Source organism: Novacetimonas maltaceti (genome assembly GCF_002906255.1).
GTDB classification, from domain to species: domain Bacteria; phylum Pseudomonadota; class Alphaproteobacteria; order Acetobacterales; family Acetobacteraceae; genus Novacetimonas; species Novacetimonas maltaceti.
The window spans coordinates 1-56,458 of the sequence record NZ_POTC01000004.1; the positions used below are offsets into that span (position 1 = coordinate 1).

Genomic DNA, 56,458 nt, shown 5'->3' on the forward strand with positions numbered 1-56,458 from the left:
TTTCTTGCCAAGGCACAGCGGTTCCATTTTCGCCCATTGGGCGTCTGTCAGTACGAAGCGATCCATGCAGACCTTGAATCACAATCACACGCTTTTAAAAACCATAATTCCCAACAGACCCCAAAAAGGCGGCGTCTTTCAAAGCTTTTTGGGAAAAAGCTTCACCAGAAACTTTTTCACTTTCCTGATGACGGGGAAATATTGAGGTAACGCGCGGCCTCGCGCACCGTCTACGCCAGCGCGCCGGGCTGGAACGGGGAGGTCAGCCCGGCTTCCAGCACCAGTCCGGTAAAGGGCCGCGATCCCCCCCGTTCGCACAGCGCCACGTAATCGCGCAGCGCGCGGTCGTAATCGGTGCGGCTGCGTTGCCAGAACTGTAGCGCGCAGCACAGCGCAAGCGCGTAATCAATGTAATAGAAGGGCGAGCGGTAGATATGCCCCTGCGCCTGCCACCGTCCCCCGGCCGACGGATGGGCGATCCCGCCATAGTCGCGCCACGGCAGGTAGCGGCGTTCCATCTCCCGCCACAGTTCGTGGCGTCCGGCGGGCGACATGTCGGGCCGGGCATAGATTTCGTGCTGGAAATGGTCCACGCACACGCCATAGGGCAGGAACGACAGCGACCCGATCAGGTGCATCTGGCGAAAGCGCTCGGCCTCGCCGGGGGCGACCATCAGGTCCATGTGCGGCCATGTCAGGAATTCCAGCGCCATGGAGTTGATTTCCGCCGCATCCATCGTCGGCCACAGAAGGTCCACCGCAGGCAGGTTGCGGCTTTTCCAGTTCTGGTAGGCATGTCCCATTTCATGGGTGAACACGTTGATGTCGTGCTGCGTGCCGTTGAAGTTGGCGAAGATGAACGGCATGCCCACCGTGGGGAAGGAGGTGCAGAACCCGCCCCCCGCCTTGCCATCGCGGTTGCGCAGGTCAAGGAACCCGCCTTCGCGCATCTGGCGGTAGAACCCGCCCAGGTCGCCGCCCATGCGGTCGAACATCACCTGCGCCTGCGCCACCAGCATGTCATGCCCGCCGATGGGGCGCGGGTTGCCATGCGGGTCGATCAGGGGTTCGTCCCACGAATACACGCACTCCCACCCCATCGTGGCACGGCGGCGTTCAAGGATCTGCTGCACCAGCGGGACGACATGGGTGCGCACGTCCTCGCGAAAGCGCGCGACCTCCCGCGGGCCGTAATCCACCCTGCGCATCCGGCGGTAGGCCAGCGAGGTATAGGCGTCATATCCAAGAGCCGCGGCCATGTCGGCGCGGACATGCACCAGGCGGTCGAACAGCGTGTCGAGTTGCGGCGCATTGTCGGCAAAGAACGCCCAGCGCACGCGTTCCGCCTGTTCGCGCACGGCGCGGTCGGTGCTTTCGGCATAGGGCGCAAGGCCGGACAGGTTGACGGTCCGGCCATCGATCGACAGCCGGGCGGAGGCGATCAGCGCGGTGTATTCCCCGCTCAGCCGGGCTTCCTCCTCCAGCGCGTCGGCGATTCGCGAATCGAAGGTCGTGATGTCCGTGCGCCACAGTTCCAGCGTATGCGGCGTCAGTGCGGCGCGTACCGCCTGCTGGTCCGGGGCGTCAAGCAGCCGGCGCTTGATCGCGACCTCGAACGCCGTGACATGCGGCGTCAGCGAATCCGCGTAATCGCGCTCCGCCCGGTTGGTGGCCGATGTCGTATCCTGTGAGAACCGCAGGTCCGTCATCGCCGACCAGCTTTCGTAATCGCGGCGGATCGTATCGAACAGGCCCAGCGCCTCATGCAGCCGGTTCTGGTCCAGCAGGGTGGAAACCTGCCCGAAGCGCAGGGAAAGCCTTTCGCGGGTCGGGCGTGGAAAATCAAGTTCGCTGAATCGTGGTGCCATGCCCCGAGTCTGCCATCATAGGCGGGCGAGGTCTATTGCCCGATGTATGCAGCCCGCCATGGGGGCCGTCCCGCACGATGGGCGGCAGGGGGCCGGATATGACGATTCGCCGCCCTATCGCGCGCGCAGCACATGGCGGGCAAACCACACGCACATTCCTGCGAAAACCAGCGCACCCGCGATATCCGGCACGGCGGCGGGCACGTTTGCGGGCATGATCGACAGGGCGCTGTCGCGTCCGGCGAATCCCGCCACCGCCGACAGCGCGACCCCCATCAGGCTTTCCCCCACGATCATGCCCGACGCCAGCATGGTGCCGATCTGTGCCGAGCGGGCGTCGCTTCCCCGTCGCGTGCAGACCCAGTTGACCAGAGCGCCGACCGCCAGCGTGACCGTGACGGCGGCGGGCAGGTAGATGCCGATCCCTACCGCCAGCGGCGGCAGCGCGCGCCCATGGCGGCGCAGTGCCAGGTCGGTCACGATCACCATGACCGCCAGCGCCCCGCCAATGGCCAGCATGTTCCAGTCAAGCTGGTGCAGGAAGATGCCCGACGCGATCATCATCATCAGCGCGGGCTGCGGCGCGGCCAGCGCATGCGTCGGGTCCATGCCCGGATGCGGCAGGTAGCCGACGAAACCATAGGTCTGGTACAGGATATTGAGCACCGGCGGGATCACCAGCGCCCCGGTCGCGCACCCGATCAGCAGGGCGACCTGCTGGCGCCATGGCGTCGCCCCCACCAGTTGCCCGGTCTTGAGGTCCTGGAGGTTGTCGTTGGAAATCGCCGCCGATGCCGTCAGCGCGGACAGGATGTACAGGCAGAAGGCGATGCCGCCATGGTCGCCCACGGATGCCGGGAACAGCCCCAGCGCGCGCATGCCCACGAACAGCGACGCGATCAGGATCACCGCCACGATGCAGATCCCCGAGATGGGGGAGGAGGAGGAGCCTACGATCCCCGCCATGTATCCGCACGTCGCGGCGACAAGGAAGCCGACCAGCATGCAGAACAGCGTCCCCACCAGCGCCAGCCCGATGGTGCCCGCCCCCACGCCGCCAAAGGGGGCAAGGAAGGCGATGAACAGGCCCGTCAGCACCACGCTGATGCCTGCGGCCAGCATCCCGACCTGACGCAGCGGCAGGTCGCCGCCATCCCCGGCGTCCCCGCCGGAAGAGGCGCTGCGCAGGCTGGAATGGATGCCACGGATGATCGGCCCCATCATGCGCGCCAGCGTCCACACGGACGCCACGGCGATCATGCCCGCACCGATGAAGCGCACGTCATGCATCCATACGCCCGTGGCATGGGCCGCGGGGGCAAGATGGGCGGGGTTGGCCTCATGCGCCGTCAGGAACGGGACGAATACCCCCCATGCCAGCACCGCGCCCAGCAGCATGGCAAGCCCCCCCTCGATCCCCACGAGGTAGCCCGCGCCCAGCATCGCCAGCGAAAACCCGCACGACCCGCGAAAGACCGCGATGCCCCATGACAGCGTGACGGAGGCCTCGTCCGCCAGCAGGCGCAACCCGGCGGAGGCAAAGGTGATGGCCGCCGCGATCACGCCACCGCCCGTCAGCGCGCGCAGGGCGGCGGGACTGGTGTCTTTTTCGCCGGCCTTGAGGATTTCCGCCGCCGCCACGCCCTCGGGATAGGGAAGGGCGCTTTCGCTCACCATGGCGCGGCGCAGCGGGATGGTGAACAGCACCCCCGTCATGCCCCCCGCGGCGGAGATGAGCGCGGTTTCGATGAAGGGGAAATGCTGCCAGTAGCCGATCATGACCAGCGCGGGCAGCGAGGCGAAGACGCATGACAGCGTCCCCGCGGCGGAGGCCTGCGTCTGCACGATGTTGTTTTCAAGGATGCTGGCCCCGCCAAGCGCACGCAGCACCGCCATGGAAATGACGGCGGCGGGGATGGAGGACGCGACCGTCAGCCCCACCTTCAGCCCCAGATAGATGTTCGACGCGGTGAAGACGAGGGTGATGAGCGCCCCGAGGACAATGCCGCGCAACGACAGTTCCCGGGGCATGCGCGTCGCTTTCATATGGATCGCTGGCCTGCTGCTGTGAAAAGGGAAGGAAGGCCGCCGCGCCGGTGGGCGCGCGAACGGCGGCCACGCCCGGACACCCGCGGGGGATGCCGCGATGCGTGGCGCATGCCGCCATTCCCGCGCCCGGCATGTGGCATGGGCGGGATCAGAGCTTGTGGAAGGTCGGCATCACGAGGTGGGCGCGGTTGAAGTCAAGCTGCGCCTGCGTCAGCTGGAATCCGACCTCGATATGGTACTGTTCGGAATGGATGCGCCGCGAAATCGGCATGGTGATGGGGATGTTGCGCGTACTGGTGGCTTTCTGCAGGTCGCCATTGTCGAATTCGATATGGGCGATGAACTGCTTCTTGCTCTTGATCTCGCCATTGTACACCACCGCCACGAAATACGGGATGTTGACGAAATTGACCTTCGATGCGGGGCCACGCACCACATGCAGGCCGATCTGCATGTTGGTGACGACCGTGCGGTGGGCCCCGTCCTCGCACGAGCCGACGACCTCGCGCAGGGCGGCGCGGACCACCAGGTGCGACAGGTCATGCTCGCTGCCGGCATACTGGTAGTAATCCGCCGCCTCTCCCGGGATCTCGACGGTCGGGCAGGCCGGGGCGAACGAGATCGAATCCGACTCATTCTGGCATCCCGCCGCCAGCAGGGGCAGGGCGAGCAGGGGCAGCGCGCGCAGGAAATTCACGGAACGGGACGAAAGGGACGCGCGGGAGGGGAAATGGGCAATCATGCGGGGGTTCCGGGCTTTCGTGCTCGACATGGGCTTGGTGGATGGCTGGCTGATAATGGCGGTTGAAAGAGTTGGTATGCAATCGGGCATCGCAACGCGGACATGTAAATGCCCCGTCACGCCGGGGAGGACATATATATGAGAATAGGCTAGAATGAACGGGAAATGGCTTGCGCCATCGCCACGGTTTGCGTAGGGCCGGGTCATTGCATCGCGATGCGGGACCGGCAACTGTAACAGATCGCGGCCCGTATCCTATACCGCCCGCCGGATGTTTGGGGAACACCATGCCCGACCAGATGATTCACACTCCCGATGCCCACGCCCCCGTTGACGTCGCGCCCCGCCTGCTCAAGGTCCTGCTTGCCGGGCCGCGCGGGTTCTGCGCCGGGGTCGACCGCGCGATCCGCGTGGTCGAGGAAGCGATCCGCCGTTATGGCGCGCCCGTCTACGTGCGGCACGAGATCGTCCACAACCGCACCGTGGTGGAGGCGCTCGAGGCGCAGGGCGCGATCTTCGTGGAGGAACTGGACGAGGTGCCGTCCGACGGCCACGTGGTCTTTTCCGCCCATGGCGTGCCCAAGACCGTCCCGGCGGAGGCCATGCGCCGCAACCTGCTGTACCTGGATGCGACCTGCCCCCTCGTCTCCAAGGTCCACCGTGAGGCGGAGCGCCACTTCGCTGATGGCGGCCCCGAAAGCCGCCACATCCTGATGATCGGCCATGCCGGCCATCCGGAGGTCGTCGGCACGATGGGGCAGCTGCCCGCGGGTGCTGTCACGCTGATCAACGATGCGGAGGAAGCGCGCACGGTCCAGCCGGCCGATCCCTCGCGCCTTGCCTTCATCACGCAGACGACGCTGTCGGTCGATGACACGGCGGAAATCGTCGATATCCTGCGCGACCGCTTCCCCCTGATCGAGGGGCCGAAGCGCGAGGACATCTGCTACGCCACGACCAACCGGCAGGAAGCGGTCAAGGCGATCGCGCCGGGCTGCGACCTCGTGATCGTGATCGGCTCGCCCAACTCCTCCAACTCCCAGCGGCTGCGTGAAGTGGCGGAGCGCAGCGGCGCGCCGCGCGCCCTGCTGGTGCCGCGCCTGAACGCGCTGGACTGGTCCGCGCTGGACGGGGTGAAGACGCTGGGCATCACGGCGGGCGCGTCCGCTCCGGAATCGCTGGTGCAGGAAATGGTCGCGGCCCTGGCCAAGCGCTTCACGCTGGAGATCGAGGAGCGCACGGTCAAGGAAGAGAACGTGACCTTCCGCCTGCCCGCGCCGCTCGGCTGATTTTTCCGTAATCGACGATGGCGGTCTATACGGACGTCCCCCCCGAGGAGCTTTCCAGGTTCGTCGGGGGCTATGACATTGGCGAAACGGTCTCGTGCCATGGCATTGCCGAGGGCGTGGAGAACAGCAATTTCCTGCTGCGCACCACGCGCGCGGATTTCATCCTGACGCTGTATGAGCGTCGGGTGAACCCGCATGAACTGCCGTGGTTCCTTGGTCTGATGCAGTATCTGGCGGGGCAGGGGCTGTCCTGCCCGCGGCCCGTGGCCGATCGTGCGGCTGCTACGCTTGGCACGCTTGCGGGGCGTCCCGCCGCCATCACCACCTTCCTGCATGGCGCATGGCCCCGCGATATCGAGACCTTCCATTGCGAGGCGGTGGGGGCGGCGATGGCGCGCCTGCACCTTGACGGGGCCGGATATACTGCCGAACGCCGCAACAGCATGGGGCCTGCCGCATGGCCGCCGCTGCTTGATGCCTGCCGGGCTTCGGGCGATCAGGTCCAGCACGGGCTGGTTGCGGAACTGGATGACGCGCTGGCGTTCGTCGGGCCGTCATGGCCGGGGCAGGGCGCGCATCCGGCCCTGCCGCGCGGGCAGATCCATGGCGACCTGTTCCCCGACAATGTGTTCTTCATCGACGGGCGGGTGTCGGGACTGATCGATTTCTATTTCGCCTGCACCGACTGGTTCGCCTATGACCTTGCCATTGCGCTCAACGCCTGGTGCTTCGACGCGCATGTGGCCTTCTGCCCTGACCGGGCGCGGGCGATGGTGCGCGGCTATGAAAGCGTGCGGCCGCTGGGCGCGGAAGAACGCGCGGCGTTGCCGGTGCTGGCGACGGGGGCGGCGGTCCGTTTCCTGCTGACGCGGCTGTATGACTGGATCAACACGCCGCCCGATGCGCTGGTCACGCCCAAGAACCCGCTCGACTACCTTGGCCGGTTGCGTTTCTTCCGCGCGCTCACCACCCCGCCGGAGTGGCTGTGATGGACGCGGTGACGGGGGATGTGGACGTGCCGGGCGATGACGTGGTGCGCATCTGGACCGATGGCGGGTGCAAGCCCAATCCCGGACCCGGCGGATGGGCCGCCCTGCTGCAGTTTCGCGGGCAGGAGCGCGAGATCACGGGCGGCGAGGCGGAGACGACCAACAACCGCATGGAACTGACCGCCGTGGCGGAGGCGCTGGCCAGCCTGAAGCGGCCGTGCAAGGTCATCCTGCATAGCGACAGCCAGTATGTGTGCAATGGCATGACGCGCTGGTCCACCGGGTGGGTGCGGCGCAAATGGCGCAATGCTTCCGGCGACCCGGTGGCGAACATGGACCTGTGGCAGCGCCTGCTCGACCTTGCGACCCGCCATGACATCACATGGCAGTGGGTGCGCGGCCATGCGGGTGACGAAAACAACGAACGTGTCGATGTCCTTGCCACGCAGGCGCGTGACGCGCTCGGGATCGCCTATCCGTCGCGGCGCAAGTGATGGCGCCCGCGACCGGCCACGCCCCTGCGATCATGGTGCGGGGACTGGGCCTGTCGATGGACGGGCAGCGTATTTTCGAAAATCTGGATGCCACGTTTCCTGCCGCCCGCCTGACGGTCCTGCTGGGTGGCAGCGGGATTGGCAAGACGACCCTGCTGCGGCTCGTGGCGGGACTGCTCGTGCCGGATGCGGGGACGATTGCGGCCGATGATGGCGTGCCGCTGTCCGGTCGCGTGGCCTGGATGGGGCAGGATGCCATGCTGCTGCCGTGGGCGCGGGTGGATGACAATGTCATGCTGGGCAGCCGCCTGCGTGGCGAGGCGCTGGACCGTGCCCGCGCCCATGACCTGCTGGAGCGCGTCGGGCTGTCGGCCTCGCGCGCTGCCCTGCCATCCGCGCTGTCGGGGGGGATGCGCCAGCGCGTCGCCCTTGCCCGCGTGTTGTATGAGGGCAGGCCGGTCGTCCTGATGGACGAACCCTTTTCCGCGCTCGACAGCATCACGCGCCTGCGGATGCATGAACTGGCGGCGCGGATGCTGGCGGGATGCACGACGATCCTGATCACCCATGACCCGCTGGAGGCCTGCCGCATGGCGCAGGCGCTGTTCATGATGGGGGGCGATCCCGTCCGCCTGTCGGCCCTGCCTGCACCGGGCGGGGTGGAGATCCCGCGCGCCGTGGACGATCCGGCGCTGCTGTCGGCGCAGGCGGACCTGTGGCGGCGGATGCTGGCGTCATGACGGTTGCCGCACGAATCCTGCGTCCGGTGGTCACGCTGCTGGGGCTGGTCTGTATCTGGTGGGGGATCGCGCGCTGGGGCCATGTGCCGCCTTACCTGCTGCCCGCGCCCGATGCGGTGGCGCGCTCTCTGTGGCGGCAGCGCGCGCTACTGGGCGACTCCGCGCTGACCACGCTGATCGAGACCGCGTGCGGCCTTGCGCTGGGCGTGGGGGGCGGGGCCGTGCTGGCGCTGCTGATGGCGCTTTCGCCCGTGGTGCGGCGCTGGACCATGCCGCTGGTGCTGCTCAGCCAGGCGGTGCCGGTCTTTGCGCTGGCGCCGTTGCTGGTGCTGTGGTTCGGGTTCGGCATGGCGTCAAAGATCGTGATGGCGGTGCTGGTCATCTTCTTTCCCGTGACGTCCTCCTTTGCCGACGGGTTGCGCCAGACCCCGGCGGACTGGATCGACCTTGCGCGCACCATGGGGGCATCGCGCTGGCGGATGCTGCTGCATGTGCGCCTGCCGGCCGCCCTGCCGGCGCTGGCATCGGGCGTGCGGGTCGCCACCGCCATCGCGCCGATCGGCGCCGTGGTGGGGGAATGGGTGGGGGCGTCGTCGGGGCTGGGATTCCTGATGCAGACGGCCAATACCCGTTTCGAGACGGACCTGATGTTCGCCGCCCTGCTGGTGCTGGCGGCGATGACTGTCGTGCTGTGGTGGGGAATGGACCTTCTGCTGGGCCGGGTGTTGTACTGGGTGCCGGTCCGGCATGGGGAATGACCCTGGCAATGGTAAATGAAGAATGGGGCGCCTGCATGGCAGATGTTGACGGATGCCGCGCAAGGGGCCACCACAGCCCACAGATACTGTTTGTGAACAAGACGGAAGCCGTGACATGACCCGTCCCCTCCTTCTGGACCTGACTGGCGCGCCGCAGGATATGGCCGCACTTGTAATGGCGCTGCAGGTTCCCGACATGCTTGCCCCCCTGCTTGTGACGACGGGCGGGCGCGAGGCGCGGCAGGCGCACCGGGCGGCGGCACTTGCGCGCATGGTGCTGGAAAAGGCCGGGCGCGCCGACATTCCTGTCCATGCGGGCAGCGGGCAGCCGCTGTTTGCGGTGGGCGGCGCCTGGACCCCGGCCCGCATTGCCACCGGGGAGGAGGCGGAACTGCCCGCCATGGCCATGATCCGCCATGCCATGGCCCAACCCGCCGGAAGTGTCAGCATCTGCTGCACCGGCGCGCTGACCAACCTTGCGCTGGCCCTGATCCAGGAACCGCGCCTTGCCGCGCACCTGCATGGGGTCGTGATCCTGGCGGATGCGGGCAGGGGGGAGGAGTCGGGCGTGGATGCCAATATCCATGCCGACCCGGAGGCAGCGGCCACGGTCCTCGCCTCTGGCGTGCCGGTGACGGTGCTGCCGCGTGCCTGTGTCGCGCGGGTGACGGCGGATGGCATCTGGATGGAACAGGTCGAAGCCCTTGCCGGGCGGGGCTGTGCGGGCGGCATGGTCCATGACCTGCTGCGTGGTGCGGGCGCGCAGGCGGTGCCGATGGCGCCTGCGGTGGCCATCATCGCCCTGCTGTGCCCCCGGCTGTTCGCCGGGCACATGGCGCGTCTGGGCGTGGAATGTCGTGGGGAACTGACCCGTGGGACGCTGGTGCGGGTCGAAAGTGGCGAAAATAATATCGCACCCAATACCTTTATCCTGAACCGCGTCAATGTCGATGCGTGCCGGGAGGTCGCCCGCGACCTGCTGCTGCATGCCGCGGGCGTGGCGTGAGCATGGGGCGGGGACAGGGAAATCATGTGCCCCGGTGCAAAAAGCCGCATCGCATGGCCCATGACGGTTGCAGGATGGATGGCCGGTCCAGTAATGGTCCCCGCAGGGATCGCACCTGACGGGCGGCAGGCCTGCCGGGGCGACACAGGTGACACATGGGCATGACGAAGCGCCGGATGCGGCGGGGGTCTTCTGTATGGATCGGTCTATAACATCCTCTGCTTCCCTGACGGGGGGCACGCGCGCACGGGGGGATGGGCTTTTCGCCGCCATTGTCCGTGGCAGCGCCCTGCTGATCCTGCTGGGGCTTGGCGGGATGATCGCGGTCATGGCGTGGGGGGCGCGCGGGGCCTTCGCCACGTTCGGGCCGGGATTCATCATCGATCCCGCATGGAACCCGGTGACGCAGCATTTTGGCGCCGCCGCGCCGGTGTTCGGCACCCTTGTCACCGCGCTCATCTCCATCGTCATCGCCGTGCCGCTGGCGTTCGGGATCGCCTTCTGGCTGACGGAAATCGCGTCCGCGCGGCTTGCCAGCGTCATCGGCACCGCGATCCAGTTGCTGGCTGCCGTGCCGTCGATCATCTTCGGCATGTGGGGCTTTTCGGTCATCGTGCCGCTGATGGCGCGGTATGTGGAACCGGCCGCCGCCCACTCGCTTGGTCGCCTGCCGGGCATTGGCGTGCTGTTCCGTGGCGCGCCGTATGGCACCGGGTTCCTGACGGGCGGGATCATCCTTGCGGTCATGATCACGCCGTTCATCTCCGCGGTGATGCGTGACGTCTTCACCTCCATGCCCGCTGTGCTGAAGGAAAGCGCCTACGGGCTGGGCATGACGCGCTGGGAGGTCATGCGCCGCATCGTGCTGCCCTGGTCACGCACGGCGGTGGTTGGCGGGATCATGCTGGGGCTGGGCCGCGCGCTGGGCGAGACGATGGCCATCACCTTTGTCATCGGCAATGCGAACCATATCGGCTGGTCGCTGTTTGCGCCGGGGAACACGATCGCCTCGCTCATTGCGCTGGAATTCCCCGAAAGCGCGATGGGGAGCCTGAAATTCTCCTCCCTGATGGCGGCGGGTTTCCTGCTCATGGTCATCTCGTTCGCGACGCTGATGTGTTCGCGCTGGCTGCTGCGTTCCGCACGGGCGGCGAAGTGATGGGCGCGCACGAAACCACCGCGCGCGCCGACGGCGGGGCCGGTTCGCCATGTGCGGGGCCGGGCTGGCGGCGTGACGGCGCGCTTGATGCGCGCAGGCGCCTTGTCGACCGTGTGGCGACGGGGTTCTGCTATGTCACCACGGCGCTGGTCCTGCTGATGCTGACCTCCATCCTGTTCGTGCTGCTGCGCAACGGGTTGGGCGGGATATCGTGGCAGACCTTCACCCATGTCACCCTTGCGCCGGGGCATGGGGGCGGGTTGGCCAATGCCATCGTCGGCAGCCTGATACAGACGGGGCTTGCGGTGCTGATCGGTGCGCCCGCCGGGCTGCTGGCGGGGATCTACCTTGCGGAATTCGCGGCAACCGACGGGCGCCTGCTGGGGGCGGTGCGGTTCGTGTCCGACCTCCTGCTGTCCGCGCCGTCCATCCTGGTCGGGCTGTTCATCTACATGATCATCGTGGTGCCGTCGGGCCATTTCTCCGGCATGGCCGGGGCGCTGGCGCTGGCCATGCTGGTGGTGCCGGTGGTGGTCCGCACGACGGAGGACATGCTGCGCCTCGTGCCGGTCGCCATGCGTGAGGCCGCGTTCGCGCTTGGCGCGCCGCGCTGGCGCGTGGTGCTGTTCATCTGCCTGCGTGCCGCGCGCGAGGGGGTGGCGACCGGCATCCTGCTGGCGCTGGCCCGCGTGTCGGGCGAAACCGCGCCGCTGCTGTTCACCTCGCTTGGGAACATGAACTGGTCCGTGCGGCCCGATGCGCCGATGGCCAGCCTGCCGATCGCCATTTACCAGTATGCCGGTTCCGCCTATCCCGACTGGACGCAGATGGCGTGGACGGGTGCGATGCTGATCACGGCAGGGATACTGATGATAAACATCGCCGTAAGGGTGGGGCTGGGGCGTAACAGGAAATGAACGTGGAAGAGACACAGCAGGCAGCGGACGGGACCGGGGTGGCCATTTCGGTCCGCAACCTCGATTTCTATTATGGCGCGCACCATGCGCTGAAGAATATCTCGATCGATTTCCCCGACCGTCAGGTCACCGGCATGATCGGCCCGTCGGGATGCGGGAAGTCCACGCTGCTGCGGGTGCTCAACCGCATGTATGACCTGTATCCGGGGCAGCGCGCGACCGGCGAGGTCATCTTTGATGGCTGCAACATCATCGGGCCGGGCGTGGATCTCAATGTCCTGCGCGCGCGCGTGGGCATGGTGTTCCAGAAGCCCACGCCGTTCCCGATGTCCATCTATGACAACATCGCCTTTGGCGTGCGGCTGCATGAACGCCTGTCGCGCGCGGACATGGACATCCGCGTGGAGGACGTGCTGCGCCGCGTCGCCCTGTGGCCGGAGGTGAAGGACCGCCTTGGTTCCTCGGCCGCGGCCCTGTCGGGCGGGCAGCAGCAGCGCCTGTGCATCGCGCGCACCATCGCGACCCGTCCGGAGGTCGTGCTGCTGGATGAACCGACCAGCGCGCTCGATCCCGTCTCCACCGCGCGGATCGAGGAACTGCTCGACGAACTCAAGGCGGATTTCACCATCGCCATCGTGACGCACAACCTGCAGCAGGCCGCGCGCTGCGCCGACCAGGTCGCGTTCTTCTATATGGGGGAGGTGGTGGAGGTCGAAAGCGCGGACCGCATGTTCACCGCCCCACGGCAGCGCCGCACGCAGGACTACATCACCGGCCGCTTTGGCTGAGGCCGGCCGCAGGGGCGGTCATGTCGTCGCGCCTGCGTAATGTCTTCGCGCTGCGGTTGCATCGCGCGGGCGCTTCCTTACATTTCGTATCAAGAACATGGGCTTTACCGGCCATGTGATGACCTACCCTGTGGGGATAACCCTTGTCGTGCGTCAGGAGTCGGTGCAGGGTAGGGGAACGTGTTATTACAGATTGGGATATAAGCATGATCAAGAAGATGATTCTGGCGGCAACGCTTGTTGGCGGGTTTGCGGGCATCAGCGCCGAAGCCGCCGTCGCCGCCCCGCCGCCCCCGCCGCCGTCGTGCCATGGCGCGATGGGCGGCATGCCGTTCCTGGCGCGCGTCAACCTGACGAAGGCCCAGCGCAAGAAGATCGACGCGATCCTGAAGGCCGACCACCCCGATTTCCATGCCGACATGGAAAAGGAAGCGGGCCTGCACCACCAGATCCAGGACCTGCTGGCAACCCCCGGCAAGGTGGACGAGGCCCAGATCGCGTCGCTGCAGCAGCAGATCGCCAGCATCCACCAGGCGCATGAGGCCGAGCGCCTGCAGACCGCGATCCGCATCCATGACGTCCTGACCGCCGACCAGCTGTCGCAGATCAAGGCCGATCAGGACAAGGCCGACAGCCTGCATGCGCAGCTGCGCGCGCTGATGGCGCCCCCGGCCCCGCCCGCCCACTGATCCTGACCGCATGGCCGGGGCGTCCGTAATGGCGTGACGTCCCGGCCCCTCCATCGCGTGTCAGTCAGGTCTTGACACGCGATGGGCGGGACAGATATACCCGACACAACATCAGGCACGTCACTTCGCGAAGGTTCGCGCAGTGGCGCTTATTCTTTTGGGGAAAAACCTTTGTTCGAGACGCTGTCAGGCAAGCTCTCCGGTGTATTCGATGGTCTCGCGAAGCGCGGGACCCTGTCGGAGGCCGATGTCACCGAAGCCATGCGCGAGGTGCGTCTGGCGATGCTCGATGCTGACGTGGCGCTCCCGGTCGTCAAGGATTTCGTCAACAAGGTGCGCGAACGTGCCGTCGGGCATGAGGTGCTCGACAGCATTTCCCCCGGCCAGGCCGTCGCCAAGGTCGTCAATGACGCGCTGATCGATGCGCTTGGCGGTGCGGGCGCGGTCCCGCTGAACCTCAGCGCCGTCCCGCCCGTGCCCATCCTGATGGTGGGCCTGCAGGGGTCGGGCAAGACGACGACCTCGGGCAAGATCGCGCTGCGCCTGGCCACGCGCGAACGCCGCAAGGTCCTGCTCGCCAGCCTCGATACGCAGCGGCCGGCCGCGCAGTTGCAGTTGCAGCAGTTGGCCGAACGCGCGGGTGTCGCCTCGCTGCCGATCATCGCCGGGCAGTCCCCGGTGGAGATCGCCCGCCGCGCCATGGATGTCGGGCGGCGCGAAGGTTATGACATCGTCATCCTCGATACCGCCGGGCGCCTGTCGATCGACGAGGCGCTGATGGATGAGGTGCGGGCCATCCGCGCCGAAACCCAGCCGGCGGAGACGCTGCTGGTCGTCGATGCGATGACCGGGCAGGACGCCGTCAACACCGCCAAGGCCTTCAACGAGGCCGTGGGCGTCACCGGCGTGGTCATGACCCGCATGGATGGCGACGCCCGTGGTGGCGCGGCACTGTCGATGCGTGCGATCACCGGCGCGCCCATCAAGCTGACGGGTTCGGGCGAAAAGCTCGACGCGCTGGAGGAATTCCATCCCGAACGTGTCGCGGGCCGTATCCTTGGCCTTGGCGATATCGCGGGACTGGTCGAAAAGGCCGCCGACACGCTCGACCACGAGGAGAGCGAGAAGATTGCAGCGAAGATGCTGCAGGGCAAGTTCGACCTCGACGATTACGCGGCCCAGATCCGGCAGATCAACAAGATGGGGTCCATTTCGGGCATCCTGAACATGCTGCCGGGCATGGGCAAGCTGAAGGAGGCCATGGGCGACAAGGACATCGACACATCTGTCCTTGGCCGCCACCAGGCCATCATTTCATCCATGACCAAGGCGGAGCGCAAGACGCCCGCCATCATCAAGGCGTCGCGCAAGAAGCGCATCGCCGCAGGGTCGGGAACAACCGTGCAGGAAGTGAACCGGCTGCTCAAGCAGTACGACACCATGTCCTCGATGATGAAGCGGTTGAACAGGTTGGGAGTGAAGGGACTGATGCGTCAGGGCCTTTCCGCGCTGATGCCCGGCGGGGGACGTCCCCCCGGCGGGGGTGGACGTCCGCCGTTCGGCTGATGCCGCGTCACGTTTCCCTTTTGTGTTTTTACAAGTTGTTTTGTGGAGAAGTCTGAATGAGCCTCAAGATCCGCCTTGCACGCGCCGGTGCGAAGAAGCGTCCCTACTACCACATCGTCGTGGCCGACAGCCGTTCGCCCCGCGATGGCCGCTTCATCGAGAAGGTCGGTTCCTACAACCCGATGCTGCCGTCCGACCACGCCGACCGCGTGCGTCTGGTGGCCGAGCGCATCACCCACTGGCTGTCCAACGGCGCGCTGCCGACCGACCGCGTCGCCCGCTTCCTGGGCAATGCCGGCCTGGCGCCGAAGCCCACCTGGAACGAGCAGCCGAAGAAGTCCGCGCCGAAGAAGCGTGCGCAGGAACGCGCTGCCGCTGCTGCCGCCGCGACCGCCGCGGCCTGAGGCACGACGGTAGGCGGGCAGGCACGATAGAAGGCAGACGATGGATCGCGATCGTATCCTGATGGGCGTGGTGGGACGGCCGCATGGCGTGCGTGGGCTTGTGCATGTGCACAGCTACGCCGCCGTGCCCGAAGACCTTGCCCGTTACGGGGTGCTGCGTGACGACCATGGGAACGCCTGGCACCTGTCATGGCGGGGCAGGGGGATTGCCGAACTGCGCGATGGCGCAGGGGTGGCCGTCTCCAGCCGCGAGGACGCGCAGAAACTGGTCAACCGCAAGCTCTATGTCGGGCGCGCGGACCTGCCGGAACCGGGGGAGGACGAATTCTACGTCGCCGACCTCGTGGGGATGCAGGTGATCGAGCAGGGAAGCACGCCGTCGCGGGAACTCGGCCATGTGCGGCAGGTCCACGATTATGGCGCGGGCGTCAGCCTGGAGATCAGCGGAGGGGAAGGCACGATCCTGCTGCCGTTCACACGGGCCTGCGTGCCGGTGGTGGACATGGGCGCACGCCGGGTCGAGGTCGTCCTGCCCGATGAGATCGAGGTCCCGGCGGAGTATTTCCCCGGCGATGGCGCGGCGGAGTCCGTGGCATGACGACGTGGCAGGCCACCGCGCTGACCCTGTTCCCGGAGATGTTTCCCGGTTCGCTGGGATACTCGCTCGCGGGGCGTGCGCTGCGCGATGGGATCTGGTCGATGCAGGCGCAGGATCTGCGCGCGCATGGGCTTGGGCGCCACCGCACCATTGACGACACGCCGTTTGGCGGCGGGGCGGGAATGGTGATGCGGCCCGATGTCGTGTCGGCGGCGCTTGACGATGTCGCGCCACAGGGCCGGCCCGTGATCTATCCCACGCCACGCGGGCGGACGCTGACGCAGGCGGATGTCCGGCGTTACGCGGCGGGGCCGGGGGTTGTCGTGCTGTGTGGCCGTTATGAAGGCGTGGACGAACGCGTGCTTGAGGCGCGCGATATCGAACAGGTCTGCATCGGTGACTATATCCTGTCGGGGGGCGAGGTCGCGGCGCTTGTGCTGCTCGATGCCTGCGTGCGGCTGCTGCCGGGCGTCATGGGATCGGACGCAAGCGCCACGGAAGAAAGCTTCGCCGACGGCCTGCTTGAATACCCGCTTTATACCAAGCCGGCGCAGTGGGAGGGACGTGACGTGCCCGATGTCCTGCTGTCCGGCCATCATGGCGCGATCGCCCGGTGGCGCCATGACATGGCCGAGGCGGCAACGCGGCAACGGCGGCCCGACCTGTGGGCCGCCCATGTGGCGCGTGCCGGTGAAGATACGTCCCGACCTGCTGGCGCGCGCGCCAGTGCGGATCGGCTGAACTGAACACAAACCAATCAACTGAGGACCCGATCATGAACATCATCCAGAAATACGAGGCGGAAGAAATCGCCCGCCTGACCGCGACCCGCGCCGTGCCGGACTTCGCGCCGGGCGACACGGTGCGCGTTGGCGTGCACGTGGTCGAAGGTTCGCGCAAGCGCGTCCAGGCCTATGAAGGCGTTGTGATCGCCCGTTCGAACAAGGGCCTGAACAGCAACTTCACCGTGCGTAAGATTTCCAACGGTGAAGGCGTGGAGCGTGTGTTCCCGCTGTATTCCCCCGCCATCGCCGACATCACGGTCGTGCGTCGCGGTGTCGTGCGTCGCGCGAAGCTGTATTACCTGCGTGGCCGTCGCGGCAAGTCCGCCCGCATTGCCGAGCGTCCCCGCGATACGGCGCCCGCAGCCAAGGCCGAAGCGCCTGCCGCCGCGGAAGCCAAGGCCAACTGATTTGTACTACTGCCGTCGCCCGCGCCGCCGCCCGAAATGGGAAGGCGGTCCGCGGGTGGCGGCTTTTACTTATTGCCGACCGGGATCGTTCGCCCCTGCTGTCACGACAAGGCCGCGAAGGATCAGTCCGGTAGTGCCGCATGCTGGGGGATAGGAACTGATGGCTGCACGTACGCTGTTCGACAAGATCTGGGACAGTCATGTCGTGGAACGTCTCCCGGATGGTACGGCCATCCTTTATATTGATCGCCACCTCATCCATGAGGTGACGAGCCCGCAGGCGTTCGAGGGCCTGCGCATGACGGGACGGCGCCTGCGCCACCCCGAGGCGATGATCGCGGTGGTCGATCACAACGTGCCGACCTCTGACCGCACCCTGCCGATCGAGGAACCCGAAAGCCGCAACCAGATCGAGACGCTGGAACGCAATGTCGCGGAATTCGGCGTGCCGTATTTCCCGCTGCTGTCGGAACGCCAGGGCATTGTCCATGTCGTCGGCCCGGAACAGGGGATTTCCCTGCCCGGCATGACCATCGTATGTGGTGACAGCCATACCTCCACGCATGGGGCGCTCGGCGCGCTGGCGTTCGGCATCGGCACGTCCGAGGTCGAGCATGTGATGGCCACGCAGACGCTGCTGCAGAAGCCTGCGAAAAACATGAAGGTCGCGGTGGAGGGGCAGGTCGGCCCTGGCGTCAGCGCCAAGGACATCATGCTGGCGATCATCGGCAAACTCGGCACTGCGGGCGGCACGGGCTACATCATCGAATTCACGGGATCGGCCATCCGGGCGCTGGACATGGCGGGGCGCATGACGATCTGCAACATGTCGATCGAGGCCGGTGCGCGCGCCGGACTGGTCGCCCCGGACGAGACGACGTTCGAATATGTGCGCGGCCGTCCCTTCGCGCCGAAGGGCGAGGCGTTCGAGCAGGCCGTCGCCTACTGGAAGACGCTGGCCTCTGACGAGGGGGCGCATTACGACAAGGTTGTCGAACTGCGCGCCGAAGACATCCCGCCGGTCCTGACATGGGGGACCAGCCCCGAAACCGTCATCCCGGTGACCGGGACCGTCCCCGACCCGGCCGCCGAACCCGATGCGGCACGGCGGGCGCAGATGCAGCGCATGCTGGACTATATGGGCCTGCAGGCGGGGCAGAAGATCGCGGGCACGCCGGTCGATGTCGTGTTCATCGGGTCGTGCACCAACAGCCGGATCGAGGACCTGCGCGCCGCCGCCGCCATCGTTTCGGGCCGCCATGTGGCGCAGGGCGTGCGTGCGATGATCGTGCCGGGATCGGGCATCGTGAAGGCGCAGGCGGAAGAGGAGGGGCTGGACCGCATCTTCCTCGATGCCGGGTTTGAATGGCGCGAGGCCGGGTGTTCGATGTGCCTGGGCATGAACCCGGACAAGCTGACGCCGGGGCAGCGCTGCGCCTCCACCTCCAACCGTAATTTTGAAGGACGTCAGGGACCGGGCGGGCGCACCCACCTGCTGTCGCCCGCCATGGCCGCCGCCGCCGCCGTGACGGGATGCCTGACCGATGTGCGGGAGTTGATCTGACATGGATAAGTTCACGGTCCTGACGGCGATTGCCGCCCCCCTGCCGCAGGAAAACATCGATACCGACAAGATCATTCCGGCGCGCTTCCTCAAGACGACGAAGCGTTCGGGCCTTGGCGTGCATGCGTTCGACAGCATGCGCTACAACGCGGACGGGTCGGAAAACCCGGATTTCGTCCTGAACCAGAACCCGTACCGCAAGTCGCAGATCCTGATCACGCACGATAACCTTGGCTGCGGTTCGTCGCGTGAACATGCGCCCTGGGCGCTGCTGGATTTCGGCATCCGCTGCGTCATTGCGCCGTCATTCGCGGATATCTTTTTCAACAACTGTTTCAAGAACGGCATCCTGCCCATCGCCCTGCCGCGCGAGGTGTGCGACGAACTGATGGCCGATGCGCGGATGGGCGAGAATTCGCGCATCACCATCGACCTGCCCCGGCAGGTGGTGGTCCGCCCCGACGGGAGCGAGATCCCGTTCGAGGTCGATCCCCTGCGCAAGCGCCTGCTGCTGGAGGGACTCGACGATATCGGCCAGACCCTCCAGCACGAGGCCGCGATCGAGGGGTTCGAGGCCCGGCGCAGGCATGATGAGCCATGGATGCCGTCCATCACCATTGACTGACCGTCACCGGTCGCTTTTTCAGCAGGGAGCTGTCATGTCCGAAACCAAGAAACTCCTGATCCTCCCTGGCGATGGCATCGGCCCGGAAATCATGCGCGAGGTTGCGCGCATCATGGCGTGGATGAGCCGCGCGCGCGGGATCAATTTCGACATCACCGAAGACCTGGTCGGTGGCGCGTCGCTGGCGGTCCATGGCGTGCCGATCCGCCAGGAAGTGATTGACGAGGCCCGCGCCGCCGACGCCGTGCTGTTCGGATCGGTGGGGGACCCGAAATGGGCGTCCGCCGGGTTCGACCGCCGGCCTGAGATCGCGATCCTGAAACTGCGTCAGGAACTCGGCCTGTTCGCCAACCTGCGCCCGGCCAAGGTGTTCGATGCGCTGGCCGATGCCAGCACGCTCAAGCCCGAAGTGGTGCGTGGGCTGGATATCATGATCGTGCGCGAAACGGTGGGCGGCATCTATTTCGGTGAGCCGCGCGGGATCGAGACCCTGCCCGACGGGTCGCGGCGTGGCATCAATACCGAAGTCTATACCACGCCGGAAATCGAACGTGTCGCACGTGTGGCCTTCGACCTTGCGCGCAAGCGCGACAACCGCGTCTGCTCGGTTGAAAAATGCAACGTGATGGAAAGCGGCCTTCTGTGGAAGGAGGTCGTGACCGACCTGCATGCGCGTGAATACGCGGATGTGGAACTGACGCACATGCTGGCGGACAACTGCGCGATGCAGTTGGTGCGCAACCCGCGCCAGTTCGACGTGATCGTGACCGGCAACCTGTTTGGCGACCTGCTGTCCGACCTTGCCTCCATGCTGACCGGCAGCCTTGGCATGCTGCCTTCGGCCACGCTGGGCGCGGTGGACGCCAATGGCAGGCGCCCGGCCCTGTATGAGCCGATCCATGGCAGCGCGCCCGATATCGCGGGCAAGGGGCAGGCCAACCCGCTGGCGCAGATCCTGTCGTTTGCGATGCTGCTGCGTTATTCGTTCAACATGCTTGAAGATGCCGCAATGATCGAGACGGCGGTGGCCAATGTGCTGGCCAATGGCCTGCGCACTCCTGACATCATGAGCCCCGGCATGGCCGTTGTCGGCACCGAGGTGATGGGCGAGGCAGTGGTCCGCGAACTCGACAAGCTCCAGCAGGGCTGAACCTGAGTCCTGCGGGGCAACGTGGGCAAGCCGCATCTGGTGATCAGGTGCGGCTTTTTTATTATGAATGGCTGCTTTCTTTCTCAGGGCTCTGCCCTGAAACCCGCCAAAGGGCATTGCCCTTTGGAAACCATGACTTATCCATGAATCGGGGCTGGGGCTGCCGTAAAGACGTTTTTGGTGAAGCTTTTTTCCAAAAAGCTTCGAAAGACGCTGCATTCCTGAAAAAAGTCACCACCCCAAAACTTCATTCGTCATCTGCCAATCGCCCTCACAGGCCGGGCTTGAGCACATATCCCTTGCCGCGCACGGTCTGGAGAAAGCGCGGTTCGCGCGGGTCGGGTTCGATCCGGCGGCGCAGGCGCGTGACCTGCACATCGACGGCGCGTTCGCCGATTTCGTCCATTTCCAGCGTCTGCGCGATTTCGTGGCGTGACAGCACTTCGTTGGGATGGCGCGCCAGCACCGCCAGCAGCGCGGATTCGCCACCCGTCAGGTGCACGATCCCGTCACGACCGCTCAGCAGGCTGCGGGCGGGGTCGAACTCCAGTTCGCCAAGGCGCACGATGCGCAGGTTGTTGGTGGGCGGCGGCGGGGCGAAGCGGCGCAGGTGCGCCTTGAGCCGCAGCAGCAGTTCGCGCGGCTCGAAAGGCTTGCCGAGGTAATCGTCGGCCCCGGCCTCCAGCCCGATGATCCGGTCTTCCGGCTCCCCGCGTGCGGTCAGCAGCAGGATGGGGAAATCCAGTCCTTCGTTACGCAGTTCGCGCGTCAGTTCCAGCCCGTTTTCGCCCGGCATGGTGATGTCGAGCACAAGCGCGTCGGGCTGCATGAAGCCAAGGACCTGCCGCGCCTCATGCGCGGAGGCCGCGGCGCTGACGCGGAATCCCTGTTCGGTCAGGTAGCGTTGCAGCAGGCGGCGCAGGCGCGGGTCGTCATCGACCACCACGATATGGGCATCCATGTTTGCCGGGTCGCGTGGCGGCATGGTGGGGGATGCGGGACGGGGGGACCTGTTCATTCACGACTCCGTTGTGTCTGACCGGGTGCTTGGGCATCGCGATGGCGCGCCATGTTCCGTGATTCCTCTATCAGCCCGCGCATGACCCGGCGGAACCCTTCCACCGCAGGCCCCCCGGCCTCGCGATAGACCCGCAGCACGACGTCGCGCTGCCGTTCGAACAGGCGGCGTTCCATTTCATACCCGGCATCGGTCAGGCGCAGCAGGCGCATGCGCCGGTCACGGCTGCTGGTGTGCTGGTGGACCAGACCGCGCCGCAGGAGGTCATGGAGGGCACGGGCCATGCTTTGCTTGGTAATCGACAGAATGTCCAGCAGGGCGCCGACGGAAATGTCCGGCTCATTCTTTACGAACTGGAGGATCCGCTGGTGCGCGTGCCCGATCTGCATTTCCTCCAGCAGGGGATCAAGCAGGCTGGAAAAGCCACGGCAGGCCTGTGTCATCAGCATCTGCGCCTGGCGCATGTCCTCATCGCGCAGGAACAGCAGTTCGACGCCCGCGTGCGGGCGTGCGGGACGGCTGGCCGGTGGTGGGGGGCGGCGTTCGGTCAAGGGCGGGGCATGTGGATGGGGCGGGCCAACGGGTCGGTCAGAACGGACGCCCCAGCAGGCGGTTCTTCAGCCGGGTGATGCGGGCAATGTCGGCAAGGCGCCGGTCAAGGAATTCCTCCACCGTCGCCATGTTGCCGCCACGCGCCAGCCAGAACAGCAGCGTGGAGACATAGATTCCCGCCAGCGACGCGCGCTTGGTCATGTAGGTCACGCCCTGCGAATCGTCCCCGGCGGCGGTCCAGATGGCGTTGACGCTGCGCGCGATGCTGCGTGCCAGCAGGCGGGCGTGTCCCGGCATCATCAGCACCGACAGGGCATGGCGCACGGCGGGGCGATGGCCTGCGGCCTGCGTCAGGCGGAACATGATCGCCGCGCGCACCCGGCGGCTGAGCTTGCGCGAATGGAAACCGTGCGCCGCCGCAAGCATGTCGCGGTCGGCCAGGTCGAAATACGCCTCCGCCACTTCGGCGATGCCACCGGGGAACAGCAGGTCGGCATCCTCGCCCGCGACCTGTTTCAGGGTGGCCATGGACCATTCGCGCTGTCCCACGCCCTCCATCATGCGGCGCAGGGCGGCGTCACGCGCGGGGGAATGATCGACGGCGGGGGGCTGCAGGCACGATGTGGCCGATGCCGTGATGAGGGAGCCGATCATGCCTGCTGTTCTCCGTAACGTGTCATTTCAGTGTCAAACCCCATCTTCCGCAGGTCGTTCATCCGCATCGGATATAATATGCCGTTCAGGTGATCATATTCATGTTGCATGACATTCGCCACAAATCCCGATGCCGTGCCCTCCAGCCGCTGTCCCCGCGCGTCCAGCCCGTGATAGGCGATGCGGGTGTGCCGCGGCACCCATCCGCGCAGGCCCGGAATCGACAGGCATCCCTCCAGCCGCAGGACCGTTTCGTCGCCGATCGGCGTGATGTGCGGGTTGATCAGGACCTGCGGGCCGCAGGGCTGGTCATCGGGCGCGCCGGTGCTGCGCGCGGCAGGCACGCGATAGACGAACACCCGGCAGGAGCGGTGGACCTGTGGCGCGGCAAGGCCCACCCCGCCCGCATCCTCCATCGTCTCCACCATGTCGGCCACCAGGCGCGCGATGTCGGGGGACGCGGGGTCTTCCACCGCGTCCGCGCGGCGCAGCAGCACGGGATGGCCCATCCGGGCGATCTTGAGCAGGGTCACGGTGGCGTTGCTCCTTTGCATCTGGTGGCATGAAAACGCATCATCTGCGTCGTGTGCATGGGACGGTCGTGAAATAACCTGTGCGCAGGCGGTGTAAAACCACCGGAAAGATTTGTATTGCCGGATCGGGCTGTGATATAGGTGCGGCCCGTTTGGGAATCGCACGCAGGGAATGGCCTCGGGCGGTCATCCCCCATTACAGATACCCATCGCCGCCGGCGCAAGTGACGGCTTACAGCAGGAGTTGACGACCCAGTGCAGGTTCTCGTTCGTGATAATAACGTCGATCAGGCTCTCAAGGCCCTCAAGAAGAAGATGCAGCGTGAAGGCATCTTCCGGGAAATGAAGCTGCGTCGGCACTATGAAAAGCCGTCTGAACGCAAGGCGCGTGAAGCCGCTGAAGCCGTGCGCCGTGCGCGCAAGATGGAGCGCAAGCGTCTGGAACGCGAAGGGTTCTGATCTGTTTTCAGATACCGGGCATCGCCCGTGGGAAAAGCCGACTTCCGTATGGGGTCGGCTTTTTTTATGCCGGGTGCCCCGGATCACGGGATGATCCATGAAACAGCCTGCCGATCCCCCGCCACCGGCCGAAGGGCGGTCCACTGTGGGGCGTTACCTGGACCGCCTGGTGCGCCGCGTGCTGCCGCGTTCGCTGCTGGGGCGGATGCTGCTGATCGGGTTCATTCCCCTGCTGGTGACGCAGGGGATCTCGCTCGAACTGTTTTACGGCAATTACCTCAAGATCGTCTCGCGGCGGCTGTCGGCGGGCGTGGTGAACAATATCGCCATGACCATCGACATCATGGAACGCTATCCCACGCCATCGGACCGTGCGTGGATCCTGCGTGACGTGCGCGATCGCGCGCAGCTTCACATGACATGGCGCGAAGGGGAAAGCCTGCAGCGTGTGGGGTCGAACCATGTGCTGGGGCCGGTGGATGACGACCTTGTGCGTGACCTGCGCGTTGCGATCGGGCGCTCGGCCTTCGTGGACTGGAAAAGTGACCGCCATATCGTGTCGGTCTTCATCCAGATGCCCGACGGGGTGCTGCGTGTCGATACGCCGCGCAAGCGACTGGAAGTGGCGCCGGTCTGGCTGTTCGTCGCATGGGCGACAGGCAGCGCGCTGCTGCTGTTCTGCATCGCGGCCTTTTTCATGCGCAACCAGGTGCGTGCCATCCGGCGGCTGGCGCGGGCGGCGGAACTGTTCGGGCTGGGGCGCGACATCGACCCGATCCACCCCGAAGGCGCGCAGGAGATCCGCAAGGCGGCAGTGGCCTTCAACCGCATGCGCGACCGCATCTTCCGCTTTGTGGAGCAGAGGACATCCGTGCTGGCGGGTGTATCGCACGACCTGCGCACGCCCCTGACGCGCCTGCGGCTGACGCTGGCGATGATGCCGCGCCAGGGAACGGTCCGGGCCGAGGACCTGCAACCCGATATCGAGGACATGGTGGCCGATGTCGGGGAGATGGAGCGCATGATCGAAGGCTACCTGTCCTTTGCGCGGGGGGAGGGGGCGGAGATCCCGTCGATGGTCGATGTGCGCGAACTGCTGGAGGAGGTCGCGACGGCGGCCCGTCGTGCCGGTGCGCGCGATATCGGCGTCCATGTCACGCGCCCGCTCTGCATCGTGGTGCGTCCGGCCGCGTTCCGGCGCGTGCTGGCGAATATCATCGACAATGCACGCCGCCATGCCATCCATATCAGCCTGAGCGCGCGCAAGAAGCGCTCGGGCACGGTCATCTATGTCGATGATGACGGGTGCGGGATTGACGAATCACGCCGCGAGAGCGTCTTTCGCCCCTTTGAAAGCGGGCGCGATGGGGGAACCGGGCTGGGCCTGGCCATCGCGCGCGACATCATCCATGCGCATGGGGGCGAAATCCGGCTGGACAGCAGTCCGTCGGGCGGCCTGCGCGTGCGGATTGTCATCCCGGACTGAAATCCTGAAAGCGGGGAAGGGCTTGGGGGTGCCTTTTGCGATCTCACACAGGCCATGCCCCATGACGTGGGGCGTCAGGATCAGGGCAGGCTGTTGCCCTGGCCGCCATGGCCCGGACCGCCGTTCATGCTGTTCATCGGGCCGGTGCTGCCGCCATAGGTGCTGGTCATCTGGCTCATGGGGTTGTAGCGGCCCACGTTGCCAAGGATCTGCTGCATGATGTTGATCTTCGTGCCCGGCGTCGGCGTCTTGCCCATCGCCATGCTGACATAGCGCGCATCATCCTTGTGCAGGGTCCGCAGGTTGCGCAGGATCCCGCCCTGGTCAAACGTCAGGACCACGACCTGCTGCTTGTCGATATGGGGGAAGCTGATGGGGGCCAGCGTCTGGCGCATGGAGATGTAGATCCACGTATTGTCATCGAACGTCGCGCGGCTGGTGGGGGAGCCGAGGAGGTCCATGACATCGGAACGTGAACTCGTGCCGGTCTTGAGCTGGTTGTAGTCATCCGCCTGCACGAGGGAGCCGCGCTGGATCACGCTTGGCTTGAACGCGACGCATCCCGACAGCGACAGGCCAACCCCGATGACAGCGCACGAAAACAGGCGTAAGGATCGGGGGCGGGAAAAGATGTGCTGCGCTGGCCTCATGATCGGATAAAGCGTCCTGGTAAGATGCTGCAGATAGACAGTCCGACCTTCCGGGTGCCTTATTGGTCAAATGAAGTCAATCGCAGATCGGATGCGAAGGCGGAAAAACACTTCCGTCCTCCCTGCGGGTGCCGTGACGGGCGCCCGGCATGCCCGTTGGCCCGGCATGCCCCCCATGGCCGGGGGCGTACCGGAATTGCAGGAGAAGACACGAGTTATGGATCCAGAATTTTCCCGTCGCGTCCCGGTGGGACGCATCGCGGCCAAGGGCATGGAAACCTCCATCGAGGCCACGCCCGAGGAATGCAGGGCCCTTGCGCGGCGTTTCGGGATCCCCGCGATCCGCGACCTCGCCTGCCGTTATCGCCTTGTGCCCGGTGCGCAGGGGGAAGTGATGGCCGAAGGGTGGCTGACGGCGCATGTGACGCAGGAATGTGTCGTAAGCCTTGAGCCGTTCGAGGACGCCGTCGCCGAATCCTTCACCGTGCGCTGCATCCCGGCGGAACGCTTCCGCGAGGATGACGAGCTTGATCCCTTCAGCATCGACGAAGTGCCCTATGAGCGCGAGATGATCGACCTTGGCGAACTCGCGGCGGAGGAGTTGTCGCTGGGGCTCGACCCCTATCCGCACAAGCCCGGAAGCGCCATTCCCGTCGAGTTGCTCGATGTGGAGGAGGACGGCGATACGGACGCGGACGGGGAAGGGGAAGCGCCGAAGCGCCAGCCTTTCGCCGCCCTTGCGGAGCTGAAAAAAAAGCATAACTGAGGCGTGCGGGCGCGCCTTGGGGGCGGGTGGCATCCGGCGGATCGCAAGATCGTCTCTTGCGGAATGTCGGATCGTCTGCTAGAGCGCCCCCCTCAATTGTTGATAACTGACCGGGTGACACCTCGCTGGCGTTACCGGGTTGTGATCCCAGATCGGAGGGGCCCAGGCCCATGGCTGTACCTAAGAGAAAAACCTCGCCGTCCCGTCGTGGCATGCGTCGCAGCCATGCTGCGCTGCCCGTGCAGGCACATGCGGAATGCTCCAACTGCGGCGAGCTGAAGCGTCCGCACCATGTCTGCAGCCATTGCGGGCATTATGACGGCCGCGAAGTCGCATCCGCAGGCAAGGCGCTGAAGACCGCGGTCCGCGCCTGATCCACGTTCGACGTGGTCACCTGTCGGGACGGGAGATGCCATTGACATGGCGCGGGAATGCCACAGGCAGGCGTCCCCGCCCGTCCGGATTGCGCAGGGGAATGCTGCATGAAGGGGTTGCACCCTTTCGGCACTTGCGCGTTTTACCTTCACCCGGCACAAGACGAGCATGAGCGAGACAGGTTCCTCTTTTTCCGCGACACAGTCCTACACTCTGGCCATTGATGGAATGGGTGGGGATGGTGGTCCGGAAGTCGTGGTGGCCGGACTGGCGATTGCCGCTGACCGGCATCCATCCGCCAGAATCCTTCTTATTGGCGATGAAAAGCGGTTGCAGGCCCTTCTGGCGCAGCATCCGCGCGCGGCGGCGATCTGCACGGTCCGTCCTGCCGGTTCCGCCATTTCCATGGAAATGAAACCCACGGCCGCATTGCGGGTGCGCGATTCCTCGCTGCGCCTGTCGATGGACGCCGTCGCCAATGGCGAGGCGATGGGCGTGGTCTCCGCCGGCAACAGCGGCGCGATGCTGGCGCTGGCCAAGATCGTGATCAAGACCCTGCCGGGCATTTCGCGTCCCGCGATGGCGGCGATCAGTCCCACGACGAAAGGGGACGTGGTCATGCTCGACCTTGGCGCCAATGTCGCGTGCGACTGGCGCAACCTGGTCGAATTCGCGGTGATGGGCGAAGCCTTCGCCAAGGCGGTGCTGGGCCTGCCCGCGCCGACGATCGGGCTGCTCAATGTCGGGTCGGAGGAGCTCAAGGGCGACGAACGCCTGCGCCAGGCGGCCGAAGTGCTGCGTGGCAGCCCGCTTGCCCGGCAGTTCCACGGTTTCGTGGAAGGGCACGACATCACCGCAGGCACGACCGACGTGGTGGTGACGGACGGCTTTACGGGCAATGTGGCGCTCAAGACCGGCGAAGGCGCGCTCAAGATGGCCTTCACCCTGCTGCGGCAGGTGTTCAGTTCCGGCCTGCTGGGACGGATTGGCTACCTGCTGGTGCGGCCCGGCCTTGAACGCATGAAGGAATGGCTCGACCCGCGCCGCTATAATGGCGCGGTGTTTGTCGGGCTTAACGGTGTGGTGGTGAAGTCGCATGGCGGCACCGATGCCGAAGGGTTCGCCTCGGCTGTGGATGTGGCGATCGACATGGTCACCCATGATTTCAATGCCGGTATCCGTGACCAGCTTTCCCGCATGGGAAGCCTGACGGCCAGCAGGTTCAGTAACGAAAAGGAGCCGACGCAGGCAGTTTCGGCTTCCTGAGTCGCTGCCGTGGGCAGGGGAAGGGCCGCATCCGCAGGGTGTGGCCTGCATGCTCCTGCCCCCAACAGGTTTGGACAGACACGCATGAAGGCGAGACGCTCGCTGCTGAAGGGTTTTGGCGGCTACCTGCCGGACAGAATCGTGACCAACGATGACCTGGCCACCAGTGGGCTGGAAACCTCTGACGAGTGGATACGCGCCCGCACCGGCATCGCGCAGCGTCACCGCGCCGGGCCGGAAGATACGGCCGTCAGCATGGCGGTCGCGGCAGGCAGGCAGGCGCTTGAATACGCCAACGCCACGCCGGATGACGTGGATGCCATCATCGTCGCCACCAGCACGCCGGACCAGGCCTTTCCCTCCACCGCCGTGCGGGTGCAGGGGGAACTTGGCATGACCTCTGGCTTCGGCTTTGACGTCGCGGCGGCCTGCTCGGGGTTCATCTTTGCCCTGTCCACCGCCGATGCCCTGATCCGCAGCGGGCAGGCCCGTTCGGCACTGGTGATCGGCAGTGAAGTCTATTCACGCATTCTTGATCCTGAGGACCGTTCCACCTTCGTCCTGTTCGGGGACGGGGCGGGCGCGGTCTTCCTGCAGGCGACGGAAGACGGGGGGGGGCAGGGCATCGTGTCCACCCACCTGCATTCCGACGGCCGTCATGGCGACCTGCTGTATGTGGATGGCGCGATCGGCCAGAAGGACAAGAGCGCGTACCTGAAGATGCAGGGCCGCGATGTCTTCCGCCATGCCGTGGCCAAGCTGTCCTCCTCCGTGGATGAGGTGCTGGAGGCCAATGGCCTGAAATATGAAGACGTGGCCTGGCTTGTGCCGCATCAGGCGAACCTGCGTATTATTGACGGCGTCGCGCGCAAACTGCACCTGCCGCCCGAACGGGTGGTGATCACGGTGGACCGCCATGCCAATACCTCCGCCGCCTCGATTCCGCTGGCGCTGAACGAAGCCGTGCGTGACGGGCGGATTCGCAGCGGGGACCTGGTGCTGATGGAGGCGCTGGGCGGCGGGTTGACCTGGGGGGCGGCGCTGGCGCGGATCTAGGCTGCGCGCCCGGCCCGGATCCGGCAGCGGGGGCAAGAAAAAACACACACCTGTCAGCACATTGAATTGACGCTGACGGATGGCATGCATAACGTGACTGCATGAGCACAGTGACCCGCGCCACTCTGGCAGAACAAATTTACAGTCAGGTTGGACTTTCCCGTCATGAGTCCGCCGACATCCTTGAACACGTCCTGGAAAAAGTGGCCCATGCACTCGAAGCCGGGGACACCGTAAAGATCAGCGGATTCGGTACTTTTTCCGTCCGCAGGAAGGGGCGACGCACCGGGCGCAATCCCAAGACGGGGGTTGAGGTTCCGATCCTGCCGCGTTCCGTCCTGGTCTTCCGGCCCAGCCAACTCCTGCGGGCGCATGTGAACGGTACTGCCGGTCATATGGATGCAGGGGATGACGAATGAATGTGCAAGATCCCGCGCAGGGCGTCGTGAACGCCACCACTGCCACGCCCGCGACAGCCGGGGACGCGCTGCCGATCTATGAGGTCGCGCGTCAGCTTGGCATTGCCCAGCATGTGCTGAGGACATGGGAAAACCGCTTCCCGCAGTTGCAGCCCATCCGTGGGCCGAATGCCCGGCGTTTCTACCGGCCGGAGGATGTCCGGCTGCTGCGTCGTATCTCCGACATGCTGTATGTCCGCCACCTCTCGCTTGGGGAGGTGCAGCGCATCCTTGCCGGAACGGAAGGGACAACGGACATTGCCGGCACAGGGGGCATGATGCCTGCCGTCCCGGCCCAGCCAGCGCAGCCCGCTCCCGCCGCACGTCCTGAGGTCGTGGAAATCACGGATGTGCAGGTCGAGGAAATCGAGACCGTCACCGTTGTCCGCCATCAGGTGGCCGCAGAACCCGCCACGCCTGATGTGCCGCAGGAAAAGGCGCATGAGACGGTGCAGGCTGATATGCCAGCATCCGCTGCGGAACCTGCGCCCGTTGCGGCCACGCCTGATGAGGGGGGGAAGGTTGTCCCCGAAGCGGCTGCCCCTGACGATGTCGCGCCCGAAACCGCAGCCGTGGCGCCATCGGCTCCGGCTCCGGCTCCGGCCGAACCGGCCGCAGCCCCGGTCGTGATTTCCCCAACCGGGGAGGCTCCTGCCACGAGCACGCCATCGCAGGTCGAGCCAGCTCCCGTGCCGCCTGTTGCCGCCCCGGTGGAGAGCAGCGCCACGGAAACGGTGGAAGCACCGGGCACATCGGAAGCTTCAGGCGCATCGGAAGATGATGCGTCGGTTGATGCCGTGGCGGAGACGGAGCTGGCACCGGCTGCGCAGGCGGATGCGGCCGAGGGGGAAGAGCCTCCGCTCGAACAGCTGGTCATGCTGGAACTTGAACGCCTGCGGGCTGAAAACATGGTCCTGCGCGATCACCTGCGCGGCGTGCTGGTCGAACTCGAGGCCCTGCGGGAGATGGTCCCGGTCTGAGGACGCTCCCGACGCAGGGGGAATGGAGGGGCAGGGACCGGGTGTTCCTGCCCCTTTGTTTTTTATGTCCTTATTTTTGCGATTGAGTGCAGAAGATGGCTTGCAGGCACCCGGTGGGCCTGCTACACGATGCGTCATCGCAGACAGGCGGGCAGTAGCGCAGCCTGGTAGCGCATCAGTCTGGGGGACTGGGGGTCGTGGGTTCGAATCCCGCCTGCCCGATATCCCTGTCTGCGATAAAAACTTTCCTGAAAATATGAAAACTGCCTGTGCACCCCAACCGGGGCGTGCGTATTCGTGCCTGCAGGGAATACCCTGCGGAAGGCACCGTCCTTTCAGGCCGGAACGCGGCCCCCCGGACCGGTTGCGATCAGGAGAGGCGCCGTTTCCCGATGCGTCTTCAATCGCGCACGCGCGTCCAGTTCCGCCACAGCATATGCAGCACGGCCATGATGGCGGGCCCCATGAACAGGCCCAGCAGGTTCCAGCTTTCCGCCCCGCCCAGGATGCCCGTCAGCACCCACAGGAACGGCAGTTGCGTCGAACCGCCGATCAGGGCCGGACGCACGAGGTGGTCGGCCAGGAAAATCACCGCAAGCCCGACCAGCATGATGACAATCGCGATGACGGCGCTGCCCTTGACCAGCAGCAGCGTGGACACGATGCCGATCGCGATCACGGCGCAGAACGGGATCATGGCGGCCACGGCCGTCACGACCCCGAACAGGAACGCATGTGGCGCCCCGGCGATCAGGTAGGCAACGCCCATCACCACGCCTTCGCCCATGCCCACCAGCACCAGTCCCGCCACCGTGCCATGGATGGAGGCGATGATCTGCAGAGCGATCCGCTCCCCCCGCTTGCCAAAGGCGCGACGCGACACGACAAGGCACTGGCGGATGACGCTGTCGCCGTCCTTGAGCAGGAAAAACAGCGTCAGGATGGAAAAGATGAACAGGATGCCCCGGTGCGCCAGTTGGCTGCCGACCTGCTGCGTCATCTTGACGCTCTGCCCGATGCGCAATGATCCCAGCAGGGCGGAAAAATCATCCGGGTCCTGCAGGTGGCTTTCCCACCATGCCCGCAGGGTCTGCGCGCCAAGCGGCAGGTGGTCGATCCATTGCGGCACCGGCATGCCAGACTGTCGCGCATTGTTCAGAAGGTGCAGCACCCCTTCCGCATCGCGCGCGGCCTCCAGCCCGAACAGGGTGACGGGCACAAGGAAGATCAGTGCAATCCCCAGCGTGAAGGCGGCAGGCAGCAGCAACTGGTGTGTCGCGGCGTGCCATCGCGTGCGCGCCCGGACATAGAGCGGCCATGACGCGATGGCGAAGATGCCGCCCCAGATCAGCGACGGCAGGAAGCCACGGACCGTGTACAACGCCATGGCGACGAAAAACAGCGCCAGCAGGCCGCGTGCGACCCGCTGCGCGCGCTGCGTCTCCCGAAAGGAGCGGAATGTCCGCAGCGATTGCCTGTTTTCGTCAAGACCGGGTTCCGGGACATGGGACTCGGCGCCAGCGTTCTTGTGGTCCGGCATGGTCATCCTTGTGATGGGACGCGCCCGGGGCGGGCGGTGGTGCGGTGGTTCGGGATCAGGCGGTTTCAACGGCCCAGATGGCAAAGGCATGTATCAGGGCCGCATCGCGCAGGGAATCGAAACGACCCGTCGCACCCCGATGTCCCGCCTCCATATTGGTGCGTAACATGACCGGGCGCGATGACCGCGTGTTTTCACGCAGCCGCGCCACCCATTTCGCGGGCTCCCAGTAGGTGACGCGCGGGTCCGTCAGCCCTCCCATCGCCAGGATGGCGGGATAGGCGCGCGGCCGCACCTGCTCATACGCGGCATAGCTTTCGATCAGGTCATAGGCCGCCACGTCTTCCAGCGGGTTGCCCCATTCGGGCCATTCCGGCGGCGTCAGCGGCAGGGAGGCGTCCGACATGGTGTTGAGTTCATCGACAAACGGCACGACCGCGACAATCCCCGCGAACAGGTCGGGCCGCATGTTCGCGATCGCCCCCATGACCATCCCCCCGGCGGAGCGTCCGTCGGCCACGATTCGCCCCGCCGTGCCAAACCCCTGCGCGACCAGGTGCTCGGCGCAGGCGATGAAATCGGTGAAGCTGTTGGGCTTGTTCTTGCCACGTCCGCCAAGGAACCAGTTCCAGCCCTTTTCCGAACCGCCACGCACATGGGCGATGGCGTAAAACCACCCCCGGTCCACAAGGCTGAGCACACGGGTGGAGAAATCGGGCTCGATCGCATGCCCGTAGGAGCCATACCCGTAAAGCAGCAGCGGCGCGGAGCCATCGCACGGCGCGTCATGGCGGCCCAGCACGGTGACGGGCACTTCCTGCCCATCGGGCGCACGCGCCATCAGTCGCCAGCAGCGGTAGTCGGCGGGATTGTGGCCGGAGGGGACATCCTGCTGCTTGAGCAGGTCATGCGTGCGCCGCGCCATGTCATAGGCGAACCACTGCCGGGGCGTCGTGGGCGACTGGTAGATGTAGCGCAGTTTCACCGTGTCATATTCATATCCCCCCGAAAGGGAGAGGTCATAGGCGGCCTCACGCGGGGCGAGGGCATGGCGCTCCCCGCTGCGGGACTGCATGATGATGCGGCAGTTGGCGTTGTGGCGTTCGCGCCAGACCAGCCAGTCGGCGAAGGTCTGGCATTCGGTGATGTAGTGGCCGGGTTCGTGCGCCACCAGTTCGCGCCAGTTCGCGCGGGCGGGGGCGTCCTGCGGGGCAAGTTTCAGCGTGAAATCCACCGCGCCGTCGGCATTGGTCAGCACGACGAAATCCGTGCCCCAGTGATGCAGTCCGTACATCACGCCGCTGCTGCGCGCCTCCACGCAGGCCGGGGCGGCATCGGGGGTTGCGGCGGGGATCAGCCAGGATTCGGACGTGTCATGATTGCCTGCCGTGATGATGATCCACTGGCCCGAACGCGTGGCCTCCACCCCGACGAAGAAACCGGCGTCCTTTTCCTCATAGACAAGGATGTCCGTATCGGTCCCGACCTCGCGGCGATAGACGCGGGCGGGACGGCCATGGTCATCGCGCCAGATCCAGAACAGGTGGCGGCTGTCGGGGGCGAAGGTGAACGCGCCGCTGCAGTTGTCGATCGGTGCGCCCAGTGGCTCCCCGGTCGCGATGTCATTGACCCGCACGCGATAGATCTCGGACCCCTGCGTGTCCTCGGCATAGGCGAAAAGCCTGTGGTCGGGGCTGTGGGTCGCGGCGGCAACGGCGAAATAGTCGTGGGTGGCCGCACGGGCGTTCATGTCGAGCAGTACCTGCTCGTCCTGCGGGGCATCGGTGCGGTGGCGGGCATAGACCGGATACTGCGCGCCGCTGTCATAGCGGGTGTAGTACGACCACGGCCCGTGCGGCAGGGGCGGGTAGGATTCCACTTCCTGCATCCGGCCCTTCATTTCCGCGACCAGGGCGGCCTGCAGGTCCTGCGTGCCGGACAGGATTTCGGCGGTATAGGCGTTTTCCGCCCGCAGGTGATCCGCAATGTCCCCGCGCAGGAGGGCGGGATCGCGCAGGACCTCCTGCCAGTTCTCGTCCTTCATCCACGCATACTCGTCATGCCGCACGCGGCCAAGCTGCTCTATGCGGTGGGGAACCTTGCGCGCGACGGGGGGCTTTGGCTGGGGGCGGGTCGTGGACGTCGTCATGGGCATCGGTCCTTCATGTCGGTGGCGGGGGCAGGCCCCGGCGGGTTGCCCGCCATGGCGGCATGTCCCGCGTGGAATGGCAACAGGGAATGGCGGCCAGAAAAGGCGGGGGGCGGGTGCGGCAGGGGCATCCGCCATCCACCGCCCGGCATGCCCTCAGCCCCGTGCCGGGGTGGCGGGCGCGGCAAAGAACCGCCAGCCATCAAGTCCGGCACGCAGGCGCTGCCCCTCGGCCGTGGTCGCGTCGATCAGTCCCGTGCGCAGGAACAGGTCGATCAGTACAAGGTTGACGTTGAATTTGAAGGCATCGGTGTCGCGCACCAGCCGGAATGCCTCGGACAGGGGGATGAGGGAGAATTCCTCCACCTCCCCGTCGGCGGGGCGGGGGATGAATTCTTCGGGCAGGACGATCTCGAAACAGTGCAGGATGTCGCGGCGCAGCCCTTCCGGCCGGTCGAGGGCATAACGGATGTTCACCGTGGGCGTTGCGTGCGCCAGCAGTTCAGCCGGCAGGCTGGCTTCCTCCGCCGCTTCCTTCAGCAGCGCCTGCGCCGGCGTGTGCCCCGCCGGGATCCCGCCCGCCACAAGGTGGTCGAGCTTGCCGGGGTCGAGCCGCTTGGTCATGGACCGGCGCGCGATCCACAGGTGCAGCCCGTCCGCGCGCCGCACCAGTCCGTTGAGGTGCACGCCCTGCGCCATCAGCCCGAACAGCGGCAGCGCGCCCCGGTCGATCCGCGCGACCGGCGGGGCATCGACATCGGTGCGGACATCGAACAGTTCATGGTGGGAGCGATAGACGCCCTGCCGGGCCATGTCCTGTGCAATCTGTTCCAGCCGTGACGGGTCGGACAGTGTCACCACGCCATCCGCATCGGTCATGCCGTGTTCGCGCAGGACGGGCACCAGTTCGGGCATGACCCACCCGGCGGGCGCCGCGCCAAGGTGGAACGCCAGCCGCCGTCCCGGCAGGGTGGCGGTGTTGCATGCGGCGATATGGCGGAAAAAGGGATTCAGGTCGGTGGACATGGAACCATCATTTCATATTGGGGCTTCGTTGCCATAACGGCTGGTCCGGGGGCTGACAATCCTTTGCACGGGCCGCGGCTTCCGTGCCGCGCCGGCATGGGCGCCCGTCCGGGCGGCATGAAACCGGCATGGAATATGGCTTGCAAATCGGTGGGGGCGTGTCACATCCGAAGGCATGACTGCATCCCGTGCCACCGACCGCCGCGCGCCCGATACCGAAACATCGGCCATCAAGACCCTGCATGCCCTGCTGCCGTACCTGTGGCCGCCGCACAACCCGGCCGTGCGCCTGCGGGTGGTGGGGGTGTGCGTGCTGCTGGTGCTGGCGAAGGTCGCGACGATCTGCGTGCCCTACCTCTACAGCCGCGTGATCGACGCGCTGCATCCGGGGCCGTCGGCAGGGATGCTGCCGCTGCTGCTGGTCGTGGCCTATGGGGGGCTGCGGATGCTGGCCGCGGGGCTGGGGGAACTGCGTGACGCGCTGTTCGCGCCGCTGCGCTTTCGCATCAGCCGTGTCGCCGCCATCCGCAGTTTCGAGCACATGCACCAGCTGTCGCTGCGCTTTCACCTCAACCGGCAGTCCGGCAGCGTCACCCGCGCCATCGCGCGCGGGACGGAGGCGATCGAGACGCTGCTGCGCGTGGGCGTGTTCAACGTGGTGCCGACCCTGATCGAGGCGCTGATGGTCATCATCGTCATCTGGCGCCTGTTCGACTGGCGCTATGCCATCATCATGCTGGTGGCGGTGGCGGCGTATGTGGGCTTTACGGTGTCGTTCACATCATGGCGGATCGGGCTGCGCCGCCGCATGAACGAGATCAACAGCGAGGCAAGCTGGAAGGCGCTCGACAGCCTGCTCAACTACGAGACGGTCAAGTATTTCGGCAACGAGGCGCATGAACGCGACCGCTACGAGGACGCGCAGGACCGTTATGAAAAGGCGGCGATCCGTACGCAGCTTTCGCTCAACGGGCTGAATTTCGGGCAGGCGGCGATCATTGCCGTGGCCCTGATCGCGGTCATGCTGATGGCCGCGCGCGACGTGGAGGCCGGGCGGCTGAGCGTCGGGCATTTCGTGCTGGTCAACACCTACCTGATGCAGCTTTACCTGCCGCTGAACTTCCTGGGCAGCGTCTATTCCTCCCTGCGCAATTCGCTGGTGGACCTTGAGCACATGTTCGCGCTGCTCGACGAGCGTTCCGACGTGGTGGACCGTCAAGGCGCGCGGACGCTGCCCGCCCGCCTTGACGAGGCCCCGGCCGCCGATGTCCGCTTCCGCCACGTGCGCTTCGGCTACCGGCCGGGGCGCGAGATCCTGCATGACGTCAGCTTCCACGTCCGCGCGGGCAGCCGTGTCGCCATCGTCGGGCCGACAGGGGCGGGCAAGTCCACCATCAGCCGCCTTCTGTTCCGCTTCTATGACGTGGATGCAGGGTCGATCGAGGTCGATGGCCATGATATCCGCGACTATGCACAGTCCGCCCTGCGCGCGGCCATCGGCGTCGTGCCGCAGGATACGATCCTGTTCAACGACACCATCGGCTACAACATCGCCTATGGCTGCCTTGGCGCGACGCAGGCGCAGGTCGAGCAGGCGGCGCGGCTGGCGCGGATCCACGACTTCATCGCCTCGCTGCCCGATGGCTATGCCACGCGGGTGGGCGAACGCGGGCTGAAACTGTCGGGCGGGGAAAAGCAGAGGGTGGCGATCGCGCGCACCATCCTGAAGAACCCGCGCATCCTGCTGCTGGACGAGGCGACAAGCGCGCTCGATACCCGCACCGAACACGAGATCCAGTCCGCCCTGCGCACGGTCGCGGCCGACCGGACCACCATCATCATCGCCCACAGGCTGTCGACCGTGATCGATGCGGATGAAATCCTCGTGATGGAAAAGGGGGTGATCCGTGAACGGGGGGACCATCGCACCCTGCTTGAACGTGGGGGGCTATATGCCGGGATGTGGGCCGCGCAGGCGGAGGAAAACGCAAAGGCGCAGGTGCCGCAGGACTGATGCCACGGCCCGGCAGACCTGCGGCGCGCGGAGGTCACGCATGGGCGCGCCCTCTGGTCAGCGGCGTGGGCAGGGTCCATATGAAGGACACGAACAGACAAGCCGGAAGGGAGCTTTCCTGAAATGACGGATACGAACAACACGCCCCATGACGCCGCCGGGGCCGGGCAGGATGGCGGCATCCCCGCCGAACTGAGCCATTGCGGCGCGGTCGTGGACAAGGCGATCGAATACATGCTGGGCGAAAACCTGCCGCCGGTCGCCATCTCCTCCGCGCTGCTGGGTGGCGCGCTGGGGCTGCTGTCGCGCACCATGGGGCAGGACGCCATGCAGGCGATGCTGGAGAACGCGCTGCACAGCGTGCAGGCGGGCGAACTGCACCCCGAACATGACCGCGCGGGCAAGAACTGAGACACGGCCATTGCGTCCCGATCCCCTGTCGAAACAGGGGGGGAGAGGGGCAAAAAACCCTGTTTTCAGACAAAAAACGCCGAATCATGGCATATCCGTCTTGACGGATTGCGGTGGTTTGGCGATAAGCCGCGCCTAATCTAGACGATCCTTAAGCCGGGCATCAGTGCCTCGGCCCCAGTCTTATCCGAGGATGATACTTATGTCTCGCCGTTGCCAGATCACGGGCAAAGGCGTGCTGACCGGAAACAACGTCAGCCACGCCAACAACAAGTCCCGCCGCCGTTTCCTGCCGAACCTGCAGGAAACCTCGCTCCTGTCCGACATCCTGGGCACGCCGGTGCGCCTGCGCCTGAGCACCAACGGGATCCGCACGGTCGAGCATAACGGCGGTCTGGACGCGTTCCTGCTGTCCACGCCCAACCGGAAGCTGACGCCCGAGGCGATGACCGTCAAGCGCCGCATCCTGCGCGTGCAGGGCCGCAAGGCCGCCGCCGCAGCCTGAAGGCGGCCACGACCCGCATCCCCGCCGTGAACGCGCGGGGATGGGGTGTCGCGCAAAGGCCTGGCCACGGTCAGGTCCGTTATTCCGTCGTGCCGGTCTGCATCGTCCAGCCATCGCGGCTTGGGGCGGGAGCAGCTCACGGTCCCGGCAGGCGCGAAGGGAACCCCGTCCCGTTCGCGCCCACGTTGTCTTGTGGAGGTTCTCCCGTGTCCGACAAGTCTGATCTGTCCCTGATTCGCAATATCGGTATTACCGCGCACATCGATGCGGGTAAGACCACGACGACCGAACGCATCCTGTATTACACCGGTGTGTCGCACAAGATCGGTGAAGTCCATGAGGGCAACACCACCACCGATTACATGGCGCAGGAGCGTGAGCGCGGCATCACCATCACGTCCGCCGCCGTGACGTGCGAATGGGAAGGCCATCGCATCAACATCATCGACACCCCGGGCCACATCGACTTCAACATCGAAGTCAACCGCTCGCTGCGTGTGCTCGATGGCGCGGTGTTCATCATCGAGGGCGTCGCCGGCGTGCAGCCGCAGTCGGAAACCAACTGGCGTCTGGCTGACCGCTACAACGTCCCGCGCATCATCTTCATCAACAAGCTCGACCGTACCGGCGCCGATTTCTATCACGCGTTCGACACGCTGAAGGAAAAGCTGGACATCGTCGCGATCCCGCTGCAGCTGCCGATCGGCACGGAAGAGAACTTCGTCGGTGTCGTTGACCTGATCGAGATGAAGGCCATCGTCTGGGAAGGCGGCGAACTCGGCGCGAAGTTCCATGACGAGGAAATCCCCGCCGACCTGCTGGAAAAGGCGAAGGAAGCCCGCCAGAACCTGCTCGACACCGCGCTGGCCGTCGATGACGCCGCGATGGAAGAGTATTTCGACAAGGGTGATGTCGATGTCGCGACGCTGAAGCGCTGCATCAAGAAGGGCACCATCTCGGGCGAGTTCCGTCCCGTCCTGTGCGGCACGGCGTTCAAGAACAAGGGCGTGCAGCCGCTGCTCGATGCGGTCATCGACTTCCTGCCCGCGCCGGACGATGTCGAGGGCATCCGCATCGCGCCGCCGGAAGACGAGGAAGTTGACGAGAACAAGCTGCCGATCATCCCGGTCGATCCCGACGGGAAGTTCGCGGGCCTGGCGTTCAAGATCATCAACGACAAGTACGGCACGCTGACGTTCGTGCGTGTCTATCGTGGCGTGCTGCGCACCGGTGACACCGTGCTGAACACCACGAAGGGCCACAAGGAGCGTATCGGCCGCATCTTCCAGATGCACGCGGACAAGCGTGAGGAACTCAAGGAAGTGCATGCCGGTGACATCGCGGCGTTCGTCGGCCTGAAGGACACCCAGACGGGTGACACGCTGGCCGATGCCAGCGACCCGGTGGTGCTGGAACGCATGACCTTCCCGGTTCCCGTCATCGACATCTCCGTCGAGCCGAAGACGAAGGACGCGGTGGAGAAGATGACGCTGGCGCTGCAGAAGCTGTCCGGTGAAGATCCCTCCCTGCGCCTGAAGACCGATCAGGAAACCGGCCAGACCATCCTGTCGGGCATGGGCGAACTGCACCTCGACATCATCATCGACCGCCTGCGCCGCGAATATGGCGTGGATGCGAACATCGGTGCGCCGCAGGTTGCGTATCGCGAGACGATCACACAGGCGCACACCGAAACCTATACCCACAAGAAGCAGTCGGGTGGTTCGGGCCAGTTCGCGGAAGTGAAGATCGAGTTCGCGCCGGTCGAGCGTAACGAAGGCATCTCCTTCGAGAACAAGGTCGTCGGTGGCGCCGTGCCGAAGGAATACATCCCGGCGGTTGAAAAGGGCATCATGGCGCAGGCCACGACGGGCGTGCTCGCGGGCTTCCCGACGGTGGACTTCAAGTTCACGCTGCTCGACGGTAAGTACCATGACGTCGACTCGTCCGCGCTGGCGTTCGAAATCGCTGCGAAGGCCTGCTTCCGTGAAGGCATGAAGAAGGCCGGTCCGGTCATCCTCGAGCCGATCATGGACGTGGAAATCACCACCCCGAACGACCATGTCGGTGACGTGGTGGGTGACCTCAACCGTCGTCGTGGCATGATCCAGAACCAGGAAAGCTCCGGCTCGACCGTCATGGTCCGCGCGCTGGTGCCGCTGAAGGAAATGTTCGGCTACATCTCGCACCTGCGTTCGATGACGAAGGGCCGTGCGTCCTTCACGATGCAGTTCCATCACTACGATCCGGTGCCGCGCAACGTGGCAGAGGAAATCATGTCCAAGTCCGCCTGATCACGGCAGACGGGATAGACAGGAACAGGGCCAACCTCCTTTCGGGGGCTGGCCTTTTTCTTTGGGGTGGGGGCTTCTCAGGGCTCTGCCCTGAAACCCGCCAAAGGGCATTGCCCTTTGGAAACTAGGACTTTCCAGCCTATCGGGGCTTTACCGTTCCTGCCGGAACTGGGCAGCGGACCCAAATTTCAAAAGTTTTTGGTGAAGCTTTTTTCAAAAAGCTTCGAAAGCGCCGCCCTTTCAGGAAAAGGCGCTCCCCCGGACCGTTCATCATTATTGAAAAAGACTACGCGTGGGCCCAGGTGTCGCCAGCCTGTATCGCCCGCCCGTCATCGCGCAGCTTTTCCAGATGCGCCCGCAGGTTCAGCAACGCCGCGCGGCGCAGGCCGGGGCGCAGGCGGTGATAGGCCGCATCGACAATCTGTTCCGCCGTGCGCGGCTGTGCCGACAGCAGTGCCGCGATGCTTTCATGCCGTGACAGGCGGTGTTCGATCAGGCCACGCATGCAGGTTTCGGGCTGTTCGATGACCGGCCCATGCGCCGAAAGCAGCAGGCGCGGCCCGCGTTGCAGCAGGCGTTCCATGCTGTCGAGGAACATCTGCACCGACCCGTGGGGGGCAGGGGGGACAAGCGTCGTGGACCATCCCATGACATGGTCGCCCGTCAGGATGATGCCATCCGTGGTTTCCAGGCAGATGTGATCCGCCGCATGGCCGGGTGTGTACAGCACCCGCAGGCCCGCGACGAGGTCGAGGTCATGCAGCCCGACATCGGGCGTGAAGGTGGGTTCGGCGCTGCGGTGCCACGCATGGATGGGTGCGCCGGTGCGCCGTGACAGTGGCGCGGCCCCGTCGAGGTGGTCGTGATGGGTATGCGTCAGGAGGATATGCGTCAGCACCCGGCCATTCAGGGCGCGCTCCACCGCGTCGAGGTGCGCGTCATCCGCCACGCCGGGATCAATGACGGCGCATCCCCCGCCTGCATGGTCGACAATCCATGTGTTGGTGCCGTTGCCGGTCATCGGGCCGGGATTGCCGGCCACCACGCGGCGGATGGCGGGCGTGGCCGTGATCGCCACGCCATAGGGCGGTGGCGCCTCCACCACGCGCCAGTCATAGCGCGACATGGGTCAGCCAAAGGCCCCGACATGGTGCATCACCCCTGTGCTGATTTCGCGGATCAGCGAGAACAGGCGCTGCATCGGTTCGAAAATCTCCGTGTATTCGCGCATGTAGGTGCCTTCGTCGCGCGGGCCATGCGGTTCATGGAAATCAAGGTCGAAGCTGCGGTCGGCATGATAGGGGAAGATCTTTTCAAGCTCCCTGAGCACGTCGGGAATCTCGAGGCACAGGACCTTCGCCGTCAGCACGTCGCGGGTGAAGGCGTTGCGCGGCGCGAAATACGGGATGCGGGTGGACAGTAGCCAGATCTGCTCGATCACGGCGATGCGGATGGCATGCAGCAGCATTTCGTCGGCCTCCATCCTCGGTGCGCTGGACCATGCGTTGCGCAGGGCCAGATGGTCGGATTGCAGGCGGCGGAACATGGATTGCGTGCAGGCCCAGAAATCCAGCCGTTCCAGCCCGTGCATCAGCGTCAGGCAGGCCTCCTGCTGCTTCGGGTCGTGATGGGAGGTCGCGCGTTGCAGCCACATGTCCGGGTCCAGCAGGCGGATGACACCGCGCAGGACGCCATCGCTGGAATGGGCCAGCGCATGGGCCGCGAAATCCAGTGCGCGGCGGAAACGCGGACTGTCGCTGAGGTAGCGTTCGAACGTATCGGGATGGCGCGCGGCGGCCGTGCCCAGTCCCTGCAATGTGTTCGCGCACCAGCCCAACTGCTGCAGGATGGCGTTGTTGGGAATGGCGCGCAGCTGGCTGGGATGGCGGATGCGCGTGGTGATGGCGGCCGCGTCGCTCTGCCGTGCGGAGGGGCGCGATCCTGTCTTGTCGATCAGCGACGGCCCGAACGCGCCCAGCAGCGCGGCATAGCCCGGGTCCTCCACCAGTCCCGTCATGCCCCGCGCGATGGCGGAGAAGAAATCGGCGGAGAAATCAGGCTCGTCATAGACCGGGTCCTCGTCGATGGAGGTCGCGGCAAACGCATGTTCGGCAATCACGCTGACGGTCGCGTCCGCCAGTGGCTGCGTCCCGAACAGCAGGTAGCCATCCCCGCCCTGGAACGCCGTCTCCTCGCGCAGGCGGATGCCGGCCTGCAGGAAGCGCATGCGGGCATGCGGGGGGGAGAGGTAGTCGAAACGGTCCGCCAGGCTGTAGGGGTGCGCGCCGCGCCCGATGCTCTCGCCATGGGTGTCGAACAGGATCACCTCCACGAAGGCGAGGTCCCATTGCCGCAGCAGGTCGCAGACCTTCAGCCGCAGCCGCTCGATCAGGTAGGTCGCGGCCAGCTGCCCCACATAGCGCCCCGAATCCGAGAAACCGAACTGCAGGCTGAGCTTGCGCGTGCGCTGCAGGTAGGCGCGCCAGTGCGGCGAATGCAGGGCCTCCTCGATCAGGTGCTCGCCCTGTTCCAGCGCGTCCTGGGTCTCGAACAGGGGGGAGATCTCGATCATGTCCTCCACCCCCAGCAGGCGCGCCAGCCACAGCGCCGTCAGCAGGGTGTAGCCGGTTTCCGTCTCCGCGATCAGGAAGCGGATGGGGGTGGTGCGGTCGATATGGTGCAGGATCTGGCGCACCGTCATCATCAGCCGCCCCGCCGTGGACTGTTCCACCAGCAGGGAGCCGAAATCGATGTCGATGGGCTGCGTCGTGTCCAGCGCCTCGTCCATGCGGGCGATCAGGGCGCGGCGCTGCGCATGGATGTCGGGATTGTCGGTAATGCCCAGGCGCTGGCGCGCGGCATTGTGCAGCTGCGTGGAATTGAGCCGCACATGCGTATGTGCGGCCGACAGCCCGTGGGCCATGAAGCCCGCGCGCGCGACCGCCAGCGTCATCTTGTCATCGGGGGTGGCGGCGTCGATCGCCTCGGCAAAGGTGGGGGCGAGGTCGTTGCTGCTGGTCAGGGCATCGCCGCGGCGGCCGATCAGGACGGCGGCGAAATCGGCCACGGCCTGCGGGTCGGCGCTGCCGGGGCAGGCGGCGATCTGTGCTTCCACCGCCTCGATGGCGCGGGTGATGCGTTCCTGCAGGTCGTTGGGAATGGAGGTGGCAGGCGCGATCTGCGCGCCCAGCCGCGTCAGCTGCATGTGTTTCATGCGCAGCCGCAGCCGCAGCGTATCCCACCAGCCGATGTCGGTGCGGCCGTCCGTGTCGTACCCGACCCAGCTGGTCATGATGATCGGACGCGGCGCCAGCGTGGCCCACAGCTGCGGCCAGTGGGCCCGCGCCTCTGTCAGGAGGATGCGCGTCAGGCGGTCCAGCGCATTGCGCCCGCGCAGGATCGCCTGCGTCGCCAGCGTGAACTCCTCGTCCAGCGTCGGTGGCGCCGCGCGGCGGTGCGTCAGGAAGGCCGGGACATCGGCCGGGGGCTGCTGCGGGTTCTGCGTCGCCATGTCGGCAAGGCATTCATAGACCGGGTTGGCCAGCGCGAAGGTGGGATGGGCGGTGAACACGGCGGCAAAGCGGCTGCGTTCGGTCGCCGCGCGGAAACGGGCGATGGGCACCGGGCTGTCATTGGGGTCGGGCTGCATGATGCGGCGCGCCACGTCGCGCATGCGCTGTTCGATGACCGCGTCATCCACGCCGCCGACATAGGCGGCGATATGGCAGGCGCGCCGGGCGAAGGCGGCATCGCGCAGGCGGCGCACCCATTCCTCCAGCGCGTCGATCGACAGGCCATCCCTGTCGATCTGCCGCCCGATGCTGCGTGCCAGCGTCATGACCGGGTTGTCGGAAAGGGCGGGGATCGCCACAAGTTCGCGGGCCTGCTGCTGCAGCATGTCTGTCGCATGAGGGGCAGAGGCCTGAGACATCAGAGGGTCCTGTCGTAAAGATTGCATGATGCCCCCAACGTCCCATGTTCGCCGCCGCTTCGCAATCGCCACGGGGTTGTGTTCACGTGTATTTGGAGGTTCCCGGCCACGGCGTATTGGGTCCGGAGACACATAATGGTATCAAAAGGTTCATGAACAACATTCCACAAGCCGACAGGGACGCCTGGCGCGTCCTGCAGCGTTACAAATGGTCGGCAACCGGGCTGTTGGTCGGGATGGCGGGCCTGACGGTCGCGGGCTATGCCCTGCCGGCATCGGGGGTGATGGCCGACCATGCGTGGCTGGATGTCCTGCGCTCCGGGGCGAAGGCGGGGGTGGTCGGCGGGCTTGCGGACTGGTTCGCGGTCACGGCCCTGTTCCGCCGCCCCATGGGCCTGCCCATCCCGCATACCGCCATCCTGCCCGCGCAGCAGGAACGCCTGGCGCAGGCGCTCGGGCGGTTCGTCTCCACCAACGTGTTTACCGAACAGGACGTGGCAAAGGCGATGCAGCGCATCGACCTGCCCAGCGTGATTGGCGACATCCTGCGCGATCCCGAAACCGTGTCCACCGTGAACCGCGCGGTCATCGGCGCGGTGCCGCACATGCTGGACCGGCTGGAGGACGGGCGGGCCAGCAACGCGATCTCCCGCCTGGTGCCCAGCCTGCTGGGGGGGGAGGAAATCGCCCCGATCATGATCCGCAGCATGCGCGCCCTGGTCGACGGGGACCGCCACCAGGAGGTGCTGTCCTTCCTGCTCATGCGGCTCAAGGACGGGCTGAAGTCCAAGGAGCAGTCGCTGCGCCAGATGATCGAGGAGCGCGTGCGCGAACAGGGCGGGCGCATCCTTGGCTGGGCCATCGGCGGGTCCATCGCCACCAAGGTCCTGACCGCCGCGAGCGAGGAGCTTGACCGGATCGACCCGCAGAATTCCGAACTGCGCGAAGGCTTCACCACCTGGGTCCGCGCGGAAATCGACCGGATCGAGCAGGACCCCGAACGCCGCCGCGACCTGAGCGGCACGATCAAGGGGGTCCTGTCGCACGACAGCATCCGTGGATGGAGCGGCGATATCTGGCACCGCCTGCGGCAGGTGATCGAAAGCGACATCGCAAAGGGGGAGGAAGGGTGGACCGCGTCGATCGTGCGCGATGCGCTGCACCGCCTGTCGGAGCAGATGTACCACGACGCGCCGATGCGCCAGCGCGTCAATGACGCGGCCCAGCGCATGGTCAACAGCAGCCTGCCGTTCCTGCGCGACAGCATGTCACGTTTTATTGCTTCGGTCGTTGCCGGGTGGGACGCGAACGCCCTGAGCGACCGGCTCGAACTGCGTGTGGGGCGCGATCTCCAGTATGTACGCTTCAACGGGACGCTGGTCGGGTTTCTGGCCGGATGTGGCCTGTCCGTGCTACTTCAGCTTATATTCGGCACCGGCATCGGATAGGAAAGCATCATGATGTGGCAAATGAACTTGACGAACCGCGACAGGTGTCTCATCTGGAACTGAGTAAATCAGTACCAGTCTGGTCCATTTAGTGTTGGACGTGGCGGGTACGGGAGAGCAGAATGCTGAAACTTTCAAAACTGACCGATTACGCCGTCGTGGCCCTGGTCCGTCTTGGACAGAAAGAGGACGTGACGACCTCTCCCGTGCTGTCGCGCTCCACCGGCATCCCGGAACCGACCATCGCCAAGGTGCTCAAGGTGCTGGCCGCGCAGGGGATCGTCATTTCGCAGCGTGGCGCGCGCGGGGGCTACCGCCTTGCGCGCCCACTGTCGGAGATTTCGGTCGCGGCCGTGATCCAGGCGATCGACGGGCCGATTTCCCTGACGACCTGCGTCGATGGCGGGGAATGCGATGCGCGTTCGAAATGCGGGCTGGTGGGACAGTGGGATGCGGTCAACGGCGCGATCCTGCAGGCGCTGTCGTCCATTTCATTGTCCGACATGCAGAACCATACAGTGACATCCCGGCGAGGCCCCGATGCCCCGTCCGCGGCCCTCGGCCCCCTGGCCACGGCCTGAAGGAGGAGTGAAGACACATGCCAGCAGTTGCCGAGACCCGCAAGACCGTCGAGACACTGGGCCAGAACACCTATAAATGGGGGTTCGAGACCGATATCGAGATGGATATCGCGCCAAAGGGCCTCAACGAAGACATCATCCGCCTGATCTCCACCCGCAAGAACGAGCCGGAGTGGATGCTGGAATGGCGGCTGAAGGCCTATCATTCATGGCTGGAAATGGCGGAGCCGACATGGGCGAAGGTCCATCACCCGCCCATCGATTACCAGGACGTGCATTACTACGCCGCGCCGAAGAAGAAGCCGGGCCCGAAATCCCTTGAGGAAGTCGATCCCGAACTGCTGCGCACCTATGAGAAGCTGGGCATCCCCCTGCATGAACAGGCGCTGCTGGCCGGCGTGGAACTGCCCGAAGGGGAGGAGGCGCGTCCCCCCGTCGCGGTGGACGCCGTGTTCGACAGCGTGTCGGTCGCGACCACCTTCCGCAAGACCCTGTCCGAAGCGGGCGTGATCTTCTGCCCCATTTCGGAGGCCGTGCAGGAACATCCCGAACTGGTGCGCAAATACCTCGGCAGTGTCGTGCCGGTGACGGACAATTTCTATGCCGCGCTGAATGCCGCCGTCTTTACCGACGGGTCGTTCGTGTTCGTGCCCAGGGGCGTGCGCTGCCCGATGGAGCTTTCGACCTATTTCCGCATCAACGCCCGCAACACCGGGCAGTTCGAGCGCACCCTGATCGTGGTGGAGGACGGGGCGTCCGTCTCCTATCTGGAGGGCTGCACCGCGCCGATGCGTGACGAGAACCAGCTGCACGCCGCCGTGGTCGAGCTTGTGGCGATGGAAGATGCGTCGATCAAGTATTCCACGGTCCAGAACTGGTATCCAGGGGACGAGAACGGGCGCGGCGGCATCTACAACTTCGTGACCAAGCGCGGGGCGTGCCGTGGCGCGCGCTCCAAGATTTCGTGGACGCAGGTGGAAACCGGCTCCGCCATCACATGGAAATACCCGTCATGTATCCTTCAGGGCGAAGGTTCGGTCGGGGAGTTCTATTCCGTGGCGGTGACGAACAACCACCAGCAGGCCGATACGGGCACGAAGATGATCCATATCGGGCGCAACACGCGTTCGACCATCATCGCCAAGACCATCAGCGCGGGACAGTCCGACAGCACCTATCGCGGGCTGGTGCGCATGATGCCCAAGGCATCGGGCGGGCGCAATTTCACGCAGTGCGACAGCCTGCTGATCGGTGATCGCTGCGGGGCGCATACCGTGCCCTATATCGAAAGCCGCAACATGTCCGCCAGTATCGAACATGAAGCGACCACATCCAAGATTTCCGAGGACCAGCTGTTCTACTGCCGGCAGCGCGGCCTGTCGGAAGAAGACGCCGTCGGCCTGATCGTCAACGGGTTCTGCAAGGATGTGCTCAAGGAACTGCCGATGGAATTCGCCGTGGAAGCGCAGAAGCTTCTGCAGATCAGCCTTGAAGGCAGCGTCGGTTGAACAGGGATTAGAGACGTGAGTAACGAATTTGTAAGGATCGACGGCCTGTGCGCCCGTATTTCGGATGCCGGGACGCCCAAGGAAATCCTGCGCGGTGTCGATCTGGAAATCCCCGCGGGCGAGGTCCATGCCATCATGGGGCCGAACGGGTCGGGCAAGTCCACCCTGTCCTATGTCCTCGCCGGGCGGGAGGATTACGAGGTCACGGGCGGGAGCGCGTCGTTCAAGGGACAGGACCTGCTGGCGCTGGAGCCGGAGGAGCGCGCGGCCCTTGGCCTGTTCCTCGCGTTCCAGTCCCCGGTGGAGCTGCCGGGCGTGAACAACGCCAATTTCCTGCGCACCGCCGTCAACGCCGTGCGCCGCGCCCGCGGGCAGGAGGAGCTTGACGCGGTCGGCTTCCTCAAGGCCGTGCGCAAGGAGACGAAGCACCTGTCCATGTCCGACGACATGCTCAAGCGCAACGTCAATGTCGGCTTCTCCGGCGGGGAGAAGAAGCGCAACGAGGTGCTGCAGATGCGCATGCTCCAGCCGTCCTTCGCCATCCTTGACGAAACCGACAGCGGGCTGGACATCGACGCGCTGCGCATCGTGGCCGAGGGCGTGAATTCCCTGCGTTCGCCCGATTTCTCGGCGCTTGTCATCACCCATCACCAGCGCCTGCTCGACTACATCGTGCCGGACCGCATCCACGTCATGGCCAAGGGGCGCATCATCCACAGCGGCGGCCCCGAACTGGCCCGCGAACTGGAGGCCCAGGGTTACGCCAAGTTCCTTGCGGAGGCGGCGTGAACGCCATCGCCCCGGTCGGGATCAGTGCCAGCGCCTTCCTCGGCCGGGGAAAAGGGGACCTGCCCGAACGCCATGCGGCGGCGGCGTTCCTGACGCAGGCGGGCCTGCCGCGCGCGGGCGTGGAGGCATGGAAATACACCTCGCTTCGCACGCTGGCGGACGTGCCGTTCGCAGCACCGCCTGCGCAGGTGGATGCGGCAGAGGTCGCGCGCCTGCTGGCGACGGTGGAAACCGTCTCCGGCCTTGGCGCGGGGACAGCGCGCATCGTGCTGGTCAACGGGCGGCCTGATACGGCGCTGTCGCGGCTGCCGCAGGGCGTGCGGGTGGAGGCGTTCGCCGCCCATCCCGCCTTTGCCGACTGGATCGACCCGTGTGGCGACGTGGGCACCGCGCTCAACACCGTCATGGCGGAAGATGGCGCGGTCATCCATGTGGATGCAGGCGTGGATGCTGGCGCTCTGCTGCTGGTCAGCATCGGGGTCGGCACGGAAGGGACGCCCATTTCCTTTCATCCGCGCCATCGCATCTCCCTTGGCGCGGGCGCGCGCCTTGCGGTGCTGGAGGCGGCGACCGGGGTTGGCCATTACCTGCACAACCCGGTGTTCGAGGTGCAGGTGGCCGATGGCGCGCGCCTGACCCATGCCCGCCTGCAGGCCGAGGGGCAGGAGGCGTCGCAGATTGCCGTGACCCATGCGCAGGTGGCGTCCGACGGGCTGTATGACAGTTTCAACCTGACGCTTGGCGCGGCGCTGAGCCGGCATGAGGTGCATGCCGCCCTGCTGGGTGAGCGGGCCTGCGTGCATGTCAACGGCGCGCAACTGCTGTCCGGCCGGCAGCATGGCGACCTGAGCAGCGTCATCACCCATGCGGCGCCGAACTGCGTGTCACGCCAGACGGTCAAGAACGTGCTGGCGGACCATGCGCGCGGCGTGTTTCAGGGCAAGATCCATGTGGAGCGCATCGCCCAGAAGACCGATGGCTACCAGATGAACCAGGCGCTCCTGCTTTCGGACACGGCGGAAATCGATGCCAAGCCCGAGCTTGAGATCTATGCCGATGACGTCAAGTGCAGCCATGGCGCGACGGTTGGCGCGATCGATCCGGACCAGCTTTTCTACCTGCGCAGCCGTGGCATCGCGCTGGCGGATGCGCGGTCGATGCTGATCCGCGCCTTCCTGCATGACGTGGTGCATCTGCTGGAGGATACGCGCCTGCGCGACAGCCTCGACCTTGCGGTCGAGGCATGGTGGAACCAGAGGAACGCGTGATGGACAGGACCCTCGTACAGACGGTGGACCCGGCGGATGCCCTGCGGCACCTGCGGGCCGATTTCCCCATCCTGTCGCAGCAGGTGCATGGCAAGCCGCTCGTCTTCCTCGACAGTGCGGCATCGGCGCAGAAGCCGCGCCAGGTCATCGATGCGATGGCCGACACGATGCGCACGCAGTATGCGAACATCCATCGTGGCCTGTACTGGATGAGCGAACGCACGACCGAGGCGTACGAGGCCGTCCGTGACCAGGTCGCGGCCTTCATCAATGCCCTGGGGCGCGAGGAAATCGTGTTTACCCGCAACAGCACGGAGGCCATCAACCTCGTCGCGCAGTCCTATGGCTCGCTGCTGAAGCCGGGGCAGGTGGTCGTGATTTCCGAAATGGAGCATCACGCCAACCTTGTCCCGTGGCAGATGCTGCGGGATCGCGCCGGGATCGAACTGCGCGTCGCCGCCGTGACCGACAGTGGCGAACTGGACATGGAGTCCCTGTCGCGCACGCTTGCCGATGGCAGGGTCGCGCTGGTGGCGATCACCCACATGTCCAACGTGCTGGGCACCATCACCGACGCGCGCGCCATTGCGGACATGGCGCATGCGGCGGGGGCGCGCGTGCTGTTCGATGGCAGCCAGCTTGCGGTGCACCGGCGCGTGGACGTGCAGGCGCTGGGGGCCGATTTCTATGTCGTGACCGGGCACAAGCTGTACGGGCCGACCGGCATCGGCTTTTTGTGGGCGCGGCGTGAACTGCTGGAGGCGATGCCGCCCTTCATGGGGGGCGGGGACATGATTTCCTCCGTTACGTTCGAGAAATCGACATGGGCCCCGGTCCCGCACAAGTTCGAGGCCGGAACGCCCGCCATCGTGGAGGTCATCGGCCTTGGCGCGGCGCTGTCCTATATCGACGCCATCGGGTTCGAGGCGATCGGCGCGCATGAGGCCGCGCTGACGGACCATGCGCTGGGGCGTCTTGCGGATGTTACGGGCCTGAACCTTGTCGGTACGGCGCGCGAACGGGGTGGCGTCATTTCCTTTACGATGGATGACGTCCATCCTCATGACATTGCGACGCTGCTGGACCGTAACGGGATCGCCGTGCGGGCGGGTCATCACTGTGCCGAACCGCTGATGCGCCGGATGGGGCTGAGTGCCACGGCGCGGGCGAGCTTCGGGATATATACCACGCGGGAGGAAATCGATTTCCTTGCGCAGACCCTTGAACAGATTCGCAAGTTCTTTGTGTGAGGGTGCGATGGGGCCGGGGGTTCAATGACGCAGGGGGATCTTTACCGTCGTCTGGTTGTCGAACGTGCCCGCGCGCCCATGTTTGGTGGGCAGGTGGCGGATGCGCAGGCGCAGGGCGAGGGGACGAACCCGCTCTGTGGCGACCGTGTGCGCCTGACGGCGTCCATGACGCCGGAGGGACGCATTGCCGCCGTGCGCCATGAAACCCGTGGTTGCGCCATCTGCGCGGCGTCGGCGGACCTGATGGCCGAACATGTTACCGGGCATGATGCCGCACAGGTGGCGGAACTGGGCACCGTGTTCGAGACCATGCTGAAGACCGGGGAGCCTGCCGAAGGGGCAGGGGACCTCGCGGTATTTGCTCCCCTGCACCAGCATCGTTCGCGCATCCGCTGCGCGACCCTGCCGTGGACCGCACTGACCGCCATGCTGAATGATTTGAAAGACAGGTAAAGCGTCATGGAAGTGAAATCCGACGATACGCGATCCGCCCCGCAACAGCAGGAGGCGAAGGAAGCGGCCTCTTTCTCCCTGGAGGAAGGGCATGCCCCCGCGCAGGAGGGTGACGTCATGTCCGTCTGGACCCCTGATGGCGCGCAGCCTGTCGCCCCTGCCGCCGGTGGCATGGCGTCGGAAGACGCGGTGATCGAGGCGATCGCGACGGTTTACGACCCGGAAATCCCGGTCAATATCTATGAACTGGGGCTGATTTACGCCATCGACCTGCATGATGACGGCACCGTCAAGATTGAAATGACGCTGACGGCCCCCAACTGTCCCAGTGCACAGGAACTTCCGGCACAGGTGAAGGAAGCGGTCGAAAAGATCGACAGGGTCAGCACCGCCACGGTCGAGATCGTGTGGGAACCGCCATGGGACATGTCGCGCATGAGCGAGGATGCCCGCCTGACCCTGAACATGTTCTGATCCACGGGGAATACAGCCATGACAACGCATACCGATGCCGCAGCCTCCACCACGCCGCCCGCGCGCCGCGAACTGCCGCCGCTGATGACCCTGACGGAGCGTGCTGCAAAACGCCTTGCCTCGCTTTACGCCAATGCCCATGCCGGGCAGTTGCTGCGGATTTCCATTTCAACCAAGGGCTGTTCGGGCCATGCCTATGACATGTCCTTCGTGGAGGAGGCCGGGCCGGGGGACGAAGTGGTTCGCGACCATGGCGTGACCGTGCTGGTGGACCGCAAGGCGACGCTGTTCCTGATCGGTTCGGTGATGGATTATGAGGTCAAGCAGCTTGAATCCGGCTTCACCTTTTCCAATCCCAATGAAAAGGGCCGCTGTGGCTGCGGCGAAAGCTTCCACGTCTGAACAACCAGGCAAAGAATCAAAGTTCCTGGGGCCGCCTTTTTCAAAAAGGCGGCGTTCTTTTTGAAGCTTTTTGAAAAAGCTTCACCAAAAACTTTTATCTGTCCGGGGTATCTTCCTTAGCGCCGGCGTGGCGGGGGCGGCCGGGTGAACAGGCAGACGCTCTCCACCTCGGTCGACCACAGGAACTGGTCGATCACCGTGACATGTTCCAGCCTGTATCCCGCCTGCAGCAGGGCTGCCGCGTCACGACGCAGGGCCGTGGGATTGCAACTGACATAGATGACACGCAGCGGCCTGCCGTCGATGATCTGCTGTAGCTGCGCGCCTGCCCCGGCATGGGGCGGGTCAAGCACGACAGCGCCAGCCTTGGCAAGGACCGTTCCCATGACCGGCTGGCGGTTGAGGTCGTTATGGAACGCCTGCACCCGCGTGCCACCACAGGCCTGTTTCAGGCAGGCGAACGCCGCCCAATCCCCTTCATAGGCCATGACTCGCGCCCGTTCCGCCAGGGCGAAGGACAGCGTGCCGCATCCGGCATAAAGTTCGATGATGTCGCCCTTGATCCGCTTGGTGGGCAGGGCGTCCAGGACCGCCTGACGGATCGCGTCCTCCCCCGCGCGACTGGGCTGGAGGAAGGCACCCGGCGGCGGTGCGGTGCGCACGCCACAGAATTCGTGCCATACGCCTGCCGTCTGTGCCGCCGTTTCGGGGGTGTCATGACTGCCATGGGGACGCCACGAAATCCGTGGGATGCGGTGCGTGCCCGCGAACTGCGCCAGAAGCCGCCGGTCATCGGGGCCAAGCGGCCCATCGGTGGCAAGCAGCAGGTCCGGCCCGCTGTCGAGCATGTTGATCTGCAGATCCCCCCCACGTCGCACCGCGGGCAGCGAATGCAGCATCTGCCGCAGCGGGGGAAGCAGCGCGAACAGTGCCGGTTCCAGCACATGGCATTGCGTCATGTCCACGACCGCGCCGCGTTTACGATGCAGTCCCAGCGCAATGGCCTGTCCCTCGCGGGCGAAGGTAAGGTCCACCCGTCGCCGGGTCATGGGGGCGCCCTGCCATGACGTGACAGGCACCGGGTCCGCATGACCTGCGGCATGCAGGGCACGCAGGACCGTATCAGTCTTCCATCGCAGCGACAGGGGCAACGACATGTACTGGACGGAACACCCGCCACATTCCCCGAACAGGTCGCACACCGGTGCAACCCGGTCGGCGCTGGGATGGATGATGGTTTCCACCCGTGCCCTGCCATCGCCGGTCGGGAGGACGGTGACATCCTCTCCCGGCAGGGCGCCAGCCACGAACAGGGCCGCGCCATCAGGCAGGCGTGCAAGACCGTGCCCTTCCGCGCCAAGGGCATCGATATGAACCTGCATGATTTCAGACACGGGCAAAGTCTTTCGGGTCAGTCCGACCGGTTTTCATCCTCGGGCGCGGGCACGACAGGCGCCGTGCGGCGGGGCAGCAGCATGAAGGCGGGGATGTCGCCACCGAATCCGGTCTGGACCCGGTCGTTGCCATGGTCTTCGCGCGCGGCAGGGGCCGTCGCCTGACGCGCTGGCGGCGGGGCGGCGGGGGATGCGGGCTTGCGCGATTCGGCTGCGGGCTTGCGCGCTGCGGGGGCCGGTGCCGGCGTGCGCTGTTCCGTGGACTTGCCCCCACGCTTGCGGCCACGCGGACGCGGTTCGTCGGACCATTCCGCCTGGTCGATTCCCTTGACCTCCAGCCGGGTGATCGGCTTGCCGGTCAGCTTCTCGATCGCCTCGGCCAGCGGCTGTTCATAGGGCGTGGCGAGGCTGTAGGCATGGCCCGTGCGTCCCGCGCGGCCCGTGCGGCCGATCCGGTGGACGTAATCCTCCGCATGGAACGGCAGGTCGAAATTGAAGACATGCGACAGGCCGCCAATGTCGATCCCGCGCGCGGCGATGTCGGAGCAGACGAGGAGCTTCAGTTCCCCCGACTTGAACGCCTCAAGCGTGGAGAAACGCACCGACTGCGGCAGGTCGCCATGCAGCGCCCCGGCGGAAAAGCCGTGCTTGATCAGGGATTTGCACAGGACATCGACGTCGCGCTTGCGATTGCAGAAGATGATCGCGTTCTGCATGTCGCTCTCGCGCAGCAGCTTGCGCAGGGCGCGGCGCTTGTCATCCTCCTCGACGATCACCAGCCCCGTCTCGATGGTGGAGGCGACGGAGGAGGGGCGGCTGACGGTGATTTCCTTGGGATTGTGCAGGAACATGTCCGCGAGGCGACGGATTTCCGGCGCCATCGTGGCGGAGAAGAACAGCGTCTGGCGCAGGGGCGAGAGCATGCTGACGATCTTCTCGATATCGGGGATGAACCCCATGTCGAGCATGCGGTCGGCCTCGTCGATGACCAGCAGCTTCGTCTGCGTCAGCAGCAGGCCGCCGCGTTCGAACAGGTCGATCAGGCGGCCCGGCGTTGCGATCAGCACGTCAACGCCACGGTTGAGGACCTCTTTCTGCTCCGCCATGCTCTCGCCGCCGATCAGCAGCGCATGGGTCAGCTTGAGGTGCTTGCCGTAATTGACGAAATTTTCCGCCACCTGCAGGGCAAGTTCGCGCGTCGGCTCCAGGATGAGGGAGCGCGGCATGCGCGCGCGGGCGCGCGAGCCCGACAGGATCTCCAGCATGGGCAGGGTGAAGGACGCGGTCTTGCCCGTGCCCGTCTGCGCCACGCCCAGGACGTCGCGCCCCATCAGGACATAGGGGATCGCCTGCGCCTGGATGGGGGTGGGATGGCGATATCCCATCTCCTCGATCGCCTGCTGGATCGGCGCGGAGAGGCCCAGTTCGGAAAACAGCGGCTGTGGCGCGTCTTCCGTTTCCGGGGGGGTAACGATTTCAATATCGGATATCGGCATGATGTCGCCTGCCGTCGCGGCAGTACGCTGCCCCGCATTGGCGGAACCGGCCCGAGCGGATGTCGTGTTCTTCTTGGCGCTCAAAATTCTCTCGAACGTGTCAGTGGTGAGGTCCCGTCCGGATTGCTACCATACCGCCTATCAGGTTACCGCGCCTGATCGCCTGCAGCAACGCAGGGGCCTGTGGACCAAGGGCGAATCCCTCGATTCCACACGTCCCCTGCCTATCCGCATCCCGTATGAAAATCAAGGATGCCTGTGTGCCCGTGCATCAGTCACGGGCATTTTCATGGCTTCAGAACGGATGCGCCAGCGACGCGGCCACGATGGTCAGCACGCCAAGGCCGATATTGATGAGGATCTGCGAGCGGATCGAATCGAACATCGACGGCTGCGGACGCAGCGCGCGGCGTGCCTTCTGGTAGGGGCCGAAATAGATCCGCGCGAAGATCAGCGCCATCATCAGGCCAAGCAGCTGCATCAGGTTGATCTGCCACCCGATGGTGGCGAAGCCCCCTTCGTGGAAAATCATCAGCCAGCCCGTCACCAGCACCATCGGCATGGTGTGCCACACGATGCGGAAGAAGCGGTTGAGCGTCTGCAGGTGGACGGATGCGCGCGGGGTGGGGTCAAGCAGGCCGAGACTCGGCTTGAGGACGAACACGGCATAGATCATGCCGCCCAG

Annotated in this window: 56 protein-coding genes and 1 tRNA gene (1 of these 57 cut by a window edge); 41 read left to right on the plus strand and 16 right to left on the minus strand. The window is 65.6% G+C overall.

Translation table 11 applies throughout. From position 1 onward, the window contains the following. The coding region (locus tag KMAL_RS17425; RefSeq protein ID WP_219811420.1) for a hypothetical protein at positions 1–210 on the plus strand (210 nt) is incomplete at its 5' end. 20 nt (positions 211–230) lie between these two features. On the opposite strand, the gene KMAL_RS02465 is transcribed toward KMAL_RS17425, so the two are convergent. The 3 genes from KMAL_RS02465 to KMAL_RS02475 form a co-directional block, all read right to left on the minus strand. Further along, a complete protein-coding gene (locus KMAL_RS02465; RefSeq protein ID WP_110094192.1) occupies positions 231–1,868 on the minus strand; it encodes a M3 family oligoendopeptidase in 1,638 nt (545 codons plus the stop codon). A gap of 114 nt (positions 1,869–1,982) precedes the next feature. Continuing rightward, positions 1,983–3,914, minus strand: coding sequence for an OPT family oligopeptide transporter (locus KMAL_RS02470; protein WP_110094193.1), 1,932 nt, complete (start codon positions 3,912–3,914; stop codon positions 1,983–1,985). 151 nt (positions 3,915–4,065) lie between these two features. Next, positions 4,066–4,659: a hypothetical protein gene (locus KMAL_RS02475; protein ID WP_110094194.1), complete on the minus strand. Its 594-nt coding sequence runs from the start codon at positions 4,657–4,659 to the stop codon at positions 4,066–4,068. A 287-nt stretch (positions 4,660–4,946) separates the two neighbouring features. On the opposite strand from KMAL_RS02475, the gene ispH reads away from it, so the two are divergent. The 18 genes from ispH to leuB all read left to right on the plus strand — a co-directional run bounded on the left by ispH (position 4,947) and on the right by leuB (position 20,587). Further along, positions 4,947–5,948, plus strand: a complete 1,002-nt coding sequence (ispH, locus tag KMAL_RS02480) for a 4-hydroxy-3-methylbut-2-enyl diphosphate reductase (protein ID WP_110094195.1) — start codon at positions 4,947–4,949, stop codon at positions 5,946–5,948. Between the two features lie 17 nt (positions 5,949–5,965). After that, the gene (locus tag KMAL_RS02485) at positions 5,966–6,937 is read left to right on the plus strand and encodes a homoserine kinase (protein ID WP_110094196.1); all 972 of its coding nucleotides are present in this window, start codon (positions 5,966–5,968) and stop codon (positions 6,935–6,937) included. Then, positions 6,937–7,431 carry a ribonuclease HI gene (gene rnhA, locus KMAL_RS02490; RefSeq protein WP_110094197.1) on the plus strand — a complete coding sequence of 165 codons (495 nt, stop codon included), beginning with the start codon at positions 6,937–6,939 and terminating at the stop codon, positions 7,429–7,431. The genes KMAL_RS02485 and rnhA overlap by 1 nt, the downstream gene beginning before the upstream one ends. Next, positions 7,431–8,171 carry an ABC transporter ATP-binding protein gene (locus tag KMAL_RS02495; protein WP_110094198.1) on the plus strand — a complete coding sequence of 247 codons (741 nt, stop codon included), beginning with the start codon at positions 7,431–7,433 and terminating at the stop codon, positions 8,169–8,171. The genes rnhA and KMAL_RS02495 overlap by 1 nt, the downstream gene beginning before the upstream one ends. Further along, positions 8,168–8,929 (plus strand): ABC transporter permease, encoded by a 762-nt coding sequence (locus KMAL_RS02500; RefSeq protein WP_110094279.1) that lies wholly within the window; start codon positions 8,168–8,170, stop codon positions 8,927–8,929. The genes KMAL_RS02495 and KMAL_RS02500 overlap by 4 nt, the downstream gene beginning before the upstream one ends. A gap of 115 nt (positions 8,930–9,044) precedes the next feature. Further along, on the plus strand, positions 9,045–9,935 hold the full coding sequence (locus tag KMAL_RS02505) for a nucleoside hydrolase (protein ID WP_167400032.1): 891 nt from the start codon (positions 9,045–9,047) through the stop codon (positions 9,933–9,935). 196 nt (positions 9,936–10,131) lie between these two features. Beyond that, a complete protein-coding gene (gene pstC, locus KMAL_RS02510) occupies positions 10,132–11,094 on the plus strand; it encodes a phosphate ABC transporter permease subunit PstC (RefSeq protein ID WP_110094280.1) in 963 nt (320 codons plus the stop codon). Beyond that, complete coding sequence (gene pstA, locus KMAL_RS02515; protein ID WP_110094281.1) at positions 11,094–12,011, plus strand: phosphate ABC transporter permease PstA; 918 nt, start codon at positions 11,094–11,096, stop codon at positions 12,009–12,011. The genes pstC and pstA overlap by 1 nt, the downstream gene beginning before the upstream one ends. Continuing rightward, a complete protein-coding gene (gene pstB / locus KMAL_RS02520; protein ID WP_110094200.1) occupies positions 12,008–12,799 on the plus strand; it encodes a phosphate ABC transporter ATP-binding protein PstB in 792 nt (263 codons plus the stop codon). The genes pstA and pstB overlap by 4 nt, the downstream gene beginning before the upstream one ends. A 206-nt stretch (positions 12,800–13,005) precedes the next feature. Further along, positions 13,006–13,488, plus strand: a complete 483-nt coding sequence (locus KMAL_RS02525; RefSeq protein WP_110094201.1) for a Spy/CpxP family protein refolding chaperone — start codon at positions 13,006–13,008, stop codon at positions 13,486–13,488. Between the two features lie 171 nt (positions 13,489–13,659). Next, on the plus strand, positions 13,660–15,054 hold the full coding sequence (gene ffh, locus KMAL_RS02530) for a signal recognition particle protein (protein WP_110094282.1): 1,395 nt from the start codon (positions 13,660–13,662) through the stop codon (positions 15,052–15,054). Positions 15,055–15,110: 56 nt separating this feature from the next. Next, positions 15,111–15,458, plus strand: a complete 348-nt coding sequence (gene rpsP, locus KMAL_RS02535; protein WP_110094202.1) for a 30S ribosomal protein S16 — start codon at positions 15,111–15,113, stop codon at positions 15,456–15,458. A 40-nt stretch (positions 15,459–15,498) separates the two neighbouring features. Next, on the plus strand, positions 15,499–16,056 hold the full coding sequence (gene rimM / locus KMAL_RS02540) for a ribosome maturation factor RimM (protein ID WP_110094203.1): 558 nt from the start codon (positions 15,499–15,501) through the stop codon (positions 16,054–16,056). Continuing rightward, positions 16,053–16,802: a tRNA (guanosine(37)-N1)-methyltransferase TrmD gene (gene trmD / locus KMAL_RS02545; RefSeq protein WP_110094204.1), complete on the plus strand. Its 750-nt coding sequence runs from the start codon at positions 16,053–16,055 to the stop codon at positions 16,800–16,802. Before rimM ends, trmD begins: the two co-directional genes overlap by 4 nt. A gap of 29 nt (positions 16,803–16,831) precedes the next feature. Then, positions 16,832–17,248, plus strand: a complete 417-nt coding sequence (gene rplS, locus KMAL_RS02550) for a 50S ribosomal protein L19 (RefSeq protein ID WP_110094205.1) — start codon at positions 16,832–16,834, stop codon at positions 17,246–17,248. Between the two features lie 160 nt (positions 17,249–17,408). After that, entirely contained in the window at positions 17,409–18,812 is a 1,404-nt protein-coding gene (gene leuC, locus KMAL_RS02555; protein WP_110094206.1) for a 3-isopropylmalate dehydratase large subunit, read from the plus strand. A 1-nt stretch (position 18,813) separates the two neighbouring features. After that, complete coding sequence (gene leuD / locus KMAL_RS02560) at positions 18,814–19,437, plus strand: 3-isopropylmalate dehydratase small subunit (RefSeq protein ID WP_110094207.1); 624 nt, start codon at positions 18,814–18,816, stop codon at positions 19,435–19,437. Positions 19,438–19,471: 34 nt separating this feature from the next. After that, complete coding sequence (gene leuB, locus KMAL_RS02565; protein WP_110094208.1) at positions 19,472–20,587, plus strand: 3-isopropylmalate dehydrogenase; 1,116 nt, start codon at positions 19,472–19,474, stop codon at positions 20,585–20,587. Positions 20,588–20,858: 271 nt separating this feature from the next. Here the strand turns inward: leuB and KMAL_RS02570 are convergent, their stop codons facing one another. From KMAL_RS02570 to def, 4 genes are read right to left on the minus strand one after another with little or no spacing between them, the layout of a single operon-like run. Next, entirely contained in the window at positions 20,859–21,572 is a 714-nt protein-coding gene (locus KMAL_RS02570) for a response regulator (protein WP_110094209.1), read from the minus strand. Positions 21,573–21,601: 29 nt separating this feature from the next. Beyond that, complete coding sequence (locus KMAL_RS02575) at positions 21,602–22,156, minus strand: MarR family winged helix-turn-helix transcriptional regulator (protein ID WP_239019911.1); 555 nt, start codon at positions 22,154–22,156, stop codon at positions 21,602–21,604. A gap of 37 nt (positions 22,157–22,193) precedes the next feature. Then, a complete protein-coding gene (locus KMAL_RS02580; protein WP_110094210.1) occupies positions 22,194–22,811 on the minus strand; it encodes a COQ9 family protein in 618 nt (205 codons plus the stop codon). Continuing rightward, complete coding sequence (gene def / locus KMAL_RS02585; protein ID WP_110094211.1) at positions 22,808–23,344, minus strand: peptide deformylase; 537 nt, start codon at positions 23,342–23,344, stop codon at positions 22,808–22,810. Before def ends, KMAL_RS02580 begins: the two co-directional genes overlap by 4 nt. 255 nt (positions 23,345–23,599) lie before the next feature. Between def and rpsU the strand changes: the two genes are divergently transcribed. Further along, positions 23,600–23,803 (plus strand): 30S ribosomal protein S21, encoded by a 204-nt coding sequence (gene rpsU, locus KMAL_RS02590; protein WP_010506446.1) that lies wholly within the window; start codon positions 23,600–23,602, stop codon positions 23,801–23,803. A gap of 97 nt (positions 23,804–23,900) precedes the next feature. Beyond that, positions 23,901–25,289, plus strand: coding sequence for an ATP-binding protein (locus tag KMAL_RS02595; protein WP_110094212.1), 1,389 nt, complete (start codon positions 23,901–23,903; stop codon positions 25,287–25,289). An 80-nt stretch (positions 25,290–25,369) separates the two neighbouring features. On the opposite strand, the gene KMAL_RS02600 is transcribed toward KMAL_RS02595, so the two are convergent. After that, positions 25,370–25,939 (minus strand): outer membrane protein assembly factor BamE, encoded by a 570-nt coding sequence (locus KMAL_RS02600; RefSeq protein WP_110094213.1) that lies wholly within the window; start codon positions 25,937–25,939, stop codon positions 25,370–25,372. A gap of 217 nt (positions 25,940–26,156) precedes the next feature. Between KMAL_RS02600 and KMAL_RS02605 the strand changes: the two genes are divergently transcribed. From KMAL_RS02605 to KMAL_RS02635, 7 genes are all read left to right on the plus strand, one after another. Next, positions 26,157–26,705: a YceD family protein gene (locus KMAL_RS02605; protein WP_110094214.1), complete on the plus strand. Its 549-nt coding sequence runs from the start codon at positions 26,157–26,159 to the stop codon at positions 26,703–26,705. A gap of 170 nt (positions 26,706–26,875) precedes the next feature. Then, complete coding sequence (rpmF, locus tag KMAL_RS02610; protein ID WP_003620805.1) at positions 26,876–27,079, plus strand: 50S ribosomal protein L32; 204 nt, start codon at positions 26,876–26,878, stop codon at positions 27,077–27,079. A 169-nt stretch (positions 27,080–27,248) separates the two neighbouring features. Then, the gene (gene plsX, locus KMAL_RS02615) at positions 27,249–28,346 is read left to right on the plus strand and encodes a phosphate acyltransferase PlsX (RefSeq protein ID WP_110094215.1); all 1,098 of its coding nucleotides are present in this window, start codon (positions 27,249–27,251) and stop codon (positions 28,344–28,346) included. 84 nt (positions 28,347–28,430) lie between these two features. Next, positions 28,431–29,402 (plus strand): beta-ketoacyl-ACP synthase III, encoded by a 972-nt coding sequence (locus KMAL_RS02620; protein ID WP_110094216.1) that lies wholly within the window; start codon positions 28,431–28,433, stop codon positions 29,400–29,402. Between the two features lie 101 nt (positions 29,403–29,503). Next, positions 29,504–29,821, plus strand: coding sequence for an integration host factor subunit alpha (locus tag KMAL_RS02625; protein ID WP_110094217.1), 318 nt, complete (start codon positions 29,504–29,506; stop codon positions 29,819–29,821). Next, on the plus strand, positions 29,818–30,840 hold the full coding sequence (locus KMAL_RS02630) for a MerR family transcriptional regulator (RefSeq protein ID WP_110094218.1): 1,023 nt from the start codon (positions 29,818–29,820) through the stop codon (positions 30,838–30,840). Before KMAL_RS02625 ends, KMAL_RS02630 begins: the two co-directional genes overlap by 4 nt. Before the next feature lie 148 nt (positions 30,841–30,988). Then, a tRNA-Pro gene (locus tag KMAL_RS02635) sits at positions 30,989–31,062 on the plus strand. A 178-nt stretch (positions 31,063–31,240) separates the two neighbouring features. Here KMAL_RS02635 and KMAL_RS02640 read toward each other — a convergent pair. From KMAL_RS02640 to KMAL_RS02650, 3 genes are all read right to left on the minus strand, one after another. Continuing rightward, positions 31,241–32,386: an AI-2E family transporter gene (locus tag KMAL_RS02640; protein WP_110094219.1), complete on the minus strand. Its 1,146-nt coding sequence runs from the start codon at positions 32,384–32,386 to the stop codon at positions 31,241–31,243. Positions 32,387–32,435: 49 nt separating this feature from the next. Continuing rightward, the gene (locus tag KMAL_RS02645; RefSeq protein WP_408887878.1) at positions 32,436–34,535 is read right to left on the minus strand and encodes a S9 family peptidase; all 2,100 of its coding nucleotides are present in this window, start codon (positions 34,533–34,535) and stop codon (positions 32,436–32,438) included. A 150-nt stretch (positions 34,536–34,685) separates the two neighbouring features. Continuing rightward, positions 34,686–35,555 carry an NUDIX hydrolase gene (locus tag KMAL_RS02650; RefSeq protein ID WP_110094220.1) on the minus strand — a complete coding sequence of 290 codons (870 nt, stop codon included), beginning with the start codon at positions 35,553–35,555 and terminating at the stop codon, positions 34,686–34,688. 175 nt (positions 35,556–35,730) lie between these two features. Here KMAL_RS02650 and KMAL_RS02655 point away from each other — a divergent pair, with 175 nt between their 5' ends. The 4 genes from KMAL_RS02655 (at position 35,731) to fusA (ending at position 40,779) form a co-directional block, all read left to right on the plus strand. Further along, the gene (locus KMAL_RS02655; protein ID WP_110094221.1) at positions 35,731–37,569 is read left to right on the plus strand and encodes an ABCB family ABC transporter ATP-binding protein/permease; all 1,839 of its coding nucleotides are present in this window, start codon (positions 35,731–35,733) and stop codon (positions 37,567–37,569) included. A 123-nt stretch (positions 37,570–37,692) separates the two neighbouring features. Continuing rightward, entirely contained in the window at positions 37,693–37,980 is a 288-nt protein-coding gene (locus KMAL_RS02660) for a hypothetical protein (protein ID WP_110094222.1), read from the plus strand. Between the two features lie 202 nt (positions 37,981–38,182). Next, positions 38,183–38,485 carry a 50S ribosomal protein L28 gene (rpmB, locus tag KMAL_RS02665; RefSeq protein WP_110094223.1) on the plus strand — a complete coding sequence of 101 codons (303 nt, stop codon included), beginning with the start codon at positions 38,183–38,185 and terminating at the stop codon, positions 38,483–38,485. 206 nt (positions 38,486–38,691) lie between these two features. Continuing rightward, positions 38,692–40,779, plus strand: a complete 2,088-nt coding sequence (gene fusA / locus KMAL_RS02670; RefSeq protein ID WP_110094224.1) for an elongation factor G — start codon at positions 38,692–38,694, stop codon at positions 40,777–40,779. A gap of 286 nt (positions 40,780–41,065) precedes the next feature. Here the strand turns inward: fusA and KMAL_RS02675 are convergent, their stop codons facing one another. Next, positions 41,066–41,905, minus strand: a complete 840-nt coding sequence (locus KMAL_RS02675; RefSeq protein WP_110094225.1) for an MBL fold metallo-hydrolase — start codon at positions 41,903–41,905, stop codon at positions 41,066–41,068. 3 nt (positions 41,906–41,908) lie between these two features. Continuing rightward, positions 41,909–44,710 (minus strand): phosphoenolpyruvate carboxylase, encoded by a 2,802-nt coding sequence (locus tag KMAL_RS02680; RefSeq protein ID WP_110094226.1) that lies wholly within the window; start codon positions 44,708–44,710, stop codon positions 41,909–41,911. 152 nt (positions 44,711–44,862) lie between these two features. On the opposite strand from KMAL_RS02680, the gene KMAL_RS02685 reads away from it, so the two are divergent. The 9 genes from KMAL_RS02685 to KMAL_RS02725 all read left to right on the plus strand — a co-directional run bounded on the left by KMAL_RS02685 (position 44,863) and on the right by KMAL_RS02725 (position 52,883). Next, a complete protein-coding gene (locus KMAL_RS02685; RefSeq protein WP_110094227.1) occupies positions 44,863–46,158 on the plus strand; it encodes a DUF445 domain-containing protein in 1,296 nt (431 codons plus the stop codon). 122 nt (positions 46,159–46,280) lie between these two features. Beyond that, on the plus strand, positions 46,281–46,739 hold the full coding sequence (locus KMAL_RS02690) for an SUF system Fe-S cluster assembly regulator (protein ID WP_110094228.1): 459 nt from the start codon (positions 46,281–46,283) through the stop codon (positions 46,737–46,739). Positions 46,740–46,756: 17 nt separating this feature from the next. Further along, the gene (gene sufB / locus KMAL_RS02695; RefSeq protein WP_110094229.1) at positions 46,757–48,247 is read left to right on the plus strand and encodes a Fe-S cluster assembly protein SufB; all 1,491 of its coding nucleotides are present in this window, start codon (positions 46,757–46,759) and stop codon (positions 48,245–48,247) included. A gap of 15 nt (positions 48,248–48,262) precedes the next feature. Then, positions 48,263–49,036 (plus strand): Fe-S cluster assembly ATPase SufC, encoded by a 774-nt coding sequence (sufC, locus tag KMAL_RS02700; RefSeq protein ID WP_110094230.1) that lies wholly within the window; start codon positions 48,263–48,265, stop codon positions 49,034–49,036. Further along, a complete protein-coding gene (gene sufD, locus KMAL_RS02705; protein ID WP_110094231.1) occupies positions 49,033–50,304 on the plus strand; it encodes a Fe-S cluster assembly protein SufD in 1,272 nt (423 codons plus the stop codon). The genes sufC and sufD overlap by 4 nt, the downstream gene beginning before the upstream one ends. Continuing rightward, positions 50,304–51,554 carry an aminotransferase class V-fold PLP-dependent enzyme gene (locus tag KMAL_RS02710; RefSeq protein WP_110094232.1) on the plus strand — a complete coding sequence of 417 codons (1,251 nt, stop codon included), beginning with the start codon at positions 50,304–50,306 and terminating at the stop codon, positions 51,552–51,554. The genes sufD and KMAL_RS02710 overlap by 1 nt, the downstream gene beginning before the upstream one ends. A gap of 24 nt (positions 51,555–51,578) precedes the next feature. Further along, positions 51,579–52,007 carry a Fe-S cluster assembly sulfur transfer protein SufU gene (gene sufU / locus KMAL_RS02715; protein WP_110094233.1) on the plus strand — a complete coding sequence of 143 codons (429 nt, stop codon included), beginning with the start codon at positions 51,579–51,581 and terminating at the stop codon, positions 52,005–52,007. 6 nt (positions 52,008–52,013) lie between these two features. After that, positions 52,014–52,481: an SUF system Fe-S cluster assembly protein gene (locus KMAL_RS02720; RefSeq protein WP_110094234.1), complete on the plus strand. Its 468-nt coding sequence runs from the start codon at positions 52,014–52,016 to the stop codon at positions 52,479–52,481. An 18-nt stretch (positions 52,482–52,499) separates the two neighbouring features. Continuing rightward, complete coding sequence (locus KMAL_RS02725; RefSeq protein WP_110094235.1) at positions 52,500–52,883, plus strand: HesB/IscA family protein; 384 nt, start codon at positions 52,500–52,502, stop codon at positions 52,881–52,883. 116 nt (positions 52,884–52,999) lie between these two features. On the opposite strand, the gene KMAL_RS02730 is transcribed toward KMAL_RS02725, so the two are convergent. From KMAL_RS02730 to KMAL_RS02740, 3 genes are all read right to left on the minus strand, one after another. Beyond that, on the minus strand, positions 53,000–54,265 hold the full coding sequence (locus KMAL_RS02730; RefSeq protein WP_110094285.1) for a class I SAM-dependent RNA methyltransferase: 1,266 nt from the start codon (positions 54,263–54,265) through the stop codon (positions 53,000–53,002). Between the two features lie 29 nt (positions 54,266–54,294). Further along, the gene (locus KMAL_RS02735) at positions 54,295–55,857 is read right to left on the minus strand and encodes a DEAD/DEAH box helicase (RefSeq protein WP_110094236.1); all 1,563 of its coding nucleotides are present in this window, start codon (positions 55,855–55,857) and stop codon (positions 54,295–54,297) included. Positions 55,858–56,068: 211 nt separating this feature from the next. Next, on the minus strand, positions 56,069–56,458 hold the 3' portion of the coding sequence (locus KMAL_RS02740; RefSeq protein ID WP_110094286.1) for a CopD family protein. Its footprint extends 63 nt past the window's final position; only the last 390 of its 453 coding nucleotides appear in the window; the start codon falls outside the window, past its right edge; it ends in the stop codon at positions 56,069–56,071.

Bases quoted from the DNA above. Each gene is read 5' to 3' on its own strand.
- KMAL_RS02465 (WP_110094192.1), bottom strand. From the start codon at position 1,868: ATGGCACCACGATTCAGCGAACTTGATTTTCCACGCCCGACCCGCGAA.
- KMAL_RS02470 (WP_110094193.1), bottom strand. From the start codon at position 3,914: ATGAAAGCGACGCGCATGCCCCGGGAACTGTCGTTGCGCGGCATTGTC.
- KMAL_RS02475 (WP_110094194.1), bottom strand. From the start codon at position 4,659: ATGATTGCCCATTTCCCCTCCCGCGCGTCCCTTTCGTCCCGTTCCGTG.
- ispH (WP_110094195.1), top strand. From the start codon at position 4,947: ATGCCCGACCAGATGATTCACACTCCCGATGCCCACGCCCCCGTTGAC.
- KMAL_RS02485 (WP_110094196.1), top strand. From the start codon at position 5,966: ATGGCGGTCTATACGGACGTCCCCCCCGAGGAGCTTTCCAGGTTCGTC.
- rnhA (WP_110094197.1), top strand. From the start codon at position 6,937: ATGGACGCGGTGACGGGGGATGTGGACGTGCCGGGCGATGACGTGGTG.
- KMAL_RS02495 (WP_110094198.1), top strand. From the start codon at position 7,431: ATGGCGCCCGCGACCGGCCACGCCCCTGCGATCATGGTGCGGGGACTG.
- KMAL_RS02500 (WP_110094279.1), top strand. From the start codon at position 8,168: ATGACGGTTGCCGCACGAATCCTGCGTCCGGTGGTCACGCTGCTGGGG.
- KMAL_RS02505 (WP_167400032.1), top strand. From the start codon at position 9,045: ATGACCCGTCCCCTCCTTCTGGACCTGACTGGCGCGCCGCAGGATATG.
- pstC (WP_110094280.1), top strand. From the start codon at position 10,132: ATGGATCGGTCTATAACATCCTCTGCTTCCCTGACGGGGGGCACGCGC.
- pstA (WP_110094281.1), top strand. From the start codon at position 11,094: ATGGGCGCGCACGAAACCACCGCGCGCGCCGACGGCGGGGCCGGTTCG.
- pstB (WP_110094200.1), top strand. From the start codon at position 12,008: ATGAACGTGGAAGAGACACAGCAGGCAGCGGACGGGACCGGGGTGGCC.
- KMAL_RS02525 (WP_110094201.1), top strand. From the start codon at position 13,006: ATGATCAAGAAGATGATTCTGGCGGCAACGCTTGTTGGCGGGTTTGCG.
- rpsP (WP_110094202.1), top strand. From the start codon at position 15,111: ATGAGCCTCAAGATCCGCCTTGCACGCGCCGGTGCGAAGAAGCGTCCC.
- rimM (WP_110094203.1), top strand. From the start codon at position 15,499: ATGGATCGCGATCGTATCCTGATGGGCGTGGTGGGACGGCCGCATGGC.
- trmD (WP_110094204.1), top strand. From the start codon at position 16,053: ATGACGACGTGGCAGGCCACCGCGCTGACCCTGTTCCCGGAGATGTTT.
- rplS (WP_110094205.1), top strand. From the start codon at position 16,832: ATGAACATCATCCAGAAATACGAGGCGGAAGAAATCGCCCGCCTGACC.
- leuC (WP_110094206.1), top strand. From the start codon at position 17,409: ATGGCTGCACGTACGCTGTTCGACAAGATCTGGGACAGTCATGTCGTG.
- leuD (WP_110094207.1), top strand. From the start codon at position 18,814: ATGGATAAGTTCACGGTCCTGACGGCGATTGCCGCCCCCCTGCCGCAG.
- leuB (WP_110094208.1), top strand. From the start codon at position 19,472: ATGTCCGAAACCAAGAAACTCCTGATCCTCCCTGGCGATGGCATCGGC.
- KMAL_RS02570 (WP_110094209.1), bottom strand. From the start codon at position 21,572: ATGCCGCCACGCGACCCGGCAAACATGGATGCCCATATCGTGGTGGTC.
- KMAL_RS02580 (WP_110094210.1), bottom strand. From the start codon at position 22,811: ATGATCGGCTCCCTCATCACGGCATCGGCCACATCGTGCCTGCAGCCC.
- KMAL_RS02595 (WP_110094212.1), top strand. From the start codon at position 23,901: ATGAAACAGCCTGCCGATCCCCCGCCACCGGCCGAAGGGCGGTCCACT.
- KMAL_RS02600 (WP_110094213.1), bottom strand. From the start codon at position 25,939: ATGAGGCCAGCGCAGCACATCTTTTCCCGCCCCCGATCCTTACGCCTG.
- KMAL_RS02605 (WP_110094214.1), top strand. From the start codon at position 26,157: ATGGATCCAGAATTTTCCCGTCGCGTCCCGGTGGGACGCATCGCGGCC.
- rpmF (WP_003620805.1), top strand. From the start codon at position 26,876: ATGGCTGTACCTAAGAGAAAAACCTCGCCGTCCCGTCGTGGCATGCGT.
- plsX (WP_110094215.1), top strand. From the start codon at position 27,249: ATGAGCGAGACAGGTTCCTCTTTTTCCGCGACACAGTCCTACACTCTG.
- KMAL_RS02620 (WP_110094216.1), top strand. From the start codon at position 28,431: ATGAAGGCGAGACGCTCGCTGCTGAAGGGTTTTGGCGGCTACCTGCCG.
- KMAL_RS02625 (WP_110094217.1), top strand. From the start codon at position 29,504: ATGAGCACAGTGACCCGCGCCACTCTGGCAGAACAAATTTACAGTCAG.
- KMAL_RS02630 (WP_110094218.1), top strand. From the start codon at position 29,818: ATGAATGTGCAAGATCCCGCGCAGGGCGTCGTGAACGCCACCACTGCC.
- KMAL_RS02640 (WP_110094219.1), bottom strand. From the start codon at position 32,386: ATGACCATGCCGGACCACAAGAACGCTGGCGCCGAGTCCCATGTCCCG.
- KMAL_RS02645 (WP_408887878.1), bottom strand. From the start codon at position 34,535: ATGCCCATGACGACGTCCACGACCCGCCCCCAGCCAAAGCCCCCCGTC.
- KMAL_RS02650 (WP_110094220.1), bottom strand. From the start codon at position 35,555: ATGTCCACCGACCTGAATCCCTTTTTCCGCCATATCGCCGCATGCAAC.
- KMAL_RS02655 (WP_110094221.1), top strand. From the start codon at position 35,731: ATGACTGCATCCCGTGCCACCGACCGCCGCGCGCCCGATACCGAAACA.
- KMAL_RS02660 (WP_110094222.1), top strand. From the start codon at position 37,693: ATGACGGATACGAACAACACGCCCCATGACGCCGCCGGGGCCGGGCAG.
- rpmB (WP_110094223.1), top strand. From the start codon at position 38,183: ATGTCTCGCCGTTGCCAGATCACGGGCAAAGGCGTGCTGACCGGAAAC.
- KMAL_RS02675 (WP_110094225.1), bottom strand. From the start codon at position 41,905: ATGTCGCGCTATGACTGGCGCGTGGTGGAGGCGCCACCGCCCTATGGC.
- KMAL_RS02680 (WP_110094226.1), bottom strand. From the start codon at position 44,710: ATGTCTCAGGCCTCTGCCCCTCATGCGACAGACATGCTGCAGCAGCAG.
- KMAL_RS02685 (WP_110094227.1), top strand. From the start codon at position 44,863: ATGAACAACATTCCACAAGCCGACAGGGACGCCTGGCGCGTCCTGCAG.
- KMAL_RS02690 (WP_110094228.1), top strand. From the start codon at position 46,281: ATGCTGAAACTTTCAAAACTGACCGATTACGCCGTCGTGGCCCTGGTC.
- sufB (WP_110094229.1), top strand. From the start codon at position 46,757: ATGCCAGCAGTTGCCGAGACCCGCAAGACCGTCGAGACACTGGGCCAG.
- KMAL_RS02710 (WP_110094232.1), top strand. From the start codon at position 50,304: ATGGACAGGACCCTCGTACAGACGGTGGACCCGGCGGATGCCCTGCGG.
- sufU (WP_110094233.1), top strand. From the start codon at position 51,579: ATGACGCAGGGGGATCTTTACCGTCGTCTGGTTGTCGAACGTGCCCGC.
- KMAL_RS02720 (WP_110094234.1), top strand. From the start codon at position 52,014: ATGGAAGTGAAATCCGACGATACGCGATCCGCCCCGCAACAGCAGGAG.
- KMAL_RS02725 (WP_110094235.1), top strand. From the start codon at position 52,500: ATGACAACGCATACCGATGCCGCAGCCTCCACCACGCCGCCCGCGCGC.
- KMAL_RS02730 (WP_110094285.1), bottom strand. From the start codon at position 54,265: ATGCAGGTTCATATCGATGCCCTTGGCGCGGAAGGGCACGGTCTTGCA.